This window comes from Chroococcus sp. FPU101 (assembly GCF_017312365.1).
In the GTDB taxonomy this organism is placed as follows: Bacteria; Cyanobacteriota; Cyanobacteriia; order Cyanobacteriales; family Microcystaceae; genus Chroococcus.
The window spans coordinates 1-56,575 of record NZ_BLJI01000030.1 but is presented as its reverse complement, the minus strand read 5'-3'; the positions used below and the strand labels follow the sequence as shown (position 1 = coordinate 56,575).

Annotated in this window: 55 protein-coding genes and 4 pseudogenes; 33 read left to right on the top strand and 26 right to left on the bottom strand. The window is 36.5% G+C overall.

The genetic code is table 11. The annotated features are described in order from the left end of the window. Positions 1-27: 27 nt before the first annotated feature. Both CFPU101_RS19750 and CFPU101_RS19745 read right to left on the bottom strand, forming a co-directional pair. On the bottom strand, positions 28-429 hold the full coding sequence (locus CFPU101_RS19750; protein ID WP_106455233.1) for a fasciclin domain-containing protein: 402 nt from the start codon (positions 427-429) through the stop codon (positions 28-30). Between the two features lie 65 nt (positions 430-494). Continuing rightward, positions 495-2,132, bottom strand: a complete 1,638-nt coding sequence (locus CFPU101_RS19745; protein ID WP_206817039.1) for an MFS transporter — start codon at positions 2,130-2,132, stop codon at positions 495-497. A gap of 100 nt (positions 2,133-2,232) precedes the next feature. Here CFPU101_RS19745 and CFPU101_RS19740 point away from each other — a divergent pair, with 100 nt between their 5' ends. Beyond that, entirely contained in the window at positions 2,233-2,730 is a 498-nt protein-coding gene (locus tag CFPU101_RS19740; RefSeq protein ID WP_206817038.1) for a phosphoribosyltransferase, read from the top strand. An 8-nt stretch (positions 2,731-2,738) separates the two neighbouring features. On the opposite strand, the gene CFPU101_RS19735 is transcribed toward CFPU101_RS19740, so the two are convergent. After that, positions 2,739-2,921, bottom strand: coding sequence for a hypothetical protein (locus CFPU101_RS19735; protein WP_206817037.1), 183 nt, complete (start codon positions 2,919-2,921; stop codon positions 2,739-2,741). A gap of 122 nt (positions 2,922-3,043) precedes the next feature. Between CFPU101_RS19735 and CFPU101_RS19730 the strand changes: the two genes are divergently transcribed. Beyond that, positions 3,044-3,595 (top strand): DUF2854 domain-containing protein, encoded by a 552-nt coding sequence (locus CFPU101_RS19730; protein ID WP_206817042.1) that lies wholly within the window; start codon positions 3,044-3,046, stop codon positions 3,593-3,595. A 5-nt stretch (positions 3,596-3,600) separates the two neighbouring features. On the opposite strand, the gene CFPU101_RS19725 is transcribed toward CFPU101_RS19730, so the two are convergent. Beyond that, positions 3,601-3,858, bottom strand: coding sequence for a chlororespiratory reduction protein 7 (locus CFPU101_RS19725; RefSeq protein ID WP_206817036.1), 258 nt, complete (start codon positions 3,856-3,858; stop codon positions 3,601-3,603). Between the two features lie 53 nt (positions 3,859-3,911). On the opposite strand from CFPU101_RS19725, the gene CFPU101_RS19720 reads away from it, so the two are divergent. The 3 genes from CFPU101_RS19720 (at position 3,912) to dxs (ending at position 9,473) form a co-directional block, all read left to right on the top strand. After that, the gene (locus tag CFPU101_RS19720; RefSeq protein ID WP_206817035.1) at positions 3,912-5,330 is read left to right on the top strand and encodes a YdiU family protein; all 1,419 of its coding nucleotides are present in this window, start codon (positions 3,912-3,914) and stop codon (positions 5,328-5,330) included. 156 nt (positions 5,331-5,486) lie between these two features. Further along, positions 5,487-7,469 carry an alpha-amylase family glycosyl hydrolase gene (locus CFPU101_RS19715; RefSeq protein ID WP_206817034.1) on the top strand — a complete coding sequence of 661 codons (1,983 nt, stop codon included), beginning with the start codon at positions 5,487-5,489 and terminating at the stop codon, positions 7,467-7,469. Between the two features lie 93 nt (positions 7,470-7,562). After that, positions 7,563-9,473, top strand: a complete 1,911-nt coding sequence (gene dxs, locus CFPU101_RS19710) for a 1-deoxy-D-xylulose-5-phosphate synthase (RefSeq protein ID WP_206817033.1) — start codon at positions 7,563-7,565, stop codon at positions 9,471-9,473. 68 nt (positions 9,474-9,541) lie between these two features. Here the strand turns inward: dxs and CFPU101_RS19705 are convergent, their stop codons facing one another. Beyond that, the gene (locus CFPU101_RS19705) at positions 9,542-12,253 is read right to left on the bottom strand and encodes an HAD-IC family P-type ATPase (RefSeq protein WP_206817032.1); all 2,712 of its coding nucleotides are present in this window, start codon (positions 12,251-12,253) and stop codon (positions 9,542-9,544) included. Positions 12,254-12,389: 136 nt separating this feature from the next. Here CFPU101_RS19705 and CFPU101_RS19700 point away from each other — a divergent pair, with 136 nt between their 5' ends. After that, positions 12,390-13,460 (top strand): ATP-binding protein, encoded by a 1,071-nt coding sequence (locus tag CFPU101_RS19700; RefSeq protein WP_242578118.1) that lies wholly within the window; start codon positions 12,390-12,392, stop codon positions 13,458-13,460. Between the two features lie 19 nt (positions 13,461-13,479). Here the strand turns inward: CFPU101_RS19700 and CFPU101_RS19695 are convergent, their stop codons facing one another. Both CFPU101_RS19695 and CFPU101_RS19690 read right to left on the bottom strand, forming a co-directional pair. After that, positions 13,480-13,950 (bottom strand): hypothetical protein, encoded by a 471-nt coding sequence (locus CFPU101_RS19695; protein ID WP_206817031.1) that lies wholly within the window; start codon positions 13,948-13,950, stop codon positions 13,480-13,482. 466 nt (positions 13,951-14,416) lie between these two features. Further along, positions 14,417-15,412: a DUF1517 domain-containing protein gene (locus tag CFPU101_RS19690; RefSeq protein ID WP_206817030.1), complete on the bottom strand. Its 996-nt coding sequence runs from the start codon at positions 15,410-15,412 to the stop codon at positions 14,417-14,419. 281 nt (positions 15,413-15,693) lie between these two features. Here CFPU101_RS19690 and CFPU101_RS19685 point away from each other — a divergent pair, with 281 nt between their 5' ends. The 3 genes from CFPU101_RS19685 to CFPU101_RS19675 all read left to right on the top strand — a co-directional run bounded on the left by CFPU101_RS19685 (position 15,694) and on the right by CFPU101_RS19675 (position 18,929). Next, a complete protein-coding gene (locus CFPU101_RS19685; protein WP_206817029.1) occupies positions 15,694-16,419 on the top strand; it encodes a hypothetical protein in 726 nt (241 codons plus the stop codon). Between the two features lie 153 nt (positions 16,420-16,572). Then, a complete protein-coding gene (locus tag CFPU101_RS19680; protein WP_206817028.1) occupies positions 16,573-18,585 on the top strand; it encodes a ribonuclease catalytic domain-containing protein in 2,013 nt (670 codons plus the stop codon). A gap of 17 nt (positions 18,586-18,602) precedes the next feature. After that, on the top strand, positions 18,603-18,929 hold the full coding sequence (locus CFPU101_RS19675) for a hypothetical protein (protein ID WP_206817027.1): 327 nt from the start codon (positions 18,603-18,605) through the stop codon (positions 18,927-18,929). A gap of 5 nt (positions 18,930-18,934) precedes the next feature. Here CFPU101_RS19675 and CFPU101_RS19670 read toward each other — a convergent pair whose 3' ends face one another. Together CFPU101_RS19670 and CFPU101_RS19665 are read right to left on the bottom strand one after the other, a co-directional pair. Continuing rightward, the gene (locus tag CFPU101_RS19670) at positions 18,935-20,935 is read right to left on the bottom strand and encodes a TrkA family potassium uptake protein (RefSeq protein WP_206817026.1); all 2,001 of its coding nucleotides are present in this window, start codon (positions 20,933-20,935) and stop codon (positions 18,935-18,937) included. A gap of 6 nt (positions 20,936-20,941) precedes the next feature. Continuing rightward, the gene (locus CFPU101_RS19665) at positions 20,942-22,390 is read right to left on the bottom strand and encodes a glycoside hydrolase 100 family protein (RefSeq protein ID WP_206817025.1); all 1,449 of its coding nucleotides are present in this window, start codon (positions 22,388-22,390) and stop codon (positions 20,942-20,944) included. A gap of 67 nt (positions 22,391-22,457) precedes the next feature. Here CFPU101_RS19665 and CFPU101_RS19660 point away from each other — a divergent pair, with 67 nt between their 5' ends. The 6 genes and pseudogenes from CFPU101_RS19660 (at position 22,458) to CFPU101_RS19635 (ending at position 25,388) form a co-directional block, all read left to right on the top strand. After that, positions 22,458-23,210: a sucrose-phosphate phosphatase gene (locus CFPU101_RS19660; RefSeq protein ID WP_206817024.1), complete on the top strand. Its 753-nt coding sequence runs from the start codon at positions 22,458-22,460 to the stop codon at positions 23,208-23,210. 81 nt (positions 23,211-23,291) lie between these two features. After that, positions 23,292-23,465, top strand: a complete 174-nt coding sequence (gene rpmF / locus CFPU101_RS19655) for a 50S ribosomal protein L32 (RefSeq protein ID WP_206817023.1) — start codon at positions 23,292-23,294, stop codon at positions 23,463-23,465. A 74-nt stretch (positions 23,466-23,539) separates the two neighbouring features. Further along, positions 23,540-24,132: pseudogene (locus tag CFPU101_RS19650) on the top strand (sulfite oxidase-like oxidoreductase). A gap of 23 nt (positions 24,133-24,155) precedes the next feature. After that, positions 24,156-24,944, top strand: coding sequence for a YdcF family protein (locus CFPU101_RS19645; RefSeq protein WP_206817022.1), 789 nt, complete (start codon positions 24,156-24,158; stop codon positions 24,942-24,944). Between the two features lie 104 nt (positions 24,945-25,048). Then, complete coding sequence (locus tag CFPU101_RS19640; protein ID WP_206817021.1) at positions 25,049-25,228, top strand: putative toxin-antitoxin system toxin component, PIN family; 180 nt, start codon at positions 25,049-25,051, stop codon at positions 25,226-25,228. Beyond that, entirely contained in the window at positions 25,188-25,388 is a 201-nt protein-coding gene (locus CFPU101_RS19635; protein WP_206817020.1) for a hypothetical protein, read from the top strand. The genes CFPU101_RS19640 and CFPU101_RS19635 overlap by 41 nt, the downstream gene beginning before the upstream one ends. A gap of 51 nt (positions 25,389-25,439) precedes the next feature. Here CFPU101_RS19635 and CFPU101_RS19630 read toward each other — a convergent pair whose 3' ends face one another. From CFPU101_RS19630 to CFPU101_RS19610, 5 genes are all read right to left on the bottom strand, one after another. After that, entirely contained in the window at positions 25,440-26,522 is a 1,083-nt protein-coding gene (locus CFPU101_RS19630; protein WP_374191978.1) for a glycosyltransferase family 4 protein, read from the bottom strand. Continuing rightward, on the bottom strand, positions 26,523-27,653 hold the full coding sequence (locus CFPU101_RS19625; RefSeq protein WP_206817018.1) for a glycosyltransferase family 1 protein: 1,131 nt from the start codon (positions 27,651-27,653) through the stop codon (positions 26,523-26,525). It abuts the gene before it with no gap. Then, positions 27,647-28,516 carry a glycosyltransferase gene (locus CFPU101_RS19620; RefSeq protein WP_206817017.1) on the bottom strand — a complete coding sequence of 290 codons (870 nt, stop codon included), beginning with the start codon at positions 28,514-28,516 and terminating at the stop codon, positions 27,647-27,649. The genes CFPU101_RS19625 and CFPU101_RS19620 overlap by 7 nt, the downstream gene beginning before the upstream one ends. Further along, the gene (locus CFPU101_RS19615) at positions 28,516-30,120 is read right to left on the bottom strand and encodes a hypothetical protein (protein ID WP_206817016.1); all 1,605 of its coding nucleotides are present in this window, start codon (positions 30,118-30,120) and stop codon (positions 28,516-28,518) included. Before CFPU101_RS19615 ends, CFPU101_RS19620 begins: the two co-directional genes overlap by 1 nt. 141 nt (positions 30,121-30,261) lie before the next feature. Further along, a complete protein-coding gene (locus CFPU101_RS19610; protein ID WP_206817015.1) occupies positions 30,262-30,975 on the bottom strand; it encodes a class I SAM-dependent methyltransferase in 714 nt (237 codons plus the stop codon). A gap of 339 nt (positions 30,976-31,314) precedes the next feature. Here CFPU101_RS19610 and CFPU101_RS19605 point away from each other — a divergent pair, with 339 nt between their 5' ends. The 3 genes from CFPU101_RS19605 to CFPU101_RS19595 are packed head-to-tail and all read left to right on the top strand — an operon-like array spanning position 31,315 to position 35,645. Next, complete coding sequence (locus CFPU101_RS19605; protein ID WP_206817014.1) at positions 31,315-32,991, top strand: hypothetical protein; 1,677 nt, start codon at positions 31,315-31,317, stop codon at positions 32,989-32,991. Then, positions 32,988-34,661, top strand: a complete 1,674-nt coding sequence (locus tag CFPU101_RS19600) for a hypothetical protein (RefSeq protein ID WP_206817043.1) — start codon at positions 32,988-32,990, stop codon at positions 34,659-34,661. Before CFPU101_RS19605 ends, CFPU101_RS19600 begins: the two co-directional genes overlap by 4 nt. 9 nt (positions 34,662-34,670) lie before the next feature. Next, positions 34,671-35,645 (top strand): glycosyltransferase family 2 protein, encoded by a 975-nt coding sequence (locus CFPU101_RS19595; protein ID WP_206817013.1) that lies wholly within the window; start codon positions 34,671-34,673, stop codon positions 35,643-35,645. Here the strand turns inward: CFPU101_RS19595 and CFPU101_RS19590 are convergent. Continuing rightward, entirely contained in the window at positions 35,639-36,634 is a 996-nt protein-coding gene (locus CFPU101_RS19590) for a metal ABC transporter solute-binding protein, Zn/Mn family (RefSeq protein WP_206817012.1), read from the bottom strand. The two genes, CFPU101_RS19595 and CFPU101_RS19590, sit on opposite strands and share 7 nt — an antisense overlap. 101 nt (positions 36,635-36,735) lie before the next feature. Here CFPU101_RS19590 and CFPU101_RS19585 point away from each other — a divergent pair, with 101 nt between their 5' ends. The 7 genes from CFPU101_RS19585 to CFPU101_RS19555 are packed head-to-tail and all read left to right on the top strand — an operon-like array spanning position 36,736 to position 41,908. Further along, positions 36,736-37,455, top strand: a complete 720-nt coding sequence (locus CFPU101_RS19585; RefSeq protein ID WP_206817011.1) for a metal ABC transporter ATP-binding protein — start codon at positions 36,736-36,738, stop codon at positions 37,453-37,455. 5 nt (positions 37,456-37,460) lie between these two features. Beyond that, entirely contained in the window at positions 37,461-38,321 is an 861-nt protein-coding gene (locus CFPU101_RS19580; RefSeq protein ID WP_242578117.1) for a metal ABC transporter permease, read from the top strand. After that, a complete protein-coding gene (locus CFPU101_RS19575; protein ID WP_206817010.1) occupies positions 38,318-39,202 on the top strand; it encodes an alpha/beta fold hydrolase in 885 nt (294 codons plus the stop codon). The genes CFPU101_RS19580 and CFPU101_RS19575 overlap by 4 nt, the downstream gene beginning before the upstream one ends. A gap of 50 nt (positions 39,203-39,252) precedes the next feature. Next, positions 39,253-39,516, top strand: coding sequence for a type II toxin-antitoxin system Phd/YefM family antitoxin (locus tag CFPU101_RS19570; RefSeq protein ID WP_206817009.1), 264 nt, complete (start codon positions 39,253-39,255; stop codon positions 39,514-39,516). 12 nt (positions 39,517-39,528) lie between these two features. Further along, entirely contained in the window at positions 39,529-39,831 is a 303-nt protein-coding gene (locus CFPU101_RS19565) for a type II toxin-antitoxin system RelE/ParE family toxin (RefSeq protein ID WP_206817008.1), read from the top strand. A gap of 56 nt (positions 39,832-39,887) precedes the next feature. After that, the gene (locus tag CFPU101_RS19560) at positions 39,888-40,859 is read left to right on the top strand and encodes a GTP-binding protein (protein WP_206817007.1); all 972 of its coding nucleotides are present in this window, start codon (positions 39,888-39,890) and stop codon (positions 40,857-40,859) included. Next, positions 40,847-41,908 (top strand): WD40 repeat domain-containing protein, encoded by a 1,062-nt coding sequence (locus CFPU101_RS19555; RefSeq protein WP_206817006.1) that lies wholly within the window; start codon positions 40,847-40,849, stop codon positions 41,906-41,908. Before CFPU101_RS19560 ends, CFPU101_RS19555 begins: the two co-directional genes overlap by 13 nt. Here CFPU101_RS19555 and CFPU101_RS19550 read toward each other — a convergent pair whose 3' ends face one another. Both CFPU101_RS19550 and CFPU101_RS19545 read right to left on the bottom strand, forming a co-directional pair. Then, positions 41,909-42,901, bottom strand: coding sequence for a hypothetical protein (locus CFPU101_RS19550; RefSeq protein ID WP_206817005.1), 993 nt, complete (start codon positions 42,899-42,901; stop codon positions 41,909-41,911). A 116-nt stretch (positions 42,902-43,017) separates the two neighbouring features. Beyond that, positions 43,018-44,187 (bottom strand): RNA-guided endonuclease TnpB family protein, encoded by a 1,170-nt coding sequence (locus tag CFPU101_RS19545; RefSeq protein WP_206817004.1) that lies wholly within the window; start codon positions 44,185-44,187, stop codon positions 43,018-43,020. A gap of 51 nt (positions 44,188-44,238) precedes the next feature. Here CFPU101_RS19545 and CFPU101_RS19540 point away from each other — a divergent pair, with 51 nt between their 5' ends. Then, on the top strand, positions 44,239-44,391 hold the full coding sequence (locus CFPU101_RS19540; RefSeq protein ID WP_206817003.1) for a DUF6290 family protein: 153 nt from the start codon (positions 44,239-44,241) through the stop codon (positions 44,389-44,391). 98 nt (positions 44,392-44,489) lie between these two features. On the opposite strand, the gene CFPU101_RS19535 is transcribed toward CFPU101_RS19540, so the two are convergent. Both CFPU101_RS19535 and CFPU101_RS19530 read right to left on the bottom strand, forming a co-directional pair. Further along, positions 44,490-44,702, bottom strand: a complete 213-nt coding sequence (locus CFPU101_RS19535; protein WP_206817002.1) for a hypothetical protein — start codon at positions 44,700-44,702, stop codon at positions 44,490-44,492. After that, a complete protein-coding gene (locus CFPU101_RS19530; protein WP_206817001.1) occupies positions 44,692-44,961 on the bottom strand; it encodes a hypothetical protein in 270 nt (89 codons plus the stop codon). The genes CFPU101_RS19535 and CFPU101_RS19530 overlap by 11 nt, the downstream gene beginning before the upstream one ends. Positions 44,962-45,073: 112 nt before the next feature. Between CFPU101_RS19530 and CFPU101_RS19525 the strand changes: the two genes are divergently transcribed. Further along, positions 45,074-47,167 (top strand): RecQ family ATP-dependent DNA helicase, encoded by a 2,094-nt coding sequence (locus CFPU101_RS19525; protein ID WP_206817000.1) that lies wholly within the window; start codon positions 45,074-45,076, stop codon positions 47,165-47,167. Further along, a complete protein-coding gene (locus CFPU101_RS19520) occupies positions 47,167-48,381 on the top strand; it encodes a DNA-processing protein DprA (protein ID WP_206816999.1) in 1,215 nt (404 codons plus the stop codon). Before CFPU101_RS19525 ends, CFPU101_RS19520 begins: the two co-directional genes overlap by 1 nt. On the opposite strand, the gene CFPU101_RS19515 is transcribed toward CFPU101_RS19520, so the two are convergent. Continuing rightward, complete coding sequence (locus CFPU101_RS19515) at positions 48,333-49,277, bottom strand: aromatic ring-hydroxylating dioxygenase subunit alpha (RefSeq protein ID WP_206816998.1); 945 nt, start codon at positions 49,275-49,277, stop codon at positions 48,333-48,335. The two genes, CFPU101_RS19520 and CFPU101_RS19515, sit on opposite strands and share 49 nt — an antisense overlap. 88 nt (positions 49,278-49,365) lie before the next feature. Here CFPU101_RS19515 and CFPU101_RS19510 point away from each other — a divergent pair, with 88 nt between their 5' ends. Both CFPU101_RS19510 and CFPU101_RS19505 read left to right on the top strand, forming a co-directional pair. Next, positions 49,366-49,782 carry a XisH family protein gene (locus tag CFPU101_RS19510; protein WP_206816997.1) on the top strand — a complete coding sequence of 139 codons (417 nt, stop codon included), beginning with the start codon at positions 49,366-49,368 and terminating at the stop codon, positions 49,780-49,782. Then, positions 49,770-50,114, top strand: coding sequence for a XisI protein (locus tag CFPU101_RS19505; RefSeq protein WP_206816996.1), 345 nt, complete (start codon positions 49,770-49,772; stop codon positions 50,112-50,114). Before CFPU101_RS19510 ends, CFPU101_RS19505 begins: the two co-directional genes overlap by 13 nt. An 83-nt stretch (positions 50,115-50,197) precedes the next feature. Here CFPU101_RS19505 and CFPU101_RS19500 read toward each other — a convergent pair. Next, a pseudogene (locus tag CFPU101_RS19500) lies at positions 50,198-50,533 on the bottom strand (XisI protein). Continuing rightward, positions 50,521-50,938: pseudogene (locus CFPU101_RS19495) on the bottom strand (XisH family protein). The pseudogenes CFPU101_RS19500 and CFPU101_RS19495 overlap by 13 nt, the downstream one beginning before the upstream one ends. A 290-nt stretch (positions 50,939-51,228) precedes the next feature. On the opposite strand from CFPU101_RS19495, the gene CFPU101_RS19490 reads away from it, so the two are divergent. Together CFPU101_RS19490 and CFPU101_RS19485 are read left to right on the top strand one after the other, a co-directional pair. After that, positions 51,229-51,444, top strand: coding sequence for a hypothetical protein (locus tag CFPU101_RS19490; RefSeq protein WP_206816995.1), 216 nt, complete (start codon positions 51,229-51,231; stop codon positions 51,442-51,444). Positions 51,445-51,510: 66 nt separating this feature from the next. After that, positions 51,511-52,446 carry a hypothetical protein gene (locus CFPU101_RS19485; protein ID WP_206816994.1) on the top strand — a complete coding sequence of 312 codons (936 nt, stop codon included), beginning with the start codon at positions 51,511-51,513 and terminating at the stop codon, positions 52,444-52,446. 162 nt (positions 52,447-52,608) lie between these two features. Here CFPU101_RS19485 and CFPU101_RS25715 read toward each other — a convergent pair whose 3' ends face one another. Together CFPU101_RS25715 and CFPU101_RS19475 are read right to left on the bottom strand one after the other, a co-directional pair. Then, positions 52,609-52,761, bottom strand: a complete 153-nt coding sequence (locus CFPU101_RS25715) for a hypothetical protein (protein WP_242578116.1) — start codon at positions 52,759-52,761, stop codon at positions 52,609-52,611. Between the two features lie 448 nt (positions 52,762-53,209). Beyond that, positions 53,210-54,187, bottom strand: a complete 978-nt coding sequence (locus CFPU101_RS19475) for a hypothetical protein (RefSeq protein ID WP_206816993.1) — start codon at positions 54,185-54,187, stop codon at positions 53,210-53,212. A gap of 294 nt (positions 54,188-54,481) precedes the next feature. Between CFPU101_RS19475 and CFPU101_RS19470 the strand changes: the two genes are divergently transcribed. Continuing rightward, a complete protein-coding gene (locus tag CFPU101_RS19470) occupies positions 54,482-55,627 on the top strand; it encodes a ferrochelatase (protein WP_206816992.1) in 1,146 nt (381 codons plus the stop codon). A 59-nt stretch (positions 55,628-55,686) separates the two neighbouring features. On the opposite strand, the gene CFPU101_RS19465 is transcribed toward CFPU101_RS19470, so the two are convergent. Further along, entirely contained in the window at positions 55,687-56,145 is a 459-nt protein-coding gene (locus tag CFPU101_RS19465; protein ID WP_206816991.1) for a hypothetical protein, read from the bottom strand. Then, positions 56,120-56,575 (bottom strand): annotated as a pseudogene (locus CFPU101_RS19460) (sodium:proton antiporter); the annotation flags it as partial. The gene CFPU101_RS19465 and the pseudogene CFPU101_RS19460, both read right to left, overlap by 26 nt.

The window sequence follows — 56,575 nt, the reverse complement described above, 5'->3', positions numbered from 1 at the left end:
ATTTCGACTAAACGAATCGCACAATGCCTATCCCATCAAAATAACTGTATCAATGACATGAATTACTCCGTTATCAACTTCAATATCACCTTGTAAAACAGTCGCATTTTTAACTTCAAAACCATCTGAACAATCAATTGGAATAGGTGAACCTTCTATTGATGTGACAACTCCCATTTTTTCTAAATCTGCTTTCATGTATTTCCCCGAAGCAACATGAAAAGTTAAGATACGGGTTAACTGAGGAATATTCTGTAATAAAGTATGAATTGTTCCTGGGGGAAGTTTTGCGAATGCGTCGTCAGTGGGGGCAAAAACGGTAAAAGGGCCAGGACTTTTTAAGGTATCGACTAAATTAGCAGCGACAACAGCAGCAACGAGAGTTTTAAAACTATCTGAACCGACGGCAACATCTACAATATCTGGCATACAATTCGATTGATATTATTTAATTTAACCGAAATAATCTTACAATGATCTGTCACTTTTGACAATTACTCTTTTTGCTGTCTTCTTTCTTGCAATTGATTTAAAATGTCTGCATGAACTTCACGAGTAATTGGATAAAAATAAGCTAAAATCATACCACAGATTAGAAATACTGCTGGTAATGGGGCTACTGCCATTCTTATAGCAAATAAAGCACTTTCAGGTTGTACAGGAATGGGTTTATCGGGAATTCTGGCAATAAATCCTGCTGCTTCTAAGGCTATTCCAACAATAAATAAACCCAAGGCTAAACCAAACTTTTGTAATAAGACCATGAAGGCATAAAAAATTCCTTCTCGACGTTGCCCTGTTTGTAATTCATCTAATTCTATAACATCTGGAATCATTGACCAAGGAATGAGATAAGCAACAGCGACCCCAATTCCAGCAGTAATCGCTAAAATATACATTAATGTGACTTGTCCTGGCTGTAATGTAAAAAGTCCAATTTGAGCAATTAGCCAAATGATTGAACCTAAAAAATAGACAATTTTTTTATCTAATTTTTGGCTTACCCATTGCCAAAAGAATAACATAATTAGTGCTGTACCTTGAACTGCTAAAGCGACAGTTCCCGATTGATTTTCTGGTAATCTCATCCAACTAACGACAAAATAAACCAGAATTGACGCTGTTAATTGAACTGCTAACCAAGAAAAAAGATAAATCCCAATTACATATAAAAAAGGTTTATTAGCAAAAACGATTTTTAATTGTTCTCGAAAAGGAATAGCAGGCGTATCAATAGCTTGCTGTCTTTCTTCTATTGCTTGAGCATCACATAAATGCGTTTCGATTTTTCCTTGCAGAAAGGTATATGCAAATAATCCCATCAATGCACCTAATAGAAGATAAAACATTGAGTAAGCATCAAACTTTCCAGTTAAAGGAATTTTAAAAACTCCATAAGCATAAAGCAAAACTGCGAAGATTAAAGAAATATAGCCAACTCGTTTTTTAGTTCTAATTCCAAGTAAAGGTTTTGCGCCTCTTTCTTGTAGATTTAGACTACAACCTATCGTAGCAATAATAGAAAGAATCGAACAGAATACACCTAATATTAAAAATTGTTTTAGAGGCTGATTGAGATAAGTATTAGAAACAAAAATATATAAAATTAATGATAAAATACTTCCGCCAATCGAAAAAGCAAAACGAAAACTATTTAAACTGGTTCTTTCTTGATAATCTAAAGTTAATTCGGGTGTTAAAGCTTGATAGGGTAGATTAATCATTGTATAAGCAAAATTAAAGACAATTCCAATGAGGACGTAATAAAAAAATAAACCCCAGTTATTTAGGTTTCTATCATCACTAAAATGAGGAATTATCCACTGTAAATAATAAATTAAACCAAAGGGAATAGCCCCTAATAACATCCAAGGAAGACGACGACCCCATTTTGATTGTGTACGATCACTTAATACGCCAATAAACGGATCATTTATTGCATCAGCTATTTTACCAATCATTAAAACTAAGCCCGCTAATCCTGCGGGTAAACCTGCAACATCAGTCAGGAAAAATAGCAAATAAAATACTAAAATATTCGCCGTAATCGCTGGGCCAAGATCACCCGTTCCATAAGCTAATTTAGTGGTCAATTGTAGTTTTTCAATCTGAGCATTTTTTAATGAAGTCATAAGCTTATAAAATCTTTTAAAAAGTTATAGTTTAAAAGGATTAAATTTAGATTATACTAAAAATTAGCTTACTAACAAAATCTTATTAATTATTATCAATATGTCGGATTTATATGTGTCATGGGATGAATATCATCAAAGTATTGAAAAGTTAGCCGTTTTATTACATCAATCCGATTGGGAATTCGATCAAATTGTTTGTATTGCCAAAGGGGGTTTAAGAGTTGGTGATATTCTTTGTCGTTTGTTTCGTAAACCCTTAGCAATTTTATCTACATCTTCTTACACGGGCGACGACAATAAAACTCGTGGTGAACTAACCTTTTCTAAATATCTTTCTATGACAACTGAAAAGATGGGAAATCGTATCTTATTAGCCGATGATTTAGCTGACTCTGGAATTACTTTACAAGAAACAATTAATTGGTTAAAGAATCAATTTCCAGAGCAAGTTCAAGAAGTCCGAACGGCCGTGATTTGGTATAAAGGAACATCAGTCATTAAACCCGATTATTATGTGGAATATTTATCTGATAGTCCTTGGATTCATCAACCGTTTGAACGCTACGAAATTATGACACCAGCCGATTTAAAGTAACTCAAAAATTATGATACTTTGTCTCCTGGAAATGTCATTCTATATTCCTCTACTAACTCCTCTAATTCCTCTAAAGCTTGATTAACATCAATACGGAGTGTGCCTAAATCTGGTTTTTCAAGAAGCTGAACTAAAAAATCGCGTTTGCTCAAAATTGTAGTCATTTTTTCTTGAATACTTTGCTTATCCATGATCAATACTCCTCTGAAGCTGCCTTAATCTTTTCTCATCCTATCTTAGAACTAGAAAGAGAGCAAATAAGGTAGTATAATTCTAGTCTGACAGCAAGGAAACATCATCAAAAGCAATGTTCATTTTAAGAAAAATCCGTTTATCGATTCTTGGTTTAGTTTTGGGTTTAATTTTGACCCTAGTTGGTTTTGTCGCATATGCTCAGGGAAATGCTACCCTCAATTTAGCTGGATTTTTCTATGGACTACCTTTACTTCTCGGAGGTTTAGCCCTCAAAGCATCGGAAATTAAACCCATTCCCTTCACTCAACCGACTTCAAGCGAAATTCTGGCTTTACGGGAACAACAAGCAACCGTCACCCAAAATAAAATCCGTGATGATGTGACTCGCTATCGTTATGGACAATATGCCCATCTTGATGAAGCATTAGAAAAGCTTGGAATTAGTCCATCAGATGAAGAATTACCTGAACTCCAAACGATTCAAGAAACCGCCGTTGATGGAAATTATACCCTAATTCTCAACTTCGATTCTCCCTGCGTTCCCCTCGAAGATTGGCAGAAAAAACACGATAAAATTGAAAGATTTTTTGGCCCTGATATTCGCGCCGAATTAACCCAACCCGTAGAAAATCAAGTCACTCTTGCTTTAATTAAAGTCAAAACAACATAAAAATTTTATTTTTCCAAACGAACGACATACCATTGTAAATATTGTCCGTTATCTCCCTTTAACTCACAATAATTATCTCTAAGATATTTTGCTTGTTGTTCAAGGGTAGAGAACTTTTTTAAATCGGTTGGTAAATCTAACTTCTGAGATTGAATAACCTCCTTTAACTTGTCTAATAATTCTTCAGGGGTAAAAAATTGTTCAGCTTGTTCGGTTTCTAAGACTACAAAATAGTCCTCTTGATACATGATTGAATCTACCATAATCGTTCAATTATCAATAAAATAAAAGTTAGCTCAATATTACTGAGATTATCATGGCTGACCGTTTCCTGAATCCGTTTTTCAATCTCGAATATGTTCGCGCGATAGAAGATTTAGGAGATGATTATTACGATCAAGTCAGTGCGGCTGAGTTTCCCGAATATATTCTACGCTTTAGAAACGATCGTATTCTTCCTCTTTTGGGATTATCTCACCAGTCGGTAGAGGATGAACATTTTATTGAAGCATTTGGACATTTTCCTCAAAATAAATGTCTTGCCCTACGCTATCACGGTTATCAGTTTGGTGAATACAATCCCTATTTAGGAGACGGTAGAGGGTTTCTGTACGGACAAGTCAGAGGAACTGATGGAAGATTATATGATTTTGGCACAAAGGGTTCAGGACGTACACCCTATTCTAGAACCGCAGATGGAAGACTTACCCTCAAAGGTGGCGTTAGAGAAGTTTTAGGCGCAGAAGCATTACACTATTTAGGAGTCAATACCTCACGCTGTCTAAGTCTTATTGAAACAGGTGAAGCGTTATGGCGAGGTGATGAACCCTCTCCCACTCGTTCTTCTGTAATGGTTCGCTTTAGCCAATCTCATATCCGTTTTGGTACATTTGAACGCCTTCGTTACCTCAAACGACCTGATTTAATTAAAAAATTACTCGATCATGTTATTGAATATTACTATCCTGAAATTCAGAATTCAGAAAATCGTTACGCTGAGTTTTATGCGGCTTTAGTCGAAAGAATAGCCCTCTTAACCGCGCAATGGATGGCTGCGGGTTTTTGTCATGGGGTTTTAAATACTGATAATATGTCGATTACGGGCGAAAGTTTTGATTATGGCCCCTATGGATTTATTCCCACCTATAACCCGAATTTTATCGCCGCTTATTTTGATTATGGGGGACGTTATAGCTATGGAAATCAACCTTATATTTGTCGCTTAAACCTAGAGATGTTACAAGTTCCTCTTTCAATGGTAATTAGTTATTTAGACCTAGATGCAGGTTTAGCTAAATTTGAGGAACATTACGAGCGCTATTATATACAACTGATGATGAATAAATTAGGCTTTCATCAAGCTCATTTCCCAGAAACGAGAGAATTTGTCGACAAAACTCTTGAATTACTGCAAGAAACCCAACTTGGCTATCATGACTTTTTTGCGAGTCTCAGTGAAAACTTTAATCATGGTTGGCGCGATGAAAGTAGTTTAATCCTAGAAAATCTCGAATTACCATTAGCTGATTGGACAACCTGGAAACAACTATATCATCAGATTCTACTACAATTACCAATAGAGGAGATGGAGCAAATTCGATATCGTCTGCAACACTACAACCCCAAAACCGCTTTACTTCGTCCTGTCATTGAATCTGTTTGGGAACCAATAACAAATGAAAATAACTGGGAACCCTTTTATCAATTAGTGCAAAAGATTCAAACCAGAGAATAGTTTAATTTTGATAATTTTTTAGACAGAAAGGAAATAAGACAACTATCTTTAGACATATTTCTTTAGTGTACTCTAGGATTTCTAAAGATATAAGTCTATAGAAAGTGAGTTTGATACAATTTCTACTAACACCATAAGTAGAAATTTTTTATAACAATGCCAGAGAAATCATTAACCCCTCAAACTAATTTAACACCTTTAGCATCAGACGTACAAAGCTCAGAAGATACCGTTTTATCAGACATTCCTTTAGCATCGGATATCCCAACTGATCGAACAGAACGTGAGTTTACAACAGTTGATGAATCAGAGTTAGAATTTTTATTTACCAGAGAAATTGACTTCCGTCAAGAAACAATTTATTTCATTGTTATTGATCGTTTCCATGATGGTGATCCTGATAATAATGTTGGGCCAAATCCCGAATTATATGATCTAACACAAGAGAATTGGGATCGTTACTGGGGTGGTGATTTACAAGGCATTATTGATAAATTAGATTATCTCAAAAAATTAGGAGTAACTGCGCTTTGGCTAACACCTTTATTTGAGCAGATCGAAACATTAGGATACGGTGATAAAGCAGCCATTCATGGTTATTGGATTAAAGATTTTAAACGCCTCAACGCTCGTTATTTAGGAAAAGGTGAAAATAATTCACTTAACGAAACACAAGAGACTAGAAATACCACTTTTGATCGCTTGATTGAAGAACTTCATAAACGCAAAATGAAGCTAGTTTTAGATATTGTTTGCAATCATAGTAATCCTGATGCAAATGGTGTCAAAGGTGAGCTTTATGATGATGGTGTGAAAATTGCTGATTTTAATGACGACAAAAATAACTGGTATCACCATTATGGCGAAGTTCAAAACTGGGAAGATGAATGGCAAGTCCAAAATTGCGAATTATGCGGTTTAGCAACTTTTAATGAAAACAATTCAGACTATCGAGAATATATCAAATCGGCGATCAAACAATGGTTAGATCGAGGTGTGGATGCTCTTAGAATTGATACCGTTAAGCATATGCCGATTTGGTTCTGGCAAGAATTTATTGCTGATATTCAAACTCATAGACCAGATGTTTTTGTCTTTGGTGAATGGATTTATAGCAGTCCCCATGATAATACTGCTCTAGATTATGCGAACCATTCGGGAATGTCACTTTTAAACTTTGGTTTCTGCATGGCGATTCGTCAAGCATTAGGCACCTGGGATGAAAATGGCTTTCATTTAGTACAAGATATTTTGGATTTAGATCATCTTTATGATAGTGCAACTGAGTTAATCACCTTTATTGATAACCATGATATGCACCGTTTTCAATCCCTCAATTCTGACCCCAATGTTTTGCGGTTAGCTGTCGGTTTGTTGATGACTTCGCGGGGCATTCCTTGCTTTTTCTACGGTACAGAACAATATCTCCACAACGATACCAATGCAGATAGCAACCCCTACGGTAATAATGATCCCTACAACCGTCCGATGATGGATAAATGGGATATGGATACTCCTATTTATCGGGATATCCGTTTATTATCGGGTTTACGCCGTTTAAATCCCGCAGTATCGATGGGTAGCCAATGGCAAAAATATGTAACGCCAGATGTTTATTGTTATACACGCCGTTATCGGGATTCTGTCTTGTTTGTAGCGATGAACCGAGGTGAAGCGATGACCTTAGATGTAGTTGAAACAGATTTACCCGATGGTGAGCATACTGATGTCATGTCGAGCAATAAATATGAAGTCAAAGATGGTAATCTTTATGATCTTCATCTCGATGTCTTACAAATTATCGTGATTAGTTCCGTTGGCGTACGAGTTCAAGCAAAAACAGTGGTTCGCGTACAACTCAATGGCGTAAATACTCAACTTGGAGATACGATCGTTGTAACTGGCAATTGTCCTGAACTCGGTAACTGGGATATTTCTCGTGCCTATCCCCTAGAGTATATAAATTCTAATACCTGGTTTGGTGAAATTCCCTTCGAGGAAAGTGCTGGCAAACCCATCGTTTATAAATATGCCATTTGGCGTGATGGCGATAGTCCAGTCAGAGAAAATAATGTCGGTCGTCGTTGGTTACTCGCTAGTGAAGGAATCGTTAAATGGCGCGATCGCTGGTCAGCATAGGATAAAATGTAACAAGACATTCCACAATCCTAATTAAAGGCAACAAATCCGATAAATTATGATCTAGGGATTTAATCTTGTTACATAATACATATGCACCTAAGTGAACTTACTCATCCCAACCAATTGCATGGTTTGTCAATGCGTCAACTCGAAGATGTTGCACGTCAAATTCGGGAAAAACATTTACAAACCATCGCAGCTACGGGAGGACATCTCGGCCCAGGTTTAGGAGTAGTTGAATTAACAATTGCTCTCTACCAAACGTTAGATTTAGATCGTGATAAGGTCATCTGGGATGTCGGGCATCAAGCTTACCCGCATAAAATGTTGACTGGCCGCTATAATAATTTCTCGACTCTACGGCAAAAAGACGGGATTGCAGGCTATCTCAAGCGATGTGAGAGCAAATTTGACCATTTTGGCGCGGGACACGCCTCTACGAGCATTTCTGCGGCTTTAGGAATGGCTTTAGCTAGAGATACCAATGGAGAAGATTACAAAGTCGTCGCGATTATTGGAGATGGTGCCTTAACGGGTGGCATGGCTCTAGAAGCGATTAACCATGCGGGACACCTGCCCAACACCAATGTCATGGTCGTGTTAAATGATAATGAGATGTCCATTTCTCCCAATGTTGGGGCTATTTCTCGTTATCTCAATAAACTCCGTCTGAGCGAACCGATTCAATTTATTTCGGGTAACTTAGAAGAACAGTTTAAACATCTACCATTCTTTGGTGATTCTTTTACCCCAGAAATGGAACGCTTAAAAGAAGGAATGAAACGTTTAGCCGTTCCGAAAGTGGGTGCTGTTATTGAAGAGTTAGGGTTCAAATACTTTGGGCCAATTGATGGTCATAATTTACAAGAATTAATTGATACTTTTAAACACGCTCATAAAGTAACTGGCCCAGTTTTTGTTCATGTCTCAACCGTGAAAGGCAAAGGCTATGAACTCGCCGAAAAAGATCAAGTCGGTTATCATGCTCAAACCCCTTTCAATCTGGCGACTGGTAAACCCATTCCCTCTAGTAAACCCAAACCACCCGGTTATGCTAAAGTTTTTGGTCATACTCTGACGAAACTGGCGGAAAATAACCCGAAAATTATTGGGATTACGGCGGCAATGGCTACGGGAACAGGTTTAGATAAGTTACAAGCCAAATTACCCAAACAGTATATCGATGTCGGCATTGCGGAACAACACGCAGTCACTCTAGCGGCGGGTATGGCTTGTGAAGGTATTCGGCCCGTAGTAGCGATTTATTCGACTTTCCTACAACGCGCCTATGACCAAGTGATTCACGATGTCTGCATCCAAAATCTACCTGTTTTCTTTTGTCTTGATCGAGCAGGAATTGTCGGTTCAGACGGGCCAACTCACCAAGGGATGTATGATATCGCTTATCTGCGGTGTATCCCGAATATGGTTGTGATGGCACCCAAAGACGAAGCGGAATTACAACGAATGCTAGTGACGGGAATCGATTATACTGATGGCCCGATCGCTATGCGTTATCCTCGTGGTAATGGATTTGGTGTACCGTTGATGGAAGAAGGTTGGGAACCCCTGCCCATCGGTAAAGCAGAACTTCTTCGTAATGGGGATGATGTGCTATTACTCGGTTATGGAACAATGGTTCATACCGCCTTACAAGTGGCTGAAATTCTAAAAGAACACGGTGTAGAAGCTACTGTAGTTAATTCTCGCTTTGTCAAACCATTAGATACAGATCTGATTCTACCCCTTGCCGAGCGTATCGGTAAGGTTGTGACCCTCGAAGAAGGTTGCGTGATGGGTGGTTTTGGTTCGGCTGTGGCTGAAACACTACTTGATCACAATATCTTGGTTCCAGTCAAACGCTTTGGTATTCCTGATCTGTTGGTGGATCACGCTGAACCTAATCAATCTTATGCTGATTTAGGTTTAACCAGTTCCCAAATTTCAGAACAGGTTTTAAAAGCCTTTTTCTCCCAAAAACAGGCGACAGTGATTAGTTAAAATTTGGTTTTCAGGTGATCGCCCTAGGTTTCATCCTATGGGCGATTATTTTTTGTCTTTTTCTGCTTCTAACGGTCTAAGGGATCGACACGATTAGCGATCGCAGCCCAGACAATCATCGGTGTACCCACTAACAAACAGAATAACCATTGAGAACCCGTTAACGGAGCCGTGTAAAATAATTGATTAATGACTCGAACTTGAGCAAAGATAATTTGTAGGAGAATCGCCCCAATAATTCCGAAAGCGATCGCTGGTACTCTCGATCCCATTGGTATTTCCCCGCGTAAACGTCCTAATAAATTCGGAATCAATTGACTAATACTGAGCATATAGAAAATTCGTCCCGAAATCAGCGCGTTAATCGTCATCGTCCGTGCGATCGCTAGATCTCCAGTCGTGGCACGAATATATTCAAAAACTCCGAAAATCAATAACCAATTAAATAAAGAAATCATTAAAATCCGTTTCATCCGATTCCCTGACAATAGCCCCTCTTTGGGATCGCGTGGTGGTTTATCCATCCCGTTCACTGATTTCGGCTCAAAGGCTAAGGGAGTCGTCATTGTGATGGTATTTAACATATTAATCCAGAGGATCTGTAGGGAGAGAATCGGTAAATCCCTTACTAATAATGTACTAATCAAAATAGTCATTGATTCCCCGCCGTTGACAGGAAGGATGAAACTAATCGCCTTGAGAAGATTCTGATAAACCGATCGCCCTTCTTCAACTGCCGATTCAATCGAGGCAAAATTGTCATCAGTTAATAACATATCTGCCGCTTCTTTGGCGACTTCTGTTCCAGTAATCCCCATCGCAATCCCAATATCAGCTTGTTTTAACGCGGGAGCATCATTTACACCATCCCCTGTCATTGCGACTACTTCCCCACGTGATTGTAATGCCTCAACAATCCTTAATTTTTGTTCTGGGGCAACACGAGCGAACACTGAACCTTCATTTACTGCATGAGCTAACTCTACTGCATCCATCGCCGCTAAACTAGCACCCGTATAAGCGATCACTTGGCCATTTTTTTCAATTCCCATGCGTCGGGCGATCGCACTGGCAGTATCGATATGATCGCCTGTGATCATCTTGACCTGAATTCCTGCGTTTCGGCAAGCGTGAACGGCTTTAATGGCACTTTCTCGTGGTGGGTCGATCATACCCTGCAATCCGAGGAAAATTAGCCCTTTTGCGATATCCTCGTGAGCGATTAAAGTTTGATGATCGTTGACGGGTAATTTGGCGAAAGCTAACACCCGTAATCCTTGATCAGCCATTGCTTTGACTCGCTCAAGAAGACTTGATTCGTTGATCTGTCCATAACCCCCCGTAGCCGTTAGATAAGAATCACAACGGGGTAAAATTGCCTCTACAGAACCCTTGATATAGATAACTTTTCCCTCAGCCGTTTCGTGTAGAGTTGCCATGTACTGATAATCGGACTCAAAGGGGATCGAGTCTAGACGGGGCATTTCTCGATTGAGCCGTGATGGTACGAACCCTGCTTTCATGGCTGAAGTAATTAATGCTCCCTCGGTGGGATCACCAATGACTATCCAACGCGCTCCCTCGTTTTCTAAGAGCGAATCATTGCAGAGTAAACCCGCGAGCAAACATTCTTGCAGGGAGATTTCGTTATTATGTGACAAGATCTGACCAGTTGGAGCGTACCCGTTCCCTGTGACTCGATAATCCTTGTTTCCTGCGTGGATTTCTTGGACTGTCATTTGATTTTGGGTCAGGGTACCCGTTTTATCTGAGCAAATCACCGTCGCGCTTCCTAATGTTTCGACTGCGGGCAATTTCCGTATGATGGCGTTTCTTCTAGCCATCCGTTTTACCCCAATGGCGAGGGTGATCGTTACGACTGCGGGTAAACCTTCGGGAATCGCCCCCACAATTAAGGCTACAGCTGCTTCTAAGGCATCGTTAATTCCACGCTCACGTAATCCCACGGCGAAAGTAAGTGTGGCTAAACCGAGGACAATTAATAACCATTTTTGAGTGAATTTATCAAATTTTCGAGTTAATGGGGTAGAAATGCCGTGATTTTCCTCGATCAGTCGAGATATTTTTCCCATTTCTGTTTTATTTCCCGTAGCAACGACGATTCCTATTCCTTGCCCGAAGGTGACAAATCCGCCCGCGTGTGCCATATTTGTGCGATCGCCGACTGAAGCATCTGAAACACAAATTTTAGTGTTTTTTATGACTGCGACTGATTCCCCAGTTAAGGCAGATTCATTGATCTGTAGATCGCGGGTTTTGAATAATCTTACATCCGCAGGTACTTTATCCCCAGAAGTCAGAACAACAATATCCCCAGGCACTAACTCGCTTGAAGAAATACGGTTTTTCTCTCCATTGCGGATCACTGTTGCTTCTGTTGTTACTGCGTTGGCTAAGGCAGAAATCGCCCCCTCAGCTTTAGATTCTTGAACAAAACTGATTAAAGCGTTCGTCGTGGTAACGCCCCAGATGACACTAGCGTTGACCCATTCCCCTAAAATCGCTTTTGTAGCACCTGCACCAATCAAGATATAGAGTAGAGGCTGATTGAACTGTAAAAGAAATTTTAACCAGATTGGTTTCGCTTTTGCGGTTTCTAGCTCGTTTCTGCCGTATTTTAAAATTCTTTCTTGTACTTGCGCGTCCGTTAACCCGCTTTCAACATCTGCGTTTAACCATTCGCTTACTCGCTCAATCTCTAGCTCGTGCCAAAAAAAGGAATCTCGATTAGGGGAAGTAGATTTCGATAGTGTCATCATAATTTTATCTTCTAAAAAACGAGTTATTTTATTTTTAGCACTATAAAATAGTTTTTGAAAGATGTTGAGCATTAAAAATAGTAATTTAAATTATCAACACTTTTCTATAGTAATAAAAAGTAAAGAGGTCTAAAAGATGGTAATATCGCCAACGATTAACTGTAATCTTAAAAACATGACTTTTAGCGAGTTAACTTCTCCCCTAGACCTTTTTGGGCGACAATTGCAGTTCCAGCAAATGATAGGAGCATTGGCACGGGATCGGGATATTTTGCTAGTGGGAGTACCAGGTAGTGGACGACGTACCCTAGCCCGACGCGCCGTAAATGCTGTGGGCGTGATCGGCATCGAGATTGATTGCATTCGGGCGATCGATGCAATACGCTTCGTTCAATTACTTCGTGAGGGAATCTCGCGAGTCTGTCACGAACTTGGGGTGAGCGAAATATTCAATAAAAATCAAGTTAACGGGGATATTTGGTCTTCTTTCACGGCTTTACTAGATTTCTTGCAACATCTCGCCGTTTCGGTACCTCGTCCTGTGGTGTTAATCTTACATGGATTTCCCCATATTCGAGCGTGGGATCGCCAAGGAGAATGGGAAAGGTATCTCAGGGAAGAAATTAAACGTCACACCGCAGTAAGTTATGTTTTGATTGCGACGATCGCCGAAACCAGTCAACCTAGCGAAGAAATTAGCAAAAATTTAGAAATTATCACACTTGCTCCCTTGACAAATGATGTCATTGGTGCATGGGCGGGCGAGGTTTTAGAAGGAGAGGGCTTAAGCTTTGATGCGCGTTCCAATGCCTTACAAATCTTTTTAGACGCAGTGAGGGGTCATATCGGCGATGCAACGGCGTTAATGCGACGTTTACAAAGGAAACAGTACAAAAATCGGCTAATTGGGGATCAAGAAATTGATTGGGCAATTCAAGAATTGTTAGAAGATCTCGCCACCACTTTTGAGACTTTATTGGTGTTACTTCCTCCTACGCAAGTGCAACTCCTAGAAAGTCTAGCCCTTGATCCAACCGATAAACCCCAAAGTCGCGTTTACATCGATAAACATTCCCTGTGTCGCGGGGGCAGTTTACAAGGTGCGTTGAGTGGTTTACAGCATAAAGGATTAATCTATGGGTCAGAACTAGGTTATCGGTTAGCACTTCCCCTATTCGACCTCTGGATACGTCAACGTTTGAAATAGGTTATTCTACGATCAGAGTTTATTTTTGTGCGCTCGTCAATGATAGATCTTTTTGTCGATCTTCTAAATAGTTTCGATGTTCGATCCATGTTCCGTGTTTAACAAATCCCCAGTTTTTTTGTTTTGGCCCACGCAAAAATATACTCCAAGACCCTTGGGAATCTTCAGGAATTTCTAAACGATGTAGAGAATGAGGAGGACGTATTCTAAAATGTCCCGCACCTCGCCAGTATTTTCCTTTGGGTGTGATTTCCCAGTAACCACCTTTTAAAATAAATGTGGCATACCACCAAGGATGATCATGCAAGTCATCTGGATCGCTCAAACAGATTTTATGAAGCATTAAATTAAAGGGTAAAGCTTTAGCCGATTCGCTTTCTGCTAGTTTATCTTTAAATAGTAAATAATAGCGTTCCATATACGGTTTTGAGCCATCCCGATCGTAGATAATGCGCTTACGCCCTAATTTTTCTAGTATTTTTAATAACATATTTATCTAATAAAAAAGTTGCTTTTCTCCATCATAAAGTAACTTTTAGGTTGTTGAAGAATTAATTTTATCTATATTAATAGTAGTTTAAAACCTAAATCTAGAGTTATATAGTTAATTATTTAAGCTAACTAATTTAATATATTTTTGTCTAAAACTATCAGTGCAACTTCATCAATAAAAAATCTATAAAAGTTTAAAAGCTAGAGCCATAGCATTTTTGATTTAATTACATTAATAGTAAATGCGTCACTTTTTAATGAACTAAAACGCTCTTGTTACTCAAACAGCTTCTGTATAGTTCATTTGAACTTAACTCTATATCTAGTGCTATCTATTCAATTTTGTTTCTATTATTGTCAAGAAATTTATACAAAATTTAACCTGAACATAAAATAAACAAAAAAAATAGGGGCTGAACTACAACCCCTAAAACTATTTATACTCTTTGTACAAAGAAAGTCGATTATACTAAGGTCAAATTCGGATATTGAGCAATGATGTCATCTTTGGTTAGTGCGTCTCCATCTGCTTGGGGACTCCAAAGAATTTCAACTGCTAGTAGACGATCGCTACCAATGCTTCCAAGTTGTCTAACCACCTGTTGTAAATCTTGAGAATCATTGACTTTGGGCAGTTCAAGCCGTCCATCAACACCGACGACAATGGTAGCAACAATGTATTCACCATTATCATCATCAACAGGTACTAATTCCCCACCACTCGCGTTTAAAGCAGGGTGTGAAGCCCCTTTAAGCTGATTATTGACATTGGATAAAGTTTCAGCACGATATTTACTGCGTTCGGCTAAAGACCATTGATTAAACTTAGCTTCAGCACTATTTAAAGCCGCTTGTTGAGATTCAGTTGAACCATACACCCAGTATTCAGGATGGCGTAATAAAGCTAAAGTCGATTCTTGTAAGAGTTCGGCACGTCCTGAAGCGGTACCTGTGTCGGCTGTTTCAGCAATTTGGTTCAGTTCTTTTTGTAAGTAACGTGCGCTAGAAAGTAAACCCACTTGTACTTTAGCAACAGAAACATTATAAGGACTACTGGTTGTCATGTAGCCATCATTATTAGCAGCACCTACATTTTGGATCGTTCTAATGATGAAACCTGCGATCGCAAAAAAGATCAAAATACTGAATAAACTACCAAACCCGCCAAAACCGATGGGAATAAGGAAAGGAAAACCAAACCCACCACCACCGTAGCCATATCCGTAACCATATCCGCCACCAGGTACAGGTTGATAAGTCCGACTAGGAGGTGCTATCCGAGTCGAAGGGGCCATACGTGGCGCACGAAAGCCTCCACCACCAATCCTACCACCCGTCCCAGCAGCTAAAGATTGGCTAGGATGTCCTAATACCAAGGATATAAGTAAACCAGCAGCAACCAACGGTTTAATTAACGGTTTGATTACAGATCTCAGTTTGAATAGTAGTTCGTTAAACATAGAACATTCTTAATTTCTTCGCCTTTACTTTATAGGATATCGATTTTTCAGCCCTCAAAGATACGGCCTTTAGGTAGTAATTAGCGTACAAATTTTCATAATTCTCTCATACCCGAAAAATGGTATAATAGAAAACACCTATGCACGACAGCGATCAATAACTTAAGCCGCATCATTAATTACAGACAATTCTTCATCAAAACTCATCCCTGAGCTAAAGCGTAATGATTGATGACGCTAAAGGGTTATTCTTGATCATAGTTATCTCAAGCCGCAATAACATGGTGAAAAATTTTCTTTTACAATCTTTTCAGATAGCGTTTTTATTCAATCTTACCTTTGCAAGTTTAGGATGTCTGCCTACTCAGGCCCAATCTTTTCGTCTAACTAAGGAGAAGATCGAGGATAGTCCGTTTAATCTTCTCACTCAACTTACTCCGAATGCTGGTAGCGAGATGCGTAGTTTTTTTGAAACTGGACGTTTACGCTCACAAGATCGGATTTTATTTCAACGTCCACCCAGTGATGTCATTCCGCTTCGCTCTGAGTCGAACGCTTGGCAATTTATAATTTTTAGGGAGGGTAATAGTTCTTTTTGGATGCCTCCAGGCGTTTTATCTGACGAAACTGTGATTTTAGAGACTTCCTTGGGTTCATTAAGTTTTCGCACTTTAGCCTCTAATGCCGAAGATCGGCGTTTTGTAGCGGCTTACGCTCGTTCTCTGACTCAAGAACAAATAAGCAACCCTCAACTATTGCTTGAAGCCATGCAGCAAAGAATTGCACCCAGCAAGGAATTTGAGTTAAAACAAAAACGTTCTATTGCGATCGATAATTTTCCAGGTCAAGAACTGACTTTTGAAAACGCCGAAGAAGTTATTACAATGCGAGTTTATCTAGTTCAAGATAAAATTTATGCTTTAGGGGAGCGCTATCCAAAAGCAAATCCATTGCCCAGACAAACACGAGCATTTTTAAATGCTTTTGAGCTTTTAGAAAAGCCTTAAAAGTATTGATTTAAAGACAATCTTCAGAGATTTGTATAATTCTAATATTAGTATTGACTCATGAAATAACCTGATTCTCGTCGCCAGTAGTTCCTTAGCAATGATAAATTGGTATAGAAGCATCCATTTTATAAAGAGATAAGCAGAACGTGTGTGGATAAGGGAACGCTGGTAGAAATCAGACTACAGGGAGAACGCCGTTTAGCAGTCGTTGATCGCCCAGATGGTAAAAAAGACTGGATCGTGATTGACTCTGGGGGACAAGCTCATAAAATACGTCCTCAGCGCGTCGAATATCAAGTTAGAGGCGGTCTTTATAAATCTTCTGAAATTTGTGGTTTTGTCCAGCAAGCACAGCCTTATATTGACCCCGATAGTCTAGAGGTTGCTTGGGAATTATTAGTAGAAGACGGACAAGCAGTAACACCCGATGATTTAGCACAATTACTGTTTTCACAAAAAACGCCAGTCGTTTGTTATGCGGCACATAGTCTATTAGCCGAAGATAAGATCTATTTCAAACGCAAAGGTGAAGGTTATGAACCGCGTTCGACGACACAAGTAGAAGAAATTAAACATCAATTAGAAGTAGAACAACAGCGTTTACACGAAAAAGAGGGCTTTTTGAAAAGAGTCAAACAAGCCTTAGCACAAGAAAAAGTAGAATGGATGGAAAGCGATCGCACTCGCTTTGAAGCTCTTGAAAGATTTGTTTTGCAGCCAGAGCAAAAATCTAATACAGTACAAGATATTCTGGCAACAATTGGACGATCGCAATCTCCCGAAGCAACTTTTGAGTTGCTGGTTGAAATAGGATGGTGGAGTCCTCACGAAAATCTCTTTCTTAGACGTAGTTCTTATCCCGTTCACTTTCCGAAAAAGGTACTCGAAGTGGCTCACAAATGTTTGCAGTCTCCTCCACCTGATCCACATAACCGTCTGGATCTAACTCATCTCAAAATTTACACGATTGATGATGAAAGTACCGAAGAGATTGACGATGGATTAAGTGTAGAATATTTAGAAAATGGACAAGTTAGGCTGTGGATTCATATTGCCGATCCTTCTCGTTTGGTTTCGCCTAATGATTCACTGGATCTCGAAGCAAGAAAGCGTAGTACCAGTTTATATCTACCAACGGGAATGATCCCCATGTTCCCTTCAGAATTAGCCACAGGGCCAATGAGTTTAGTTCAAGGTCAACTTTGTCCTGCGGTTAGTTTCGGTGTGATTTTAGACGAAACGGGGGGCGTTCAGTCCTATCAAATTCAAGTGACACAGGTTAAACCGACTTACCGTCTCACCTATCACGATGTTGATGAGATGTTGTTGATGGATATTAAAGCCGAACGAGAAATAAAAGTTTTAGATAAGTCGGCGAAACTACGGCATCAATGGCGCAAGTCTCAAGGCGCGATCAATATTCAGATGCCAGAACCGTTAATAAAAGTTAAAAATAATGATGAGATTACGGTAGAAATTTTAGAAGTTTCTCCCTCGCGCCAATTAGTCGCAGAAATGATGATCCTAGCGGGAGAAGTCGGCGGGCGGTATTGCCAAACACATAATATTCCAGTACCATTTCGAGGACAACCTCAACCTGAACTTCCCTCAGATGAAGAATTATTGCAACTGCCTGCGGGGCCTGTGCGTTCCTGTGCGTTGCGTCGTTGTATGCCTCGTAGCGAAATGGGGGTTACACCGAGTCGTCACACCAGTTTAGGGTTAGATACCTATACGCAAGTGACTTCGCCCATTCGTCGTTATACTGATTTATTAGCGCATTTTCAGATTAAGGCGCATTTACGAGGGGATCAACTGCCATTTACGAAAGAACAGATGCAAGAAATTCTTTACAGTGTTACCTCGTCTGCACAAGAAGCCTCTTCTGTCGAACGTCAAACTAACCGCTATTGGAGTCTAGAGTTCCTACGTCGCCATGAAAATGAAGTTTGGCAAGCGTTGTTATTACGTTGGTTAAGAGAGGAGGAAAATTTAGGGTTAATTCTGCTTGAAGAATTAGGCTTAGAATTACCCCATCGTTTTGAACGACCTGTCTCCTTGGGCGATCGCATGAGTTTACAAGTTAAAAATGCTGATCCTCATCGGGATGAAGTGCGTTTTCGAGAAATGCTCAATCGTGAAGTTTCTTCTACTGCTAGTTAAGACAAATTCTTAGCATTATGGAGCAATTTTATTCTTCTCAAATTGTTTGTTTAGAACATCAAAATTATTGGCTTTATAGTGAGGTGATTCAAGTGATTACCCAGCGAGAATCTTGTTGGGTTCGTCCTTTATTGTTAGTTGTTCACTCAGATGATGATGTTCAAGAGGTTTTTGATGTTCGTTGTGTTTCGGATCTGATTTTTCCGTTTAGTTTTTTTCGTCCCGCTTTAGATACAGAATTAATTCCTCTGTTATCTCATTTATCTAAAGGTGATTTATCCTCCGAAGACGAACAAGTATCGCGTTTTAGGTTTCAAGAATTGTTAAGAGAAATTTGGCGGTAAGATATCTAATTTTGGATGATTTCTGCGTTAACTCCTGTTTTCATTAAGGCTCTGACTAATCTTTGAGCTTGTAATTTATACAAAGGAGGAGGTAGAGTAGCAGGAAGATGAATCATCATTTCTCTTGTTTTATTTAGTGGATATCCAGAAATACGAGAAATTGCATTTGCTCCCTCAAAAATCGCATCTTGTCCAAAAATTGTATTAATACGGACTTGACAAGTTTTCGGTTTAATATGGTTAAATCCTTTTTCGACTCGTTGTAAACCTTCTGGAGTGGCTAAAATAACCATGCGATCGCCGACTGATAGTTTAATATCTTCTGATGGCATCAAATGTGATGAATTATTTTGTTTTTGGTGCAAAATTGGAATGACATCATAACCATAAGCAACTTCTGAGAGTAATAACCCGTTTAATGTATCACCTGTTTCAATGTTATATTCAGTAACTAAAATGGTTTGATGATTTAACCGAAAAAGAGAGATAATATTTTCACCAAATGCAGCACCTGCGAACGCCTCCGCAGCTACTTTATAGGTTTCTAAAACTTGGACTTTAGGTAACAGTTGAGTTAAATAAGTTAAATTACTACCTGATGTTCGTATTACTAAATTACAATTTGGATTTTTTTGATAGATCATCAGAGCGACTTCTAAATTAACAATATCATCGGGCGTTACAATTACAACACTTTTAGCTGTTTCTACATTAATCTTAGTTAAAGCATCTTTTTGTTGAGTAGCAATTAAGGGAATATCGGGTAACATTCGCTGTTCTAGATCTAAATTAAAAGAAACACCAATTAAAGATTGTTTGAATTCTTGTAGGATATTTGTAATAGCTTGTCCCACTCTACCGAGTCCAATAACAACGATATGATCTTGCTTAGGAATGGGTGGACGTTGTCTAGTAAATTCAAATTTAGTTGATAAAAGTGCTTCTGTTAGTAAAGCATATAAAACCCCAACAAATCCTGTACCTGCAAAAGATAATAATAAACCAAATCCTTGTAACCAATGGGGTACATCTGTAATCGCTTCAAAACCGCCAAAAATATCGCCGTACCCACCTAAAAGAAAAATTGCAGTAATAAAAAATGACGATAATAAATCTAGCTTTGGCGTAACTTGATGTATTAGAAAAGTTCCGATAATGAGTAGCAAAATAACAATGATTCCCGAAAATAAAGCAACTCGTCTAATTTGTTGTTGTAAATTGAGTTTCCAAAAATCTTGGAGAAAATTTTTGTATTTTTTCCAAGCTGGAATCATTGAAGACATTTTTTTGCTTATTGGTTTTTGTGGTGTTGATTCTTCAAAAAAAGTCAATTGCTCTACAATTTCAAGATAAGCGAGAGTATCACCAGGGTTAATTATATTTTCTGATTCCCATTGATGAAAGTTATTTTTTAAAGTTTGTCCGTCTGCTATATAGTTTAAAAGATTACGGGTTCGCGTATTGATGTCATGTAAAAGACGATTATAGCACCAAGGATCATTAGATTTAATCTGTCGCTGAATAACTTGTAATCGTTGTTGATCTAAAGTAAAAAAGCCGATCAGTTCTGTTCCTAATGCGGCTAAAGCGAAGGTGGTTGCGGGTAATTCTGTGGGTTCGTAGGCAATAAAATTACCTAAATGTTTGCCTAATAAGTCGTTAAAATTTTCTTTTGCTGATCGAACAATTAAGCGAGTTTTAGAATTGAGTTGACGGACAATTAAAGCCGTTGCGGTATTCACTTCTTCACTAGATGTTACTAACAATGCAGCCCGACAGCGTTGAATTTTGGCTTGTTCTAAAATATTTTGTTGACGACAATCTCCGATGATTAAATCATCCAATAAATCGACTAAATTGGGAATTTCCCAATTATTTGGTCTGCTACATTCAATCGCAATAACAGGTATATTAAATTCTTTTAGTGCAACAACACAATACTGTCCTAAACTTCCCAAACCGCAGACTAGAAAGTAATCTAATGATTGTTGGTTGAGTTGTTGCATTATTTTTTAAAATAAATTAATCGTATTTAACTGCTGCAAAAACATTAAACTTGGTAAATTCATGATCTTACTATCTTCGGGATTGACTTTAAGAAAATGATGTGCTAATAAAAAGCCAACAATTGTCCAAGTTTGATTAGATCTCGCTTGTTGTCCTATCCATAAACCTGTAGGCCCATCGAAATATTCTGCCCATTGTTGTTTAGGTAATCTCTGCAATAATAATTCATAATAGATATTTAATAATTGCTCCATTTCCTCTGTTTTGTCTTTTTGCCGTAAAACAGCTAAGACTAAAAACCAAAATAAACAGGGCCAATGTCCACCATTATGATAAGACCAAGGTAAGTTTTTTCGATCATATCCAGTTTGACTTTTCCAGTCAATATCTTCAATGGGTGGATGACAAATCCTAAGAGGCATTTCTGAGAGTAATTGGCTTTGATTTTTAATGATTAATTGAAAAAACGAAGACTGTTGAGCATTACTCATTACATCAAAAATTGCTCCTAAACAATTTCCTAAACTAAAAAAGCGAAAATCGGGTCTTCCTGTTCGGATATTGCCGATTAAATAGCCTCCTTCTTGACCTAACCATTCTTGTAACCAATTGGGAATTGTTTCAGTGTGTATATTATATTCATTAACAATGCGATCGCCATATTGTTCGGTTGGTCTACGGCGTAAGGTTTGTACAATATTGCTATTAATCCAATAGTGTTTTAATAAATAATTTCTCAGGTTTTTTAACCAATTAATACTTAAATTTAATTGATAAAATTGTTGTTGAATAAAAGGTTCAAATAAAGCATTTCCTTGATTAAAATAGTCTTTATGTTCTAAATCAATAGCAATTAAAGCCGCCGAACTTTTAAGCGCACCATATAACAAAGCTTGAATTTCTAAAGGACTTCCCCAAACATCTAAAGGTCGATCAATCATAAAGGCACCATCGGGAACATAAAGCGTCGGTGCATCTCTAAATCCAGGATGAAGAAATAAGTCTAAAAACTTCTGTATACCTAACTGAACTTTTGAATTAGTTACCCATTCTTTATCCCCCGTCCACTGTACATATATATAAGCAAGAATTGGCCACCATAAAGAAGCATCAATCGAACAAACTCGCCCGATTGCACGTTGTCCATAATCTACTTTTATCTCACCATGAATGTCAACAAAACTGGTGGGAAAAATCCCAACAGTGGGAAATTTTTGACTTTGTAATTCTAAACAAGTATCTAAGAAATGACGTACAATTTCTCCTTGACCATCTAAAAGTAGATAAATCATCGTCGGGACATTATCCCGTATAAAAATTTCGTTATAATTTAAGTCTTGTCCAGCGTGTCGAGGAATTGCCGCAACGGTTCCCACGTATCTACCCTGAAATTTAACTAAAGCTTGATCATACAGAAGAGAGCGCGCTGCATCAATAACGCTTTGTTCCTTCATAACTGGTGTTTGATGAACCGATATGTTATCTTGTGTTTGTAATCTTTATTATATGAATTTTTGAGTTGTGAAATTTCTTATCATCTCTGATTTAGATAATACTTGGATAGGAGATGACGCTGCTACGATCGCACTCCAACAGACTCTTAAAGAAAAACGCGATCGTTTCTATCTAGTATATGCAACAGGACGCTCTTTTTGTTCAGTTGCTCGAGAAATGCGAAACTTTTGGTTATTAACTGGAGAACCTTTGCTGACACCCGACTATCTCATTACGGGTGTTGGCAGTGAAATTTATCATCAAGGAATATTAGATTATCATTGGGCAACTCAAATCTCTCAGCAATGGGATCGCAATGGTGTCGTTCAGGTTACACAAAAATTTCCGCAATTATTACCGCAAATTGAACCCGAACAAAATCCTTGGAAAGTTAGTTTTTGCCTTCATCCTAACACTAAGCCCGCTATTTTGAATACGGTACACGAACAGATTTTACAATTGGGCATTTCAGCAAAAATTATTTTTAGTAGTGGTCGGGATATTGATATTTTGCCTCAAACAACGGATAAAGGGATTGCGGCGATGTATTTGCGTGAAAAGCTACAAATACCACTAAATCAAACCTTAGTTTGTGGGGATTCTGGTAATGATTTGAGTTTATATCAACATGGTACTCGTGGCGTGATTGTCAATAATGCTCAAAACGAGTTAGCACAATGGTACAGTCAATCGGGTACAGCTAATCATTACTTTGCTAAATCGTCCTATGCTTGGGGTATTTTAGAAGCGATCGATTATTTTAATCTAGGAACCACGTAAACATGGTAAACTGAACTTTTGGCCATCTGGAAATTTTGGATCGGCCCTAAAACTAGAGAAAGTAAAGAGAGTTAAGTAACTATGGCTGTTCCTAAGAAGAAAACCTCAAAATCAAAACGTGACAAACGTCGCGCCACTTGGAGAAAACAAGCGGCTTTACAAGCACAAAAAGCGTTATCTTTAGGTAAATCGGTTCTGACTGGACGTTCTAAAGGTTTTATCTATCCTAAAGACGAAGAAGACGACGAAGAGTAATAGATTAATAAAGATGGGGAAGAAAGACATCTTTCAATCCCCAAATTATTGTTTAGAATGACTGACAAGATAGTATGTTAGGAAAATTCTTTCAAAAACCCGAAGCTGATCAAAGCGATCGTGTTCCTCCTGGTCAATATTTAACGAAAGGTTTTCCCGTTTTGACCTACGGAGATACACCCAAAGTTAGTACCGCAGAATGGAAACTGAAGGTTTGGGGACTCGCAACCCCTAAAACTTATACTTGGGATGAGATGATGTCCCTCCCTATTAGTGAATTCCATCTTGACTTTCACTGTGTCACCCGTTGGTCTAGATTAGATATGGATTGGACGGGAATTAAAGTTACAGATTTTTTAAGTACAATTGAACTTGATTCTAAAGTGACTCATGTGATGCAGCATAGTTACGGGGGTTACACAACTAACCTAACCCTAGATGAGTTTGCGCGGATGATAATTTTTTTGGTTTAAAGGTTTCTGATGAACCCTTATCCGCAGAACATGGTGGCCCGATGCGTATTGTAGTTCCTCATCTCTACGCTTGGAAGAGTGCAAAATGGATTAATGGTTTAGAATTTTTAGACCATGAAGAATTAGGATTTTGGGAAAGAAATGGTTATCATCGTCGCGGCGATCCTTGGTCAGAGGAACGTTATAGCGATTAAAGAATAACTGGGGTGTAAAAAAAATGTTTCTTCTATTATCTAAATTACTCCCCGTTTTTATTTATCCATTAGGTTTAGCTACTTTTTTATTAATTATTGCTCTATTCTTGTTATGGCGGCGTTCTCGTTTTGTTGAAATTCCTCTCTTTTTAGCCGTCTTTATTATTTTAACTGCTAGTAATGGCATAGTCAGTACATATTTAGTACAAAGCTTGGAGTGGCAAAACATCCCCGCAACCTTACCGAAAGCTGAAGCAATTGTTTTACTTGGTGGATCAACGAAAAGCGCGTCTTATCCTCGTCCAATGGTAGATATTAATGAACAAGGCGATCGCGTGATCTATGCTGCTAAGTTATATCTAACAGAAAAAGCACCTCTAATTATTGCCGCAGGAGGTCGCATTAAATGGCTAAGTACAGAACAACCCGAATCAGCCGATATGGGACAATTATTAGAGTTAATGGGAGTTCCTAATAGTGCAATTATTCAAGAATCTGAGTCTTTAAATACTTATGAAAATGCGGTAAATGTTAAGAAAATAGTAGATGAAAGAGGAATTAAAAAAATATTATTAGTCACTTCAGCGTTACATATGCCGCGTTCTTTAGCGATTTTTAAACATCAGGGAATTGAGGCAATTGCTGCGCCAACTGATTTTTTAGTCAGTTATCCAGATTTAGAATCATTAAATCAAAGTTTGCCCGCAATTCTTTTAAATTTAATCCCCAATGCAAATTATTTAGAACAAACGACGAAAGCGATTAAAGAATATATTGGAATTTATATTTATCATCTCAAAGGATGGATTTGACTAATTTTAATAAGGATAACTTAATCTCTTGAGTCAAATCTTGAAAGAACTGAATGTGACACCATTATTGATGCTATAGTAGTGTCATCTATTAATAATCTTTCATGCGCGTCGTCATAGATACTAATGTTTTGTTAACAGGATTAACCAAACAGAGAGGAGTCGAAGGACTGCTTATTGATGCAGCTTTAGCAGATTTATTTCAGGTATATGTTTCTAACGCTCTAGCTTATGAGTATGTTGATGTTTTGTCTCGTAAACTTTCTTCAATTAGCATCTTTTGATGTTTTATTAGAACAATTAGAAGAGACTTCAAAAGCAGAAATCAAAGAGATTTTAGAGCAACGGGAAAAGGTAGAGCTAGATTCTGAGTTAAGTCTAGATGTGATTGAGCGACTTCAGGAAAGAATTGAGAAAGCGATTTCTACGAAAAAGCTCAATTGAAAGATTTTTCGGGTTTCCAGTCATCCCAACTTCATTGAAGACTCAGGTTTACTAGAGATAGCGTTGGAGAACTTCTATGGTTTCTTGTCCTGTTTTTTGCCAACTGAACTGTTTAGCGCGTTGTAGACCAAGGGTTCTGAGTTGCGATCGTAATTTTTCATCTATTATAATTCGATTCATTACGTCTGTAATTTCTTCAGTCTGATAAGGATTAATTAATAAACCTGCATCCCCCACAACTTCGGGTAATGAGGAAAGATTTGAGGTAATAACAGGTGTACCACAGGCCATTGCTTCGAGTACAGGGAGTCCAAACCCTTCCCACAGTGACGGAAAAACCAAAGCTAACGCATTATTGATAATTTTCGGTAACGCATCATAGGAAACATAGTCTAAAAACTTGACCTGTTCAGTAATGCTTAATTCAGTGATTTGTTGTTTTAAAATGGGTGTATAACGTGGGTCTGGTTTACCTGCTATCCAAAGTTGATAAAGTTTATTGGGTAAATTAGCAAACGCAGTAATTAAACGAGACAAATTTTTGTGTGGATCGGGACGACCAACATATAAGAAATAGGGTGTAGAATAATCAGGGTTAGCATCGGGATAAAAATGGTTTTTATCATAAGCTAATAATGTCGGGGTCATTTTAGAAGCAGGAACACCAAAATAATTGAGCAAATCATCTGCTGTTGCTTGAGAATTACATAAAATATGTTCTGCTTGCGCTAAAAGTTTAGGAAAAGAGAATTTAAAATACAAAGTCAATAAAGATTTGCGCTGAGGGAAACGCAAGGGAATTAAATCGTGTACTGTAATAATATAGCGAGATGAACGATAAAGTGGTGCTTCGGGAATGGGTGAAAAAAGTAAGGATGCTTGATGAATTTGATAGATTTTAGCGAGTTGAAACTGTGTCCAAAGTAAACGTTTAATATTTCCCTTGGTACCTTGCGCTGGAGTCATATCAGCAGGAACAGGATAACAATTAAAGTTAGGAACAGTTTGGGAAATTAATAAAGTCGGATTAAGGGAAGATAAATAAGGATAAAGATTTCTAGCATAGGTAGCGAGTCCAGTCGGTTGAGGAAAAAGATAGGATAAATTGATTAAAAAAGGAGATTTGGTCATGATTTATAAAATCGTTCGGTAAGCTTTTAATGTTTCTTGCGCTGTTTTTTCCCAAGAGAATAATTTTACTCGTTTTTTACCTTTTTCGATTAAACTTTGTCGCAGATGGGTATTAGATATGACTTGTAAGATCGCTTCAGCAATTTGTAGAGGATCTTGAGGATCGATTAAAATAGCAGCATCCCCAACTACTTCGGGTAAAGAGGATGTATTAGAGGTAACGACAGGTGTATTTAATGTCATTGCTTCGAGTACAGGAAGACCAAAACCTTCATAGATAGAAGGATATGCAAAAACATCAGCTTGGGAATAGAAAGCAGCAACTTCATCATCTGATAAATAATCTAAGTGATGAATATCTTGTTGATAGGGTGAATTGTTTATTGCAGCAAAAATAGACTCATATCGCCATCCTTTTTGACCAATGAGAACTAATTTATGTTCGATTTTGTGTTTTTGTTTAAGGTGATTAAAAGCTGCAATTAAATTAGTAAGATTTTTTCTAGGTTCAATTGTACTTACAAAAAGAATATAGGGTTTTAGATATTCGATAGATAAAGAAATTTGAGGAAGTTTAGTATAACGACTTGCTAAATAAGTCACATAGATCTTTTCAGGTTTAACTCCTAAATCTTCAATAATATCTTGTTTGGTACTCTCGGAAATAGTCAAAATTAGATCTGTCCACTTTAAACACTCTTTAACACGTTGACTATAAGTTTTAACTCGTGAATTGACAAATTGTGGGTATTTAATAAAAGTTAAATCATAGATATTCATCACTTTTAAAGCATGAGGAAGGGGATAAACAACATGATCTGTTCCATGAATTAAATTAGGTAAATCTAGATATCGATCAAAGTATGAGCAAATTGTTTTAGCATGAGTCGCTAGTAAATGAGAGATGCTGACAGGAATGGGTAAACAGTTAAGGTTAGAGTATTTTTGTAAGAGTTGATAGGCTGAGAAATTACCTTTAATCCAATTTTTGACGGAAGGTTGATAAAAAATATTTAATTCAAAATTTTCTTGCTCTTGAAGTTTATATAATTCATCGATTAAATGATAAATATATAAACCAATCCCACTGGGTTTAGCTCTAAGTGCTGTTGCATCAACTAATATTTTTAACATTTTTGCTTCCTAGATAAATACATCCAGATTCCTTGTAGTTTACTCAGAGAAAATTTTGGATTAAAAGGTAAAACGAAAAAAGAAGTAATAATCATCTTAATTAAGATTCTCCATAAAACAAGTTTATTAGTTCGTTTTTCGAGAATTAGTAAATTACTATAAATATTATGTATTAATCTTAGATAACCGTATTTAAGTGTAATTGATGAGGCTTCATGTATCACTTTAATCTGATTTGTAACGGCAACTAAATGACATTGTTCTGAATAGCGATCGCAAAAATCCACATCTTCATAATAAAGAAAGTAATCTGGATCAAAATAGGGCATTTCTGAAAAGTTTTTTAAATTAATCAATAAGCTACATCCAGTAACCCAAGCAACTATTAAGTAAGACTGATTACCATAATCCAAAGATTCATTTTCAGCAATAATAATACCATCACTTTTCGTAAATCTTCCCCAACCAAACCATAATGTTTCATCGGGTTTATAGACTTCGGTTCCTAGTATGGAAACTTCTGGATATTGTATAAAGAATTGTTCAGCTTGTTTTAAAGAATTTTCAATTAAGTAAGTATCTGGATTAAGTAGCCAAATTATTCCATTTTTATCAGTTTGATAAATCCAGTTGATTCCTGAATTACAAGCTTTACCAAAACCTAAGTTACTTCGAGACTGTAAAACAATAATTTGCTCACTCACTAATTTTTCAATGTCTTCATCTTTAGGCGAGTTATTAACAATAATAATTTTTTGTGGTTGATTCTCGTACATCAAAATCGAATGAATTAAACGAGTAACTAAAACACTAGAATTATAATTTATAATTACAATATAAAATGATTGTTTTTCTAAATTCATTATTCTAATTTACGAAGAGGACAAATTGAATATTTAGCGACATGAGTTGAAAACTGTTGACAATTTTGATAATCTACTAATAGTTTATAATCTTTTTGACTTTGCTTTTCTTCAGGATTCAGCTGATCAGGACTAATATCTAATAAGTATAAATTCTCATCTGGTGTATTTTCAATAATTTGATTTGCTTTTTTTTGTAATAATGTTCCTTTTTCTAAACCTGTATTTCCTTGAATTCTAACAAATCGAGTTGAAGAAGGAAAATAAGGAACAAGATAAGAATTTCCATCATCACCCCACATCACAATTACTTTATTCTCATATTTTTTTAAAGCTTTAGTTTCAATACCAAAGTAATTTGATTGCCAAGGAAGTCTCGACCAATCTAAAGGTTTAGTGGTTGTAATCATAACTGTAAAAAGAATAGCTGATAAAACTAACAATACTTTTCTAGATGGGTAAATATAACCAAGAATTAGAATGATTAAAACAGGTGTTAGTAATTCCAATACAAGTAAATAACGATAGATGGAAAATAGTTTTAGCCAAATAAGATAAGAAGCTACATAAAAAGGAACTATCAGAAAAATGACAGACGGATTAACAATATTATAAGATGTTCTATTAATTTTTTGAATAAATTTAATGACCAAAAATATTAAAAATATAATTACAAATATATAAGCAATTGCTAAACGAGAATCTTGGAATTCTAACTCAGCCACTAAAGACTGTTTTTTCGTAAAATAAAAAGGATAAAATAAACTTTGCCAAATATCACGCGGTAAAAATCTAGTATCTTTAAGATCAAAATCTGTTCTTATATAAGGAGACTTAAAAAATTTATTAAAAAATGGAAAAAGTGGACTCGAAAAATTGAGCCACATTAAAACCATCCAGTAACCAGCAGTGACGAGAAAACCCGCAAACATAGAACTCATTAAAGCCAACAAGTTTAAAAACTTTTCTTGTAGCTTATTACGAATAAAATTTATAGAAATAATTAAAGCAATTCCATAAAGTGCAACTGTTAATTTAAGCCCTACACCTAACCCAGTAAGAAAGCCAGCTATTATTATATTTCTTAAACTTAGTTTACCAAAATTGGCTAAATGATAAACTATAATTAATAAAGAAGTTAAAATAAATAAACTACTTGTGCTATCACCTATTACTGTACCTATTTCTGAATAATAAGCTGCTCCCCAAAGGCCAGTCAAAGCAGCAAAACAACTCAAAAAATGTCGAGTATAGTTTTTGATATTAAGTAGTGAATGATAAACAATTTTATGAATTAGCCAAAGATTAAGACCATGTAAACCACCCCAAAAAAAGCCAAAAACAAGCGGTGGAATTTTTAGATAATAAATAAATATAAAAAATGGCACATCTATCAATGGATTAAAAAAAGTTTGAATTTGTGCTGGAAGAATATCATATTTCATACGTCCTGTAAGTAACATATAAGGATTATAAAAATGATAGTTGCGTAAATCCCAAGATACATCTTGTCCAAGACGAACAGAAATCAAACCAACCAGAACAAAATAACAGATTCCCCAGCAAAGAAAAGGAGGGATATTTTTAGTTTTTGAAAGATTCATAAAGATAAAAATTAGAGATTAAATGAAAATACTTAATAAAGTTAGTTTTTTCAGAAGATAGTGCAAATTGAAACAAATTTACCCTAAAATATTAATTTAAACTAATTTTAAATTAACAAAAATATCTGATTATTAAATTAATTAAGCTGCATTCTTTTTAACAAAAACTAATGATGGATTAATCGTTATGCTATGAAATTTTGATTTCCTTGTGGGTCTTCCTGATAATAGTCCTCGTGTTAAATCTTCGGCTCCCTGTTCATCAACTAATTCTTTGAGAAATCCCACCATACCGTAGTTATGATTATGCCAAGAATCTTTAAATCCTAATTTAATATCTTGAACATTTTCTTGTTCATTTGATGAAGATAGCTTAGGTTGGAATGTTTTTCCATCGGGCCAATCATCCCAGTATCCAGTTCCCCAATCCTCAATAACATAAACTCCTGATGGTTTAAGATGATTATCAAATAAGTGCCAGAAAGAGATTTTAGTCAAGGCACCAATATGAGAAGCATCATCAATAATAATATCAAAGCCCTCTGGTGCTATCTGATTAGCAACTTTGCTTAAAAAATCAGTATCTACTTGATTCCCCTCAAACAGGTGAATTCTTTCTTCTTTAGCTAGTTCTGTAACATCTGGCAATTTCAGATCTATACCCACGATGGTTCCGTGAGGAAAGTAGTCTCGCCAAAGTAATGAAGAACCTCCATCTAGTACACCTAGCTCTAACAACTTTATTGGCTGCTCAACAAATTCTTGAAAGAATGAATCACACCGATCTAAATAGTAACGGTGGGCAGTTTTATCAGTCTGATAGCAATTTAAATTTAGTTCTTTACTGCGGGGCATATACTTTTCACTGTATTTGGAAAACCTTCGTTTATATTATATGACTCTTTTAACTACTACAAGTTTTCTACATACAATGTTGGAACTAAATTTCAAAGCAGAGCAAACTATGTTTAATGAAAAAGTGTCTTTGATCAATATATTTGTAATTTGTATATTACAGCATAAACTCTAGCAAATTTTCATTAATTGCTGGAACTCTTTGTACTTTAATATAGTCTCTATGCACTTAATTTCAAACATTTTAAAATTCTTGGCTAGAGCTTTATTTTAGAAAAATTGATGATTTGGTTAAAACTGATGATACTATCTTTCGAGGATAGGTTGAGGGAGGTTGAGATGAAAATAATCGCTCAAAAGTATATTAGTAAATCTTATATAAAAATTGTGTTGGCGATCGCTCTTGTGGCTACTATTGGTCTTTCTGTCGTCTCGAACTATGGAATTACTTGGGATGAACCAATGGAAATAGAAATGGTAAAGTGGAATCTTAGTTTTATTAGAGAGAGGAAGCCTATTTCAGAACATTCTCGCTATCATGGGTTTATTTTCAATTACTTTTCACAACTTATATATAATACTCAAGATGAGATTAGAAAAACAATATTTCCTACATCTATTACTAAAGATGAAAATATCTCAGGCTGGCAAAAATGGATTAATAGTATCAGAACAAAAACAAGAGTAAAACACATTGTTACTTTTACTTTTTCACTTTTAGCCTATTTTGCTGTAGCAGGAATTGTTGCTATCTTAGCAGGAATTGATTTTGCCTGGTTGGGAGTACTTACTTTAGCATTGTTCCCCAGCTTTTGGGGCTATAGCTTTTTCAATCCGAAAGATATTCCTTTTGCTACACTTTTCACATTATCTACTTTTGCTGGTTCCTGCTTACTCAGCCATTTTTTTAAAACTGAAGAATTGAAAGACTCACCCCAAATTGGTTTAAATAAAATTACGATTAGTTCTCTCCTTTACGGAAGCTTAGTCGGTTTAACAACAGGTGTGAGAATTGGCGGTTTTATGTTTTTATTCTTTTTACCACTTGCTCATTTACTATCTACACCTAATTTAAAAAGTATTTATCGTAACATTCTCTGTTACAGTAAATTTTATCTAATTATTTTTCTGACATGGGCAATTACAACAACGGCAGTTTATCCAGCTTCTTGGGATAATCCCATTGCGTGGTTTTGGCAAGCTGTGAAGGCAATGTCTCAATTTAAAGTTTGGAATAATTTTGTATTGTTTGATGGACAACAAATTTTAGCAAGCGAGTTACCTTGGTACTATTTACCACGCTGGATATCTATTTCAGTTCCAGTATTATTTCAGGTTAGTGCTTTAGTCGGTCTAGTCTGGATTATTTTAAAATACAATTGGTTAAGCAGAACTCAACGTGCTTGTGCAGTTTTAGTAATTCTACAAATCTTTTTTCTGCCCTTTTTAGCAATTATTAAACATTCAACTATGTATGATGGGATGAGACATTCTCTGTACATCTTACCTGGAATTGCCGCTTTAGCAATTACTACTATTATCTGGTTTTTTCAAAAAATTCGTAGTCAATATCTACGCCTATTTTTAGCGACTTTATTAAGTTTATATTTTGCGACAATTGTAGCTGATATGATAGCTCTACATCCTTATGAATATGTCTATTTTAATCGAACTTATGGTGGTTTGAAAGCAGCGTATCAAAAACAAGAAACTGAATACTGGGGTCTCAGTTTTAAAGAAGCGATGGAATGGCTCAATCAAAATGCTGAACCTAATTCTACTATTTTAATTGCTGGTCCTGCCTTTGCAGCACAAGCATTTGCAGATCCTTCGCGCAATTTTAAAACTTTTGATCGAGATGAATTTCCTTGGGGAAAAGTACCGAATCCAGACTATTATATGGCTCTCCCACGCTATGATTATCAGACTTCCCTATTCTTTCCAGAATGTCCAATTGTTTATTCAGTCATGAGGCAAAATACACCATTAACAATAATTAGAAAATGTTTTAAATGAAAAAGATTTTTAATATTAACAATTTTGATAAAACATCGATTAAGATTTTTTGGTCTACTGTATTAGTTACCATCATCGGTTTATCAGGTATTTCTCACTATGGAATCACTTGGGATGAGCAAATGAATATCGATATGGTGAAATGGAATCTTGAATATCTTCGAGATGGTGATCCTCTATCTAAACATTTCAAATATCATGGATTTATTTTTAATTATACTTCTAATTTAATTTACGAATTTCAATACGAAATTCAAAAATCTTTATTTCCGCATACATCACTCAGTCAGCAAAATTTTAGAAATACTGCTGAAAGAAATTTTTACATTCTTAAAGAAAAAACGAGAATTAAACACGTTGTTACTTTTTTACTCTCTTTATTAACTTATTTTTCCGTAGCGGGTCTTGTTTTTATTCTAACTCGTTCTGATTTAGCTTGGTTAGCAGTCTTTATTCTTGCTTTATTTCCTCGGTTTTGGGGTCATAGTTTTTTTAATCCAAAAGATATTCCTTTTGCCACATTATTGACATTAGGAACTTTTTTAGGATCGCATCTACTGAATTATTATTTTAAAAAAGAAAACAAAGTTAATAAAATTGGGCTGAATAAAATTACAGTTTATTCTTTACTCTATGGAATAGCGATCGGTTTAGCTACAGGTGTTCGAGTAGCTGGTTTTTTTCTCTTATTCTTTTTCATCATTGCACATCTTTTAGTCCAATCAAATTTTAGAGATATATCTTTAACTTTTATTCGATTTAGTAAATTTTATATTATTATTTTTGTGGCTTGGGCAATCACTACTATATTTGTTTATCCTGCTTCTTGGTTCAACCCGATTCAATGGTTTTATGAGGCTATTTTTTCCCTTTCTAAATATAGTGTTTGGGATAATACTGTTTTATTTAATGGACAACAAATACCAGGACGCTCGCTACCGTGGTATTATCTTCCTCGCTACCTTACAATTACAATACCTGTTTTATTTCAAATAAGTTTTTTTGTCGGACTCATTTGGCTAATCTTAAAGTTTAATAGATTAACTCAAACTCAACGTGCTTGTTCTATTTTAGTCATTTTGCAAATTTTTACCTTACCTTTAATTGCCATTATTAAACAGTCAACAATGTATGATGAAATTAGGCATTTTCTATTCATTATTCCAGGAATAGCCGTTTTAGCAACAACAGCTTTAATTTGGTTTTATCAAAGTATTGCTAATAAATATATTAAACTCTTTTTGGCTACCTTACTAACACTATATCTAATTTCTATTGGTTTAGACATGGCAGCACTTCACCCTTACGAGTATACTTATTTTAATCGTACATATGGGGGATTAAAAGCAGCCCATCGACAACAGGAAACAGATTATTGGGGATTGAGTATAAAAGAGGGGATGGAATGGCTTAATAAAAATGCTCAACCTAATTCTACTATTTTAGTGGCTGGCCCGATTTTTGCAGCACAAGCATTCGCTGATCGTTTTCAAAATTTTACGATTATCCATCGTGATTATTTCGCTTGGGGAAAAGATCCCGATCCTGATTATTATTTAGCTATCTCTCGCTATGATTATCTTGATTTTTTTCCACAATGTCCCGTAGTTTATTCAGTAATCAGGCAAGACACTCCTTTAGGAATTGTTAAACATTGTAATAAAAAATAATTCAATAATATGCTAAATTCAGTGACTTCTAAAATTAAAACTATTTCACTTAAAAATTATAAAATTGCCGTTTTAGTTCCCTGTCGAAATGAAAGTTTAACGATTCAAAAAGTTGTAACCGATTTTCAAAAATATCTACCTGAAGCCACAATTTATGTTTATAATAACCGTTCAACTGATAATACTGTAGAACAAGCCCTTGCTGTGGGTGCTGTTGTCCGTCACGAAATACTACCAGGTAAAGGAAATGTGATTCGGCGAATGTTTGCTGATATTGATGCTGATATTTATATCTTAATTGATGGGGATGATACCTACGAAGTTGCAGCCGTCAGACGGTTAATTGAACGTTTATTAATTGAAAGATTAGATATGGTTGTCGGTACTCGTCGTCTTGTTTCTGATACCTCTCAAGCTTATCGCCCTGGACACAAAGCGGGAAATCTTTTTCTCACAGGTTTTGTTAAGTTTCTATTTGGAGCTAAATTTAATGATATGTTGTCGGGTTATCGGATTTTTTCTCGACGCTATGTTAAATCTTTTCCTGCTCTTTCTCATGGTTTTGAAATTGAAACCGAATTTACGATCCACGCTTTAGAATTAAGAATGCCCTTTGCTGAAGAACCAACGATCTATGGCGAACGTCCCCCAGGATCACAAAGTAAATTAAGAACCTTTACGGATGGTTGGCGAGTCTTAGGAACTGCATTACTCTTATTTAAAGAAATTCGTCCTTTTATGTTCTTTGGAATTCTATTTCTGCTTTTAGCTCTAATTTCTATCATCCTGGTAGTTCCCATCCTAATCACTTATTTTAATACTGGTTTAGTCCCCAGATTTCCGACTGCTTTTCTAGCCACATCTACCATGTTACTCGCTTTTTTAAGTATGACTTGTGGCTTAATTTTAGATTCAGTTGCTAGAGGAAGACGGGAAGTAAAACGGATGGCTTATTTATCCTATCCGTTACCCGATATTTATTGAAATGGGGTACACTTACCACCTAAACCATTGACGATCGCACACGTGTTATTCTCAATCATACCGATATAATTACCTGTTGGGCTGCCTTTTTCTCCTAAACCATCTGCATATAATTCTTGATCCGCAATTTTTACATTAGCTTCTCTTGCGACATTTTCGATTACTTTATTATTTGCCGTAATTTCCGCGAAAAGTGTCGGTACTTTGGTTTGTTTAATCGTGCCTACTAATTCTTTTACCCGTGATGCTGTGGGAGTTTCTTCAGTACTCATCCCCTGTAACGCTTCTGATCCCGTTAAACCGTAGGCATTGATATAATATCCTAGTGCGTCGTGGGTAGTAATCAGTGTACGTTGTTGTTCGGGAATGGTTGCTATTTGCGCTTTTACCCAGTTATCTAGGTTTTGTAGCTTTTCGGTATATGCTTTGGCATTTTGCTCATATACCTGCGCTTGAGAAGGGTTAAGGGTTGCGAGTTGCGATCGTACAATTTCTGTCATCGCGATAACATTTTTTATATCATGCCACACATGGGGATCGGGTTCTAATTCACCTTCTTTGTGTTCTTCCTTGGTTTGTTCTTGTTCGTGTTCGTGTGCGTGTGCGTGTTCATGTTCTGCCATCATGGGTTTAGGTACCGCTTGTTCACTGACAGCAATTTTAGGTGCAGGTGTATTCGATGCTTGAACCAGTTCGATGATTTGCGGTTCAAACTGATAGCCACCATAGAGAACCAGTTGCGCTTCACTAATTGCTTTACTATCGGATGGTGTCGGTTGATAGGTGTGGGGATCTTGTGCTGGTGGGATCAGACATTTTAAGTTTACAGTATCTTGGGCGATCGTTTCCGTGAGATGACATAGTACACTATAGGAGGCGATAACGGAAGGTTTTTGACTATTCTCTGTGTTATTAGCGGTTTGGTTCGGTGTACTACAACTAGCTAATCCTAAAACAAGTGTAAAAAGGGCGATGGGAATGGTTTTCATTTTCGTATAATAGTGAGTAGTAATAATCGCTACAATTTTATATAATGATAATCATTTTCATAATAACACCAAGGGAGAATTCACATTAATTTAAGGTGGCTATGCTAGAAGTCAATGACCTAACTGTGAGTTATCGGAATAGTTGGGCTGTCCAAGATGTTTCGTTTTGTTTACAACCTGGTCAGATGACTGGTCTTTTAGGCCCAAATGGGGCGGGAAAAAGTACAGTTGTTAAGGCAGTTTTGGGCTTAATTCCGACTGTTAGCGGTATTGTGCGATATGCGTCACGTCCTTTAAAACGTCAGCTTAAAAGAGTCTCCTATGTGCCTCAGAGAAGCCAAATTGATTGGGATTATCCTATTACTGTAGAAAATGTGGTGATGATGGGTCGTATTCCCGCGACTGGATGGTTCAAAAAACCCGATCGCAACTCTTATCATATTGTTAGAAATGCCTTAGAACGAGTTGGAATGTGGAATTACCGTCAACGGCAAATCGGCGAACTTTCTGGAGGGCAACAGCAACGAGTTTTTATTGCACGTGCCTTAGCCCAACAAGCAGATTTATTATTTTTTGATGAACCCTTAGCAGGGGTGGATAGTCAAACAGAAACGATTATTTTTGATGTTTTTCGAGACTTAAAATCAGAGCAAAAAACTTTATTAGTGATTACCCATGATTTAGGGGAAAGTTTAGAGCATTATGATCAGTTGTTATTGCTGAATAAAAGCTTGATTGCGGTGGGATCTAGAAAAGATGTCATGACTCAAGAGAATTTAAAAAAAGCCTATGGATATCACTTAAATCATCTTTTTATATAAGGAGCATGATGTTATTAGATGGATTGTTCGCACCCTTAGAATTTGAATTCATGAGAAATGCCTTGATGATCGCTTTTTTAATGGGGATTTTAGGGGCAGTAGTGGGAAGTTATCTAATTGTGCAACAGATGGGGATGATTGGTGATGTAATTTCTCATGCGGTTTTACCTGGAGTATCGATCGCATTTTTCTTAGGATTAAATTTATCAATTGGGGCATTTATTTCGGGTATTATGAGTGCCTTAGTCATGGCTGCCATTCGGACACAATCACGTATTAAAGTCGATACGGCAATGGCTCTAACTTTACCAACTTTTTTAGGTGTTGGGGTCATTTTAATCAGCGTGCTTAAAACCAATCGGGTTGATCTCAGTCATATTCTTTTCGGCGATATTTTAGGCGTTCGCCAAGAAGATGTTTTACAGATTTTAATAATTACTTTAATTATTTTAGTTTTAAATCAACTGTTCTATAAAGAACTGCAATTCTACACTTTTGATCCATTGGGGGCTAAAGCTTGTGGTTTACCAGTAAATATCATGTATTTCGGCTTAGTTTGTGCCATTACTTTAACCATTGTCGCTAGTATGCAAACCGTTGGAGCTTTATTAGTAATGTCTCTTTTAGTTGGGCCAGCCATTACCGCATATCTGTTAGTTAAAGAATTATATCAAATGATGATTTTAGGCTCAGTTTTAGGTATATTTTCAGGTATCAGTGGAATGTATATCAGCTACTATCTAGATATTCCATCTGGCCCAGCAATTGTTATTGTTGTTTTTATTTCGTTTGTTTTAGCGTTATTATTTAGTCCCACTCAGGGAATTTTAACAGCAAAAAAAAATAACCTCAAAAAAGTATTATGACTTCTACACTCACTCAACTTAACGGAACGGTTAAACAATATTCTTGGACTTGGCAAAATCAAAAGTATTTAGTTACTTATGAAACTTTAGGGCAAGGATTACCCGTGTTATTACTACCTGCATTTAGTACCGTTTCTACTCGTCAGGAAATGGCGGGAATTGCTCAAATTTTAGCTAAAAACTATCAAGTAACACTTCTAGACTGGCTTGGTCTTGGAGATTCCGAACATCCACCACTAAATTACAAACCAGAACTTTATCATCAGTTATTGCAAGATTTTGTTAGAGAGGCTTTTACTACTCCAATCATTATTATTGCGGCGGGTCATGCGAGTGGTTATGCGTTAAAATTAGCTCAAAATAACTCTAATCTTGTTTCTAAAATAATATTAATTGCTCCCACTTGGTGCGGGCCTCTAAAAGTAATGGGACTACCTGATACTGTGAGAAAGGGGATTAGAGAAACAGTACGATCGCCTTTTCTGGGACAATTATTATATTATCTAAATACAACCCCTTCCTTTTTGCGTTTAATGTATCGTCGTCACGTTTATACAGATGATAGTAAACTTACACCCGAATTTATTGCAAGTAAGAAAAAAATCACGCAACAAACAGGTTCAAGATATGCACCCGCAGCCTTTGTAACAGGTACTTTAGATCCTATACAAAACCGCCAACAATTTTTAGAATTAATACAATCTTTATCGATACCTGTATTCATTATTATTGCCGAAAACGCACCACCTCGTTCTAAAGCAGAAATGGAAGCAATCGCAGAATTAGATAACGTACAATCCGTTTATTTACCAGGTACTTTAGGACTACATGAAGAATATTCTGAAGCAGTCACACAGGAAATTCACAAGTTTATGAGTTAGTTTCTGATTAAGATAAATAAAATTCACTTGAGAGGTTCAATAACAAAACTATGTCAAGATCACTTAATCTAAAAACATCCAGACAACAACTTTTAGAACTTCCTGAATCTGTCAATGATGAGCCTATTATTGTCACAGATGGAGAGCAGCCAATCATGGTAGCTTTAAGTTATGAACATTATAGCTCTTTATTAGAAACGATAGAAATTTTAACCGATGAAGATTTTTCAACTCAGCTTAAAGAATCAATTCAACAAGATAAAGCAGGAGAAACCATAAATTGGGAAGTCGTTAAAAAACAATTAGGAATATAGTTAGTAATTTTAATGGAATATACAATTGAGTTAACGCCTCTTGCCATTCAATTACTGACCAAAATTAAAGACCAACGTGAACAAAAAACTTTAGTTAAACGAGTTGAACAACTAAAACAAGAGCCAGAAAAACAAGGAAAAGCTTTAATTGTTCAATTGATGGGTTATCGTAGTGTCAGAGCAGTTGGTCAACGATATCGCATTGTTTATAGAGTTGATCAAGAAAAAATAGTGGTGATTGTTGTTGGGGTCGGAATTCGTAAAGAAGGCGATCAAAAAGATATTTATGAAATTCTATCAAAAGAAATTGATTGAATGTATCAAAATTTGACTATAATGATAATCATTATCGAATACTCACAGTATAGATTATGGTTGCAGCAACACCACCCGAACTCGTACCCGTTACCGTTCTCACAGGATATCTAGGTGCAGGGAAAACCACCTTATTAAACCGCATCCTCACCTACGAACACGGAAAAAAAGTCGCCGTCATCGTCAATGAATTTGGAGAAGTTGGGATAGACAACCAACTTATTATCGATGCAGACGAAGAAATCTTCGAGATGAATAACGGTTGTATCTGCTGTACGGTGCGAGGGGACTTAATGCGAATTATCGGAAATTTGATGAAACGACGCAACAAATTCGATCATTTAGTCATCGAAACAACTGGACTTGCAGACCCCGCACCTGTTATTCAAACCTTCTTTGTCGATGAGGATATGCGAGATCAGGTTATCCTAGATGCAGTAGTAACAGTGATTGATGCTAAACATATCCAACAACATTGGGATGCAGACGAAGCACAAGAACAAATCGCCTTTGCTGATGTAATCTTACTCAATAAAACCGATTTAGTCACTCCAGAAGAACTCGACGAACTCGAAGAGAAAATTCGCGCTATGAATGTAATGGCGAAAATTTACCGAACTCAGAATGCAGAATTAACAATGGAAGCTTTGTTGGGAGTAAAAGCATTTGACTTAAACCGCGCTTTAGAAATAGACCCAGAATTTTTAGGAGAGGATACCCACCAACACGACGAAACCGTTACCTCTGTTGCTATTGTAGAATCGGGTGCCGTTGATGAGGAAAGATTAAACGAATGGTTGGGTTATTTATTACGCACAAAAGGCGTTGATATTTTCCGCATGAAAGGTATTTTAAATATAGCAGGAGAAGATTTTAGATTTGTGTTCCAAGGCGTTCATATGCTATTTACAGGAAAAGCGGATAGACCTTGGAAAGATAACGAAACTCGTAAAAATGAACTGGTTTTTATTGGTCGTAACCTCGATGAAGCAGAATTAAAACAAGATTTTAGATCATGTCTAGTTTAAAAATCCCGCGTCAAATTTCCTTTGAACCCCATTGGAAAAGCATTTTATCAGAATATATTACTGTACTTACTTGGTCAGTAACAGGTGTTCTAGCGGCGGCTACAGCATCAGGAGAGGTCGTATTATGGCAAGATGGACAGTTAACAATATTACTACCAGAAATAGGTTTATCGGTCGATTGTTTAGCTTTTTCTGCTGATGGTCAGTTTTTGGCAGCAGGCGGACAAGATGGTAAAGTAAGGATCGCTCGAATGCTCCCAATTCCAGAATTAATTACTACTTTAGAAAATGCTCCACAATGGATTGATCGCTTGTGTTGGTGTCCGACGAGTCATATACTAGCGTTTAGTTTGGGTCGATACGTGCAGTTGTGGGATGCTGAAACACAAACCCGTATAACGACTCTACCCTTTGTATCCTCCTCTATTCTAAGTATGTCTTGGCGACCTGATGGAGAATGTCTAGCAGTTGCAGGAAATGAAGGCGCGAAAATCTGGGAAGCTAGAAACTGGGATGATGATCCATATATGATGTATATGGATGCAGCCAGCCTTGAAATTGCTTGGTCAACCGATGGAAAATATTTAGCATCCGGTAATTTAGATAATACCATTACTGTTTTAGAATGGGGTTATCCTCATCCCTGGCTCATGCGGGGGTTTCCTGGGAAAATTCGTCAGTTAGTTTGGTCGAAACCTTTTAATGATAAAGTACCGCTTCTTGCTGCATCGAGTGTTGAAGGGATAGCCGTTTGGACAAAAGCAAACAGGGATGAGGAAGGATGGAATGCAAAAATATTAACCTTACACGAAGGAATTGTACAAGGATTAGCTTTTCAACCCAATAGCTTATTACTTGCGTCTGCTGCGGAAGATGGTTTGTTGTGTTTGTGGCAAAAAGCGAAAGAAGTCGGACAAATATTAGAAGACACAAAAAATGGTTTTTCTAGTCTCGCTTGGCACCCCCTCGGTGATTTATTAGCAGCAGGTGGACAAGATGGCGAATTAATGATATGGCAACAATCATCAAGAGGTAAAGGGTTTAAATGATCATACTCTCCATTCTCCCGTAATTTCAATCTCGCATAACTTACAAGGAAGAATCGGATTATCAGCATCAATGACTAAATATAGCCGATTTTTGGATTTTTTAGACAGACAAACCCCTTCTACTTTGAGAGTGAATAAAGAGCCATCGAGATTACGCAATTCAATCCAACGTGGAGTATCTTCTAGAATACCTAATACTGACCCACTCACAAAACCGTCTTTTGTTGCGTCTGGAGAATTTTCTGCTGTTGCTGAAAAAATAATACCATTTTTTGTAGCAGTTGCATCGGTAAAACTCAGAGACAAACCATTTAATTCACCTAAATCATACTGACAGATATTTTTGATTTTGGGTGGTTGTAGATTAATATTTTGTAAATAAGCGTTGAATTCATTCCAGTCTAATTCACAGGTTGCATTAATGGGGACTAAATTTCCTCGTATTGCACCATTTCCGCGATTAAATAAACGAATGTGATTGTTATAAAAGATCACACCCTCTATATTAAGCTCACTCCCCGAAAAATCTGTACCATCTCGCAATAGTTGATAAAATGCGCTTGCCTGTTTAAGAATAAAAGAGTTTGGCTCTTGTTCTGTGACGATTAAAATTTGTTCTCGTCGTGACGTTGAACCCGAACCGAAAGCAAGCAATAAATCTCCATTTGTTGTAGGAATAGTGGTACAAGCTTCCAAATCTAGTTTAAATTTTTTGTTACCGCGTAGATCATCAAATTCACGTAATCCGTCTTCACCAGTATTTAGAACAATAGCATTGACTTGTAAATCTGATGGATTAATCAAGACTAAAAAATTAGCATCATCTTGTACGATCGCTAAAAAATCACCAAACCAACTTAGACTAGAACCCGCCCTAACATGAGCAGAACGATCGATACTTAGATCAGCCCCTAGACTATAAAATAGGGGTGTAGTATTTAAAACAGTGGCTTGTAAAGAAGGATCTCGTACTGCACGTTTTAACGCAACCATAACAAAGTTTTTTTTGCAGATTAAATATTTATCTTACTTTGTTACATGATAGGCGGTATTGACACTCTCGCCGTATAGTCTGCGACTGAGACGGGAGATTCTTGTTTCACAGAAACCTACTGTTTAGTGCTTGCACTAACGAGTCTTACAGTCTCTCCACAAGCTTGAAATTCGGTATGTCCTACCGTATTTGATAATATTCTTATCCCTTCTGCTCTTAAGTTGCGGGCTGCGTTTTCGTCTCTATCGTGATAAGCATTACAGCTAGAATTAGAACAAATCCAATCCCGAATACTTAAGTTTAAAGACGTATTTTTAACACCACAATTAGAACACAGCTTAGAACTAGGAAAGTATCTATCAACTTCAATTAATTTACCTCCCTCTCTGTCTAGTTTGTAGCCCATAAAATTAAGCAACATTCCAAAACCAGCATCATGAATTGACTTGGCTAACTTGGTACGAGCTAGTCCCTTAATATTAAGGTTTTCGGCTACGATGACTTGGTTATCGTCACACAACTTTCTTGAGAGTTTATGGAGAAAATCTTGTCTAGTATTAGATATTTTTTCGTGAACTTTGGCTACCGATTTTATTGCTTTTCGTCTATTATTAGAACCTTTCTTTTTACGAGATAAAGCTTGTTGTCTACGTTTTAGCCTTTTTGCGTATTTTCTAGTTGGTTTAATTGGGTCTACTTTGCAACCGGTTTTACCATCAAAGACAGTTACTAAGCTGTTTAAACCTAAATCGATTCCTGAAATTTTTCCTTGCTTTAAGGCTGGCAAACCACTTTGTTCAAAAAGAATTGAAGCAAAATATTTTTCTGTACTGGTTTTAGAGACAGTTACAGATTTTATTTTTCCCTCAATTGGTCTTGTCAGTTTGGCTTTGACGATTCCAACTTTAGGTAGCTTTAAACTATCTCCTTTAATTGAACAACTTTCAGGATATCGAATTGATTGTTTGTGATGCTTACTTTTGAACTTAGGAAATTTAGCTCGATGAGAAAAGAAATTCTTAAAAGCTGATTCTAATTTTTTTAGAGATTGCTGTAATGTCGCTGCGGTAGCTTCAGCTAACCAATCGTAGTTAGAAAGCTTTTTGAGTTGGGTTAAGTCTTTCGCCATGTCGCAATAACTTAACCCCTTCCCTGTCTCTTGATACTGAGTGTTCGTTTTATTAAGGTAGTGGTTCCAAACAAACCGTACACAACCAAAGTTTTTAACCAAGGCTGCTTCTTGTTCTTTGTTTGGGTAAATTCTAACTTTTAAAACGTTTAACATCAGTATTTATAGCTTACAATACATTGGTTATTGTACTCCATTGGTGACAACATGGCAAGGGACAAAAGTATTAAAATAAGGTTGACCGAAGAAGAATACGAGCGAATCAATCTTTATGCAGAATCTAAGGGGTTTTCCGTATCTGAAGTGATTCGGGATTATATTAAGCGTCTCCCTAGAATTGATTCGTTTTGTGGCTTTTAAAAGCCACACACTCAATTTAATATTGTTCGCAATTCATAGGAACGCTAAATTTGGTTGATATTCTGTCGAAAATTTTAGCGAGAGTCCTCTTGCTTCATTTAGATAGCTATTGCTCTATCAGGACTATAAATAACTTCTACTCGTTTAGAAGTTGAATGACTCCACCAAGCTTTAATACGGTTGCCTTGAGCGGGTGCAGTGCCTATTTTACTATAACCTGCTTCCATTAAAAGTGTCTCAAATACGGAAGTAGGTAATGTTTTAGCTGAAATTTGAGAAATACCATCAAGTCGATGTTTATCAAGGGTCATAACTGCCTTGATAAGTGCTAAAAATTCGATAGTTTGGTAATACTAGAGCAATACCAGCTTGACTATGTATTGTACCTGGGTAATTATCTTCTGGAATACTACCACCCAAACGAATTTTAACTGAACCTAACCAAATATAAAGCCCTGTTATTAGAGCATCCATACTATAAGCAATAGCTCTCAATTGAACATCAGAATCATTGGGTTTAGATAAAATAGCTTTTTGCGATCGATGCTTTTTATGATCTGGAATTTGCATTATTACTATCTAAAAAAATTCTTCTTGTGTACCATATTAACATCTACGACGAATGAAATTCGGGTAAAGGTTTTGGGTACTTTAGAAAAAGCGATCGCTATTTTCATAGTATATGTACTCTAACGACCTTAAACAACAAGCATTATCTTTTCTTCGTCGTGCGCTTAATCATCCTACAGCAGACTTTCGCTCTGGACAATGGGAGGCTATTCTAGAACTCATACAACATCGTTCACGTTTATTAGTGGTACAACGAACAGGATGGGGAAAGAGTTTAGTTTATTTTCTCGCAACTCGTTTACTCCGTGAGCAAAATGCTGGCCCAACTATTCTAATATCTCCTCTTTTAGCCTTAATGCGAAATCAAATTGCCGCAGCAGAACGCATTAATGTTAAAGCTGCAACCATTAATTCTAGCAATTCACAAAACTGGGAAACTGTCAAGCAACAATTGCTAAACGGACAAATAGATATTCTGCTGATTTCTCCTGAAAGACTCGCTAATGAAGAATTTCGAGATAATATTTTATTACCTATTTCATCTCGTATCGGTTTATTTGTCGTAGATGAAGCGCATTGTATTTCCGACTGGGGACATGATTTTCGACCTGATTATCGCCGTATTATTCGTATTTTACAAGCCCTTCCCTCTAATATTCCCGTTTTAGCCACCACAGCAACCGCAAATAATCGAGTTATTAGAGATATTCAAACACAACTTGGCTCGAATCTGCGTATATTAAGAGGGACACTGACGCGACAAAGTTTACAGCTACAACATATCAGTATTCCGAGTTCTGCGGGTCGTTTAGCATGGTTAGCCGAAATATTACCACTTTTAGAAGGCAGTGGCATTATCTATACTCTAACGGTTAGAGATACCGAAATAGTGGCTAATTGGTTGAAAACACAAAATATTCTCGCAAAACCCTATCATAGTGAAATCAAAGAACGAGAAGCTTTAGAAGACCAACTATTGCAAAATGAAATTAAAGTTCTTGTCGCTACCACCGCTTTAGGAATGGGTTTCGATAAACCAGATTTAGGTTTTGTCATCCACTATCAACGACCAGGTTCAGTAGTACATTATTATCAACAAGTCGGACGAGCAGGAAGAGCAGTAGAACAAGCGTACGGAATCTTGCTGAGTGGAGAAGAAGACGAAGAAATCAGCAATTATTTTATAGAAACAGCATTCCCACCCGAAATACATACCCAACAAGTCTTAAATAGTCTTAATCAAGCGGATGGTTTATCGGTTCCTCAGTTAGAACAACAACTCAATCTAGCAAAAGGAAAAATTGAGAAAGTCCTAAAACTATTATCCTTAGAATCTCCTGCACCTGTCGTTAAAATAAAAACAAAATGGTACGCGACACCCATTATCTATCAACCAGATAGCCAAAAAATCGAACAACTCAAACAAATTCGCTATTCTGAACAAGAACAGATGCGGAACTATCTGAGTAGTCAGCAATGTTTGATGCAATTTTTAGCACAAACCTTGAATGATATAAATCCTATACCTTGTGGCAAATGTGCAGTATGTTTAGGTTATCCTCTTATAACTACCACCTATTCACCAGAACGAGAAAAACAAGCGATTCAGTTTCTCCGTCGCAGTGACCTAAAAATTGAACCTCGCAAACAATGGCCCCCACAAGCTTTGTCAGTTTATGGATTTTCAGGTAATATTAAACCCTATTTGCAAGCAGAAGAAGGACGCGCACTTTGTTTATGGGGTGATGCAGGATGGGGACAATTAGTTAAACAAGGTAAATATCGAGATAATCAGTTTAATGATGATTTAGTTCAGGGAATGATTGCAATGATACAGCGTCTTCACCCTCAACCCGCACCAACTTGGGTAACCTGTGTTCCTTCTTTAAAGCGTCCCGAACTTGTCCCAAACTTCGCGCAAAGATTAGCCAATCAATTAAATATACCTTTTATCCCTGTTGTTGGAAAAGTTAAACAAAATCAACCCCAAAAGATGATGAATAATAGCTATCAGCAAGCACGTAATTTAGATGGAGTGTTTGAGATTGACAAGAGTAAAATAAAAGCAGAGTCAGTCTTTTTAGTCGATGATTTCGTTGACTCTCGTTGGACGTTTACCGTTATTGCTGCATTGTTGCGTAACTCAGGAACTGGTCAAGTATTTCCTTTAGCTTTAGCATTAAATTCATTATCTAGCAATCTATAATGATACATCCCGACACCCAAGCCATTTTATTACTTTGTGCCAGCTTTGGTCAAACCCGCAAAAGTGAAACCCCACCGTTAACCATTGGTGAGTATAACATTCTGACGAGTTGGCTAGTAGAACAGAATATGACTCCCGCAGATTTACTCGATGCTACTTTCAAACAACGACTTCCTAAAATTACAATAGATAAACTAAATTCTGATCGCTTAATTTCGCTACTCGAACGAGGTGTTATGCTGAGTCTAGCGGTGGAAAAGTGGACAAATCAAGGTTTATGGATAATTGGAAGAGGAGAAAACATCTATCCAAAACGTCTCAAGCAAAAACTTAAACATCTTGCACCACCGATTTTATATGGCATAGGCAACCAAAATCTATTATCTTTGGGAGGATTAGCAGTAGTCGGTTCACGTGATGTAGACGAAGCTGGACTAAACTATACTCAGCAAATTGTCGAAACCTGTGCAAAAGAAGATATACAGGTAATCTCTGGAGGTGCGCGAGGAGTCGATCAAACCGCAATGTTAAGCGCGTTAGAATATGGAGGAACGACAGTCGGAATTCTGTCTGATAGTCTCCTCAAACCCTCGGTTAACAGCAAATATCGCCCATATATTCGAGAAAATAAGCTTACTTTAATCTCTACCTATGACCCTGATGCGGGTTTTAGTATTGGAAATGCAATGGGCCGAAATAAATATATCTACGCCTTATCACATTATGCTCTAATTGTCAATAGTTCAGAAGAAAAAGGCGGAACTTGGGCAGGTGCGATCGAAGCATTAGCTAAAATAAAAGATGTTCCTGTTTTTGTCAGAATGCAAGGATCTGTATCTGAGGGAAATCAACAATTACTCAAACGTGGTGCAAGAATTTTTCCCGAACTCCCATTCCAGAAACCATTAACAGAACTTTTAGCCACAGATGAGCCTACGATTACTGTAGTACAGGAAATATCCGCATCAGTCCCAGAAGTTCAAACCAATGATATCTATCAAATCGTTTTACCCTTGATGATTAAGCATTTAGATCAACCCAAAGACGCAAAATCTTTATCTGAGTCTTTTAATGTTCGATTAGTACAGATGCAAGACTGGTTAAACCGCGCAGTAGAAGAAGGAAAAATCAAGAAAAATAAGAAACCTGTCACTTATGAGATTAATCAAAATAATTCTTTACTGTCGCTGTTAGATCTCAACCATTGTCGGTAAGCGACGACTAATTTATCCGAAGGTAGTGGATATTCATCACTCCAATTTAGAGACGGAACTAAAGGGGATTGAGACTCGACAATTTTTATGTCCTGTTCGACTAATTTATCCTGAAACGCTTTAATCTCTGTTTCTGGAATATCATGACCATAATTCATCGCTAGTCCCATCCATCCGATACACTCAACATCAGAAAGAGGAGTCAAAGCAAGAAACATAAAAAATTCACCTGCTGCGGTTATTTTAGTAAAAGATGCAATATAGGGACGATGAACCTGATAATAATATGTGACATAGCTTTCTTTCCCTAAACCATCAGGGTCAGGTTGTAAAATTTCAATTGCAGATGTTTCGATACCTTTGGAGTTAATTTTAACAGTATAAGGTTTAAGCACAGGATGAGAGCGTGTACCTAATAACCCTTCATGAATATAAGGAAAATGCGATACATCTAAAAAGTTTTCCATAGCCCGATAGGCTGAAGCTTTGTAATAATAGGGGCCACAAAGAATGTTACGATACTGCTCATCATGAAATTGTGGGAAAATGGGAAGATCTTGACTTGATGATTCTAACGTTGTCCAAATAAGTCCGTAGCGTTCTTGTATCAGTAACTGATGAATTTGTAACTTTTGAGATGGAATTAAATCTGGATGCGCGGGAATTTTAGTACATTGTCTTGTTTTGTCATAAGTCAGTCCATGATAGGGACAAACTAAGCAATCTTCTGAAATCCAACCAAGAGACAGTTTAGCACCACGATGAGGACAGCGATCGATTCCTACTATTACCCTATCATGCGATCGCCATAAGAATAAATCCTGATTTAACAGACGAATTGATTGTAAATTTGTTGTTTGGTCGGATGATAATGCGATCGGATACCATTGAGACATCTTCGTTTTTATAAGAATAATGTTTTAGACGAATTACATAGATGAAAGAATGCTAATTGAGGCTTATAGGAAAGCTATACTAAATGTTATGCCCAAATTAGACATCATCCACAATGCGGTAAAAAATGCAATGATCAAGGATGGTTGGATAATTACAGATGATCCATACATTATTCAGTATCGCAGAACAATATTATACGCTGACCTCGGTGCTGAACGTCCTATAGCAATTGAAAGAGATGGACAAAAACTGGTAGTTGAGGTTAAAAGCTTTCTTGGCACATCAAAAATACAAGATTTAAAAGAAGCTCTTGGTCAGTATGACATATACCGCTATCTTTTAGAGGAAACAGCACCAGATCGTAAACTCTATGTTGCTGTTAGTGCGATCGCTTTCTCAAGCTTTTTTAAGCAGGATGTGATTCAACTTATTCTCAATAAACATCAACTGCCACTGATTATTGTAGATACAGAAACAGAGGAAATCACACAATGGATAAATTAACTGAGTATCCCCAACTCATTAAACGCATCTTGACCGAATATATAGAATTGTGTAACCGTCGCCATAACCAAGAAATTGAAACATTTTTGATTGTAGATGAGCTAAAAAGTCATTATATCTGGATGAACCTTGGCTGGCAGAATGGTGAGCGCATTATGGGTATGACTGTTTACGTTCGTCTTCAAAATGGCAAATTCTGGATCGAAGAAGATTGGACGGAAAACGGGATTGCGACTGATCTTGTTCGTGCAGGTGTTGATCAAGAAGATATCGTATTAGCCTTCCATGAACCTAAGATGCGACAGTACACAGATTTTGCAGTAGTACATTAGTTTTTTTTAATATAGTATTCCAAAATAGAACTATGACTGTATAAAAGACTATCTCAATCAAGGTTAGAGCAGTTTTTTAGGTTTTAAGCAACACCGTATTCAGTATAGGGTCGTTTGTAGGGAGGCTGTAACCCTAGTACAATATCTTCTCTGGAAATCCCCATCTTGACTAACTCTTCGGCTGGATTTTGGTCTGTTAAGTTTTGCTGAAGCCAAATTTTACCATTTTTAATATCAAAGTGCATAATACAGCGTTAAATGCGCTCAAACTGTTGCCAACCAACATTCATCCATTGATAATGAGCTCGCTGTGTATCAAAGATAAGTTGTACTTCTACTTCATCACTTGAAATGTCATCTTTAGCATAATGAGTCAGTAAAGTCTGAATGCACTCTCGAAAATAAGCTATTTTATCCATTGGACAATTACCTCATTTGCTGGATCATATACAATTAATAGTACTTGATATCTTCTGATTGCGGACTGTGTAAACTCAAGCTGAAAAATTGTTCGATAAGTATCTATTGGAACTGCTATATATAATATATGGTCTGGCTCATTTGCATAAGAGTGCCAATCGATAACTCAGAAATTGACCTAACGCTGCATAAAAATCAGTAATAGCCGAAGGATTTAAAAAACTCTTAATTTCTACAGCAATTTTTTCTCCTTCTTTTTCTGCTGCAACTAACCTTTCGGCACTCAAGTCAATCTGAAAGTTGACATTACCATACTTAAATTTTAGAGGCTCATTTGTAATTACCCACTGTTCTTTCTGTAAAGCTTGCTTTACCACTTCGTGAAAAATATCTTTAGCAGACATGGTTAGATTCGTCTGGGAATTAGGCTAATTGAGCATAAAGCGGAATTAAATCACTAATTTAGGTACTCATTAGGGATTAGATGGTGCTTACGTGACTATAGTTTCAATTTTTTTTAATTTTATTCTTTATTAGGTGTATTAATTCACTTTTATTGATGCCCGCTACCTTGTTAGTATTATAAAAAACTTCAAAAACACTACTAAATTATGAGTAGTGTTGATGCGATTAGCTTGACGATTACACGTTTTTTGATTACTATATTTGTATAGTGATAAAAAGAGAGCATTTTATGGCAAATTTTAAATGTTTGCAGGGTTATGGTGTAAATCTAGACGATCCTAAATTACTTCAATTATGGCAAGAACATCCTGAAAGACTGGATTGTGCAGTAGCCGCTTTAGATGAAGCACATACTCAAAAACGAGTTAAGAATCCAACAGCTTTTATGAAAGCAGCAATTAGAGATGGATACAAACCTACACCATCAGAGCAACATCTTTTTTAGCAAGTTAACTTTGATAATCGAGATCGAAATTATATTTTTTTCTTATTTAACGATAAGTTTAGCCTTATGAAACATAATATTACTCTTGAAATCAAAAATCTTGATGGAAAGTTTACCATTAGCACAAATACTGAAGATCTTAAAAAAATTCTGGCAATGTTACCCTCTGATTTAATTGAAAAATCTGAAAAATTATCTAATAACTTTCCTCTTAAAGATGCTTTAATAAGCTATTTAATGAATCTTGATAACTGGAATATCAGAGAACGGACAAGATATAGTACTGTTACCAGTGAATATTCTTATAATAAAAGCGCACTCTATTATCATAGAGGTAGAGAAGAACAGTTATATCTTTCATCTCATAAATTAATTTCTAATCATGTATTGCATCAAATAAAATACTTTTCTATTAGACCTGAGTTTGAAAATATTTTATTGAAATGCTATATTCCTGAATATCAATATGAAATTGTCAGCCAAACAATTAAATCTTGTTTCTATAAAAAATATTATAATGAATCCGAAAAAATTATTGATTTTATTAAGCAAGACAAATATCTAAAAGACATCTTTCAATTAGAAATAGATTCAGAAGAAAAAAAAGATTTTTATCTACCACAAATAAGTAAATTAGATTTTTATCAAGAATATTCTTCTCGCTTAAAACTGGCTTACTCGGAAAATGAACTTTCTTTATATGATGAAGAAAAATCTAAGCTTAGTTTTGAAATTCATCGAGAGCTTTTAAAAAAATATGTGGAAAATGATAATTTTAATTTATTAGAATTTGATTATGTTGATACATTTATAGATTATGATTCATTAATCAATTATTTTATAGAACGTAAGATGCTACTAATAGTTGATCGAGATACTCGATTTCCTAGTACAAATAGAATTATTTTTGAAGCTAAAGATGATTTAACTTCTTTTCTAGAGGAAATTGAAAGTAATCTAAGGCTTTTTCTTGAAACTAATGGCACAATGTATTATGACTAGCTTTAAAAATTCTATTATTCTTATTTGAGCTAAACTTTCTAGAGAAGTCGGTTTTTGTACTGACTTCTTTTTTTACTCATCATCTTGATACATATCTTCTGTAAACTCTTCAATAGCATTAACTATTCCTTCTGAATATGGCTTCAAAACTGTAGCGCAGACCTAAAGTTTTGCTAAAATATCGCTAAATTCTTCTGATTCTGAGTCTGATTTTTCTAGAGTTTTAATAGCGGCTAAAGCTTTTTCAAGTTGAGGTGAATATTCTTCTAAATAACGCTTAAATCTTTTTAAATTTTCTGTTGTAGATTGTTTCATTTTTCCAGTCTCCTTTCTAATTTTGCTATTTGTTGTCGGCAATTGGCGACTGTTTTTTTTCAATATGCTGTAAATCTGATGGCTTTTTGAGTTCTTCAGCTATTTAGTTAAAATGTTCTTCAAGAGCTTGATATTGTCCCCCAAGTTGCTTACGATAAGTTTTATTTTTAGTCATTCATGAGACTATGTAATCTTAAATTTATAGATTTATAATAACCAAAAAACCTCAGACTAACATTTCTTTCATAGGCTGTAAACAAAGTACAATGTCATTGCTATAAATTTCTACTTTTGGGCTGAATGTTGATCGGTAAGGTTTTAGAGGTAAAAAAATACTGATTACTTATTTTTTATCCCATAAGGGGGATAGTCTTATAAAGACGATAACATCAATTACTGATTCAGAGGCAGTTTTTTAAGTTGTCAGGTGCATTAGCTCAAAGTATTTCTATGTGTCTGTTTTTGGCTTTTTAATAAATAACATTCCCAATCCTAAAACTAAAGGTAACGCTAGATTTTTAGAAGATTCATTGACTTGAATCGCTTGAGGACGTGCTTGGTTTAGTGCTAATGAACGGGTTTGAGGACTAATTTGAGTCAGTGCTACGGCAGTTATCATCGACTGTCGAGTAGAAGCAGCTTGCCGAAATAAAAGGTTAATCGCTTCAAAAGTGACGGAATTACTAATCTGTCGGTTAGCATCTATCCAATTTGAAGAGCTAATATTTAGTGGTAAAGTGTATCCTGATTTAGGGGTCATTGATAGCCAAGAAATGCCATTCCAAAAAGCTAACATAGCTTCATACTGACTTGAACTGACCTTACGAATATTTAAGCGAAAATCCATCGCCACAGCTTCTTGATAATTAGGAACGTTCACTCTAGTTGAGACTGGAGAATAATTGTTTACTGGATCGAAATCTGGATCGATATAGAGTCTATGATAAGTATTAGTAATATTTGTTCTATCTCGTGGACGAATTTCGACTTTTAGTTCAGCATTTTCGTCAACTTCAGAAACTGCAATCCCTGTACACGGAGGTGACCCAACTATACTATTTGTCTGACTGTTGTAACAGACTGGAGCATTATCAGCATACTGCAAACCTACATAATATTTGTCTGGTTCTGTTCTAGCACTGCTCGGAAAAATCCCACTCCAGTAAAGGAATACATCGCCTTGATCTAAATTCACTGGAGCAATTGGATAAGAAGCACTACCCCAAGAAGAACTAGCTTTAATTGTTCCTCTATCAATCACTGTTCCATTTAAGAGCCAGCCGTTAGAGGAATCAAAATCTGTGTTGACGATTTCTGTTTCTGCTGAAGTGTAGTGAAAATTATAAGCAAATCCTTTAGCGGTTAGAGTAGATAAACTAAATACTGTTAGGACTATACCTAAACCAAGATTTTTGGGCGTTATCATCTCATACCTCAAGTTAAAGTTTTTAATTGGTTTTAAAATAAATATTTACTATCAAAAGTGAGCAACTAACGCGATCGCAACAGCTAACCGTTGTATTAGCATACATGATGACAGCTACAGGCATTGTGAAGAATAAACTGCTGTTTTTACTATAATTGCTTGTTTATTCTGCTTAATCGGTTTTTTAATTAAGAAAAGTGTGTTGTCTACAATTATTTATCCCATCGGGGGGGATAGTATTCTAAAATAGAATAATAACTGTATAAAAAGACTATCTCAGTAGAGGTTAGAGTAGTGGTAGCGATCGCACAACAGACCCACCATCACGAATCAGAACAAAATCCCGCATCAGAAAAAATTGCCGTTTTACTCATGGGATACGGAGAAGTCGAAAGTTACGAAGACTTTGCCAATTACAACGAACAAGCTTTAAATCTACTAACCGCTAAATTTGCACCTGTTCCCCATTGGATATACCCCCCACTCGCAAAATTACTCGCTATGTTTGATTTGCATGAGTGGCAACACCAGCATCATGATTTTATTTCCCCTCATAATCATATTTTTGAACACCAACGGGAAGGTATCGAAAAAAATCTACAAGCGAAATGGGGCGAAAGGGTAAAAGTTTTTAAAGCGTTTAACTTCTGTGCGCCATATCTACCGTCTCAAGTTTTAACAGAAATTAAAGCCCAAGGTTTTGAAAAGATTCTAATTTACCCTTTATTAGTTGTAGATTCGATTTTTACCAGTGGAATTGCGATAGAACAAGTTAATAAAGCTTTAGCCGAAATGAATGAAGATTCTGAGCATTGGGTTAAAGGGATGCGTTATATTCCCTCATTCTATAACCAACCCGACTATATTCATTTAATGGCGCGTTTGGTTGAGGAAAAAATTAATCAAGATTTAGCTCAAGCTTATCTTCCCTCGCAAATTGGTATTGTTTTAATGAATCATGGTTGCCCTCATGAAGCAAAAGGATTTACATCGGGTATTGATGAAAGTCAAAAGCTTTATGAACTGGTTCGAGAAGAGTTAATCGAGCGATATCCGTTGATTTCAGTAGGTTGGCTCAATCATCAGACTCCTCTCATTAAATGGACACAACCTAATGCAGATTTAGCGGCTAGAAATTTAATAGAATTAGGGGCAAAAGCACTTATTTTTATGCCGATTGGTTTTGCGACAGAAAATCATGAAACATTACTAGATGTAGAGCATATTATCGAACATCTACGCCGTAAGTATTCTGATGTGAATTATATCCAAATGCCCTGTGTTAATGATCATCCCGACTTCTGTCACATGGTAGCTCATTGGGCAGATGAACAGATTGAAGCTTTATTAAACCAAGAAGCTTTAAGCATTAATTCAAATTCGGTTTCTTTACAAGAACATCATCACCATCATTCACATGAGCATCACCACCATCATTAAGTAAAGTTTTGGCATAAAAACCTTGTGAGATTGAGGGTTTGGATATCAAACCCTTTTTTTTAATGTTTTTCTGGTGATGTTTCTTTAACGGCTTCTCTTATTGCTATAAAAAGAGTTGTAGGTGTTGTTTCATCCCAAATTATTTCGCCACTTAAAAAATTATCCTTAATGCTTGCTTGTATGTTTAAAGTTGTATTTTGAGCAAAGGAACAATTAGCAAAACTAGAATGATTACCCATTAAATTAATTTGATTGTCTTTGATGCGTCCATCTAAAGGAAGATTAGCTAAGTGAGCAAACAAAAACACCCCAGACTGTTCAATCTTTAAAGGTAAAGCTTGCGTCTTTAGACAAGCGGGAAAATTTCTAGACTGAATTTGATAAGTCCCAGAAACAGACGGAGGTGCTTTTAAAGAATGTTCACCATAGCTACTAACGATTTTAAATAAACCTAGAACAAATGCGATCGTAATTCCATAAAAGCTTAAATATTTAGGATCTAATTGTATCTTTTCCATAAGTAAAGAGAGATTGCAAATGATTATTGACTGGAGAATAGCGACGGGTAATGAGTAAAGAGGATTGACATTCTTGAGCTAATCGATCGGTATATAAACCTAATGTTTGTCGTTCAATTCCCCAGGTTCGACTCGTTCCAGCAATCGTTAAATCAACATTTTGTGATGCTTCAATCACAACTTGCATGGGTTCGGCTGATTCTAGATTAGTAATATGTAATCGAGTTTTTACCTCGCTGGGTAAGAGTTCAAACATCCTTCTAAATTCATAACTACTATCAATTTCACCCGCAGCAGTCGGCAAAAATTGGAGAATTTCTAACTGTCTATTTGGATCATTTATTAACATTCTTAAGGCTAGAGATAATCCTAAATCATCGTGTATATTTTCAGCATAAGCAACCAGTAATTTATTTAATACCAATTCATT

Coding starts and splice junctions, on each gene's coding strand:
- CFPU101_RS19750 (WP_106455233.1), bottom strand. CDS start 429: ATGCCAGATATTGTAGATGTTGCCGTCGGTTCAGATAGTTTTAAAACT.
- CFPU101_RS19745 (WP_206817039.1), bottom strand. CDS start 2,132: ATGACTTCATTAAAAAATGCTCAGATTGAAAAACTACAATTGACCACT.
- CFPU101_RS19740 (WP_206817038.1), top strand. CDS start 2,233: ATGTCGGATTTATATGTGTCATGGGATGAATATCATCAAAGTATTGAA.
- CFPU101_RS19735 (WP_206817037.1), bottom strand. CDS start 2,921: ATGGATAAGCAAAGTATTCAAGAAAAAATGACTACAATTTTGAGCAAA.
- CFPU101_RS19725 (WP_206817036.1), bottom strand. CDS start 3,858: ATGGTAGATTCAATCATGTATCAAGAGGACTATTTTGTAGTCTTAGAA.
- CFPU101_RS19720 (WP_206817035.1), top strand. CDS start 3,912: ATGGCTGACCGTTTCCTGAATCCGTTTTTCAATCTCGAATATGTTCGC.
- CFPU101_RS19715 (WP_206817034.1), top strand. CDS start 5,487: ATGCCAGAGAAATCATTAACCCCTCAAACTAATTTAACACCTTTAGCA.
- dxs (WP_206817033.1), top strand. CDS start 7,563: ATGCACCTAAGTGAACTTACTCATCCCAACCAATTGCATGGTTTGTCA.
- CFPU101_RS19705 (WP_206817032.1), bottom strand. CDS start 12,253: ATGATGACACTATCGAAATCTACTTCCCCTAATCGAGATTCCTTTTTT.
- CFPU101_RS19700 (WP_242578118.1), top strand. CDS start 12,390: ATGGTAATATCGCCAACGATTAACTGTAATCTTAAAAACATGACTTTT.
- CFPU101_RS19695 (WP_206817031.1), bottom strand. CDS start 13,950: ATGTTATTAAAAATACTAGAAAAATTAGGGCGTAAGCGCATTATCTAC.
- CFPU101_RS19690 (WP_206817030.1), bottom strand. CDS start 15,412: ATGTTTAACGAACTACTATTCAAACTGAGATCTGTAATCAAACCGTTA.
- CFPU101_RS19685 (WP_206817029.1), top strand. CDS start 15,694: ATGGTGAAAAATTTTCTTTTACAATCTTTTCAGATAGCGTTTTTATTC.
- CFPU101_RS19675 (WP_206817027.1), top strand. CDS start 18,603: ATGGAGCAATTTTATTCTTCTCAAATTGTTTGTTTAGAACATCAAAAT.
- CFPU101_RS19670 (WP_206817026.1), bottom strand. CDS start 20,935: ATGCAACAACTCAACCAACAATCATTAGATTACTTTCTAGTCTGCGGT.
- CFPU101_RS19665 (WP_206817025.1), bottom strand. CDS start 22,390: ATGAAGGAACAAAGCGTTATTGATGCAGCGCGCTCTCTTCTGTATGAT.
- rpmF (WP_206817023.1), top strand. CDS start 23,292: ATGGCTGTTCCTAAGAAGAAAACCTCAAAATCAAAACGTGACAAACGT.
- CFPU101_RS19645 (WP_206817022.1), top strand. CDS start 24,156: ATGTTTCTTCTATTATCTAAATTACTCCCCGTTTTTATTTATCCATTA.
- CFPU101_RS19640 (WP_206817021.1), top strand. CDS start 25,049: ATGCGCGTCGTCATAGATACTAATGTTTTGTTAACAGGATTAACCAAA.
- CFPU101_RS19635 (WP_206817020.1), top strand. CDS start 25,188: ATGTTTTGTCTCGTAAACTTTCTTCAATTAGCATCTTTTGATGTTTTA.
- CFPU101_RS19625 (WP_206817018.1), bottom strand. CDS start 27,653: ATGTTAAAAATATTAGTTGATGCAACAGCACTTAGAGCTAAACCCAGT.
- CFPU101_RS19620 (WP_206817017.1), bottom strand. CDS start 28,516: ATGAATTTAGAAAAACAATCATTTTATATTGTAATTATAAATTATAAT.
- CFPU101_RS19615 (WP_206817016.1), bottom strand. CDS start 30,120: ATGAATCTTTCAAAAACTAAAAATATCCCTCCTTTTCTTTGCTGGGGA.
- CFPU101_RS19610 (WP_206817015.1), bottom strand. CDS start 30,975: ATGCCCCGCAGTAAAGAACTAAATTTAAATTGCTATCAGACTGATAAA.
- CFPU101_RS19605 (WP_206817014.1), top strand. CDS start 31,315: ATGAAAATAATCGCTCAAAAGTATATTAGTAAATCTTATATAAAAATT.
- CFPU101_RS19600 (WP_206817043.1), top strand. CDS start 32,988: ATGAAAAAGATTTTTAATATTAACAATTTTGATAAAACATCGATTAAG.
- CFPU101_RS19595 (WP_206817013.1), top strand. CDS start 34,671: ATGCTAAATTCAGTGACTTCTAAAATTAAAACTATTTCACTTAAAAAT.
- CFPU101_RS19590 (WP_206817012.1), bottom strand. CDS start 36,634: ATGAAAACCATTCCCATCGCCCTTTTTACACTTGTTTTAGGATTAGCT.
- CFPU101_RS19585 (WP_206817011.1), top strand. CDS start 36,736: ATGCTAGAAGTCAATGACCTAACTGTGAGTTATCGGAATAGTTGGGCT.
- CFPU101_RS19580 (WP_242578117.1), top strand. CDS start 37,461: ATGATGTTATTAGATGGATTGTTCGCACCCTTAGAATTTGAATTCATG.
- CFPU101_RS19575 (WP_206817010.1), top strand. CDS start 38,318: ATGACTTCTACACTCACTCAACTTAACGGAACGGTTAAACAATATTCT.
- CFPU101_RS19570 (WP_206817009.1), top strand. CDS start 39,253: ATGTCAAGATCACTTAATCTAAAAACATCCAGACAACAACTTTTAGAA.
- CFPU101_RS19565 (WP_206817008.1), top strand. CDS start 39,529: ATGGAATATACAATTGAGTTAACGCCTCTTGCCATTCAATTACTGACC.
- CFPU101_RS19560 (WP_206817007.1), top strand. CDS start 39,888: ATGGTTGCAGCAACACCACCCGAACTCGTACCCGTTACCGTTCTCACA.
- CFPU101_RS19555 (WP_206817006.1), top strand. CDS start 40,847: ATGTCTAGTTTAAAAATCCCGCGTCAAATTTCCTTTGAACCCCATTGG.
- CFPU101_RS19550 (WP_206817005.1), bottom strand. CDS start 42,901: ATGGTTGCGTTAAAACGTGCAGTACGAGATCCTTCTTTACAAGCCACT.
- CFPU101_RS19545 (WP_206817004.1), bottom strand. CDS start 44,187: ATGTTAAACGTTTTAAAAGTTAGAATTTACCCAAACAAAGAACAAGAA.
- CFPU101_RS19540 (WP_206817003.1), top strand. CDS start 44,239: ATGGCAAGGGACAAAAGTATTAAAATAAGGTTGACCGAAGAAGAATAC.
- CFPU101_RS19535 (WP_206817002.1), bottom strand. CDS start 44,702: ATGACCCTTGATAAACATCGACTTGATGGTATTTCTCAAATTTCAGCT.
- CFPU101_RS19530 (WP_206817001.1), bottom strand. CDS start 44,961: ATGCAAATTCCAGATCATAAAAAGCATCGATCGCAAAAAGCTATTTTA.
- CFPU101_RS19525 (WP_206817000.1), top strand. CDS start 45,074: ATGTACTCTAACGACCTTAAACAACAAGCATTATCTTTTCTTCGTCGT.
- CFPU101_RS19520 (WP_206816999.1), top strand. CDS start 47,167: ATGATACATCCCGACACCCAAGCCATTTTATTACTTTGTGCCAGCTTT.
- CFPU101_RS19515 (WP_206816998.1), bottom strand. CDS start 49,277: ATGTCTCAATGGTATCCGATCGCATTATCATCCGACCAAACAACAAAT.
- CFPU101_RS19510 (WP_206816997.1), top strand. CDS start 49,366: ATGCCCAAATTAGACATCATCCACAATGCGGTAAAAAATGCAATGATC.
- CFPU101_RS19505 (WP_206816996.1), top strand. CDS start 49,770: ATGGATAAATTAACTGAGTATCCCCAACTCATTAAACGCATCTTGACC.
- CFPU101_RS19490 (WP_206816995.1), top strand. CDS start 51,229: ATGGCAAATTTTAAATGTTTGCAGGGTTATGGTGTAAATCTAGACGAT.
- CFPU101_RS19485 (WP_206816994.1), top strand. CDS start 51,511: ATGAAACATAATATTACTCTTGAAATCAAAAATCTTGATGGAAAGTTT.
- CFPU101_RS25715 (WP_242578116.1), bottom strand. CDS start 52,761: ATGAAACAATCTACAACAGAAAATTTAAAAAGATTTAAGCGTTATTTA.
- CFPU101_RS19475 (WP_206816993.1), bottom strand. CDS start 54,187: ATGATAACGCCCAAAAATCTTGGTTTAGGTATAGTCCTAACAGTATTT.
- CFPU101_RS19465 (WP_206816991.1), bottom strand. CDS start 56,145: ATGGAAAAGATACAATTAGATCCTAAATATTTAAGCTTTTATGGAATT.